Origin of the sequence: Acetobacterium paludosum, assembly GCF_008086595.1 — a bacterium.
In the GTDB taxonomy this organism is placed as follows: domain Bacteria; phylum Bacillota; class Clostridia; order Eubacteriales; family Eubacteriaceae; genus Acetobacterium; species Acetobacterium paludosum.
The window spans coordinates 1-54,656 of record NZ_RXYA01000018.1 but is presented as its reverse complement, the minus strand read 5'-3'; the positions used below and the strand labels follow the sequence as shown (position 1 = coordinate 54,656).

Sequence of the window (54,656 nt, the reverse complement as noted above, 5' to 3'; positions counted from 1 at the left end):
CACATGCTTATCAGGGTCAAACATGTCATAGATAATGCCCTGTGCAATGGTCCATAGTCCAAGGATGTACCGTTTATAAAATACGCCGGTATACATGGATTTGTAACGAGCCTTGATCTTTTCAGATAAAGACAAATTGTCATCCATGGTGAAGTGTAGGTAAAGAAGATTCTTTTTATCAATCTCATTAATCCAGTTGACCTTAAACCAGTGATAAGGGCCATCTGGGTTACAGTTAAACCAGAACTTTGATCCATCCACGGAGCAACGCCCAGTTGCTTGATTGACAAACGATTCAGGCATCAAAGCGACTTCATCAAAGAATACGCCGGCAAGGGTGATCCCCTGGATAAGATCCTGGGAACGTTCATCTTTACCACCAAAAACATAAAAGTAATTGGTTATGCCTTTTCTGGTGACTGTTACCAGGTTATCTGCCCGGTTATCGTGGACTTTATAGCCCCGGGACTTGAGCATTAGTTTCAACCAGAATAAAACATTACGCCGGAATGAACCAATGGTCTTTCCGCACATCCCAAAGTTTTGGCCGTTGAATGTCTCCATGGCCCATATCACGAACGATAACGACATGGATAAGGTTTTGCCTGACCGGATTGCTCCATCGGCTATAATCCCGTCTTTGTCATGAGCCGGGCTTTCTGGCATCCACCAGGATAAAACTTTCTTCTGCTTTCGGGAGAACGGTTTGAACTTGAAGAACGCTTTCTTAATCGTCGGGTTCATCAGTTAACCATCTTGGCGCATTTAAACAGATTCTTACGTTTGATATTTTCAAACATTTGAATCTCATTATTGCATTTACTCTTCTCTTGAATTTCATTCTTGCATGGAGACTATTTCTTGCTCTAATGTAAAAAATATCTGTTGCCTTTCTGCCACTATCCAAAAACAATATATTTGCTTTGTATAATTTAATCTTCATTATCCCACACCTCCAAAGCATTGCCTTTCAGTGCTTCAAGAAATCCGTCATCCTCATAAGTTTCGGGATCGCCATTAATCTTAACCATTTCAAGTTTCATTTTGTCGATGCGCGCCCGTTGCTCTTCGGTAGCCATGCTGGATCGTGTCAGCTCATCATATTGTTTGATCATGCTTTCCAGTGTCTTCATTGCCCGGGATTGCGCTTGTAAAAAATTAGCATGTTTATCCCATGCATATTGGATATCATAGGATGTTGCTAAACCATCACATGCAATTTCTTTCGTCATGTCCGATTGGTCTCGGACGTACATTAAGTTTTGCGCTCGGATGATGGCAGTGTATTGGAGCTGGATATTATCCCATAACAAGTCAATTGGGTTTGAACGCTCGATGCTCTGCATGATCTCCATCGTTTCGGCAGGTAGCCATTTTGAAAAGAAGCCGTGGCGCTCAGCGTTTTTATTTTCTTCGGGAGCTCCATGGCCAACTGAATTTTTATTTCCTTTTTGCCCACCTTTTCTGTTTGCAACGTTGCGTTTTTTTGTTTGCAACGTTGCATCCCATTGATATCTTTTTTTCCAACTGCGAATGGTGCCTTCAGGTATTTCTAGTTGACTTGCAATCTCAACTAATTTCATGCCTTTTTCATATAGCTTTTTAGCTTGCTCTATCTTTTCATTCGGTGCTCTTGGCAATCTCACCACCTCTCATTCGTTTGTTTTGCAAAGCTTAATCGCTACTCTGCATCCAGCTTACAAACCCCACTGCCCTCATAATTGCATTCCCATCGGTGTATGCAGAACAAGCATTTATTCTCTGTCACAGCCGTTTCCCTTGCTTTGATCGAGTTATCCATCATCCCAGCCAGTACCCTGCAATTTTCATCGAATACGAATTTTTCATTAACATGTTTTTGATCCATGCTTTTTCTCCTTACTCTCTACCTTATAATCAAAGCCCTTGTAACCGCAAATCAGGCACGGTTCCATGATCTTTTGATTTGGATCAACTCGCTTGATTGTCTGGCTCTCATCTTCTCGAATCACATCAGCGCACCGATTGCAGAGTGTTAATATTTCTTTATGTGTCATTGTGATTACATCCTTGGTAGATCACACACCCGGTAGCCTTGCGCGGATCCTTGAGCGTTTGTTTGTCAAGGCACTCACCGTCCCGGTAATGTTCGCATTCGTTTCGGTCACATTTATTATCTATCATCGATTAGCACCAATCTTTCTTCATCGTTATGAAATTATCGTATTCCCCGTCAAAATAGACGACACAGCCGCCATTTAACAGCCACTCAAGGTCTTCTTTCGATAGCCCAATTTCCCCGAATGCTGTACTTTGTGATACTGACTTTCGCCCATCAAAAGTATTTGGTATACGCTTTGTATATTCCATGGCTTTCATCTCCTATATTTGTTTTAAAATAGCCTTTGACCCATAAATCATTCCATACTTATATCCGCATTTGCTCAGCCCATAAAAATATACATTTCTTCTGCGGTTGTCATCCCATCGGCATATCATTATTATTTTTGATCTATCATATCCGGTATCTTCTCTTATAAATTTTTCAAATTCCAAAATTTTGCTTCTTGCCCACATCAGCCCTTTTAATCCATCTTTTCCAGTTTGTTCAAGTTCTGGATATGGGGCTTTTTTCTTGTGCTTCGTAACTAAAAAGATGTTAAAATAAACGATTTTTTTCGTCCAATCTTCTTGAAACTCAATCCTGATGGTTTGGCCACTGGGTAAAATTTCGGCATCAAAGTAATCACGGTATTGATCATTAATTGTGTACTTAAACATTCCGGGTTCACCTCTTGAATTTTTTTCATGAAAAAAGCACCCTTTCGGATGCCTGTATAATTTATTTGGCGGAAGATGAAGGAATCGAACCTTCTCAGGTGTTACCCTGCCATTGCTTAGCAAGCAAGCCTATTACCGGTCTAGCAATCTTCCATGGCTCTCACAATAGGACTCGAACCTATAACCTTTTGAGTAACAGTCAACTGCACTACCAATTGTGCTATGCGAGAATATCAAAGCCTTTTAACGTCGTGCTCAGGACCTAACTTTCCCATGCGTCTGTGTAAATCATAATTAAATGTGGCTCTATTCGGAACCTTCCACATTTTATATTATAAATTTTTTTCTATTGAAATTGTCGGCAATGATGATTATTTTATCTTGACTAGCTCCAATGCTTCATTCGTCAGGTTGTACACCTGCTTTACGCTGTAATGCATCTTTTCGGCAATCTCGCCTTGGCTTAGACATTCGATATAGGTCAGCTGCAATACCGTCCGCAATTTTGGTATTTTCACTGAATCCAGGCATCCCATGATTTCAGTTCTTATCCGAACAGACTCTTCTATCTCCGCTTTTATCTGTTCTTGTAGTGGCAGCCACTCAATGATTTTATCTCCCATATCCATGCATGCGCCCCCACGCGGCATGTCTGTGATAATATTTGTCATTTTAGTGGCTTTCGTCATCAGCCGTTCAATCTCCCGTTCAAGGCTGTTGGTTAACTCTATTTGATACTCATATCCCCTGAGTATTTCATCTTTCCGCTTGTCCTTTGGCCTGCAAACCGCTTTACTTGACATCCGCTTCCCCCTCTGATAAAATAATTTTACTTGGTATTCTATCGGGGGCGGAAGCTCCTTTTTTTATGTCAACTAATATGGTTCCTGCATTTTAACCTTTCAACTTTTTCTTCAAATTGATGTAATAACAATTTTTCGGTTTCTATATCTTTTTCCTCTGCATCCGGGCGATTGATATAATATTGCAATGCGTGTTTAATTATTTGTGCTTCTTTGTACTCGGTCATTTAAAGCCTCCTTTGGTAACTCCAGCCGATGATCCTCAGCATATATTTGTTCTAATTTCCCCCAATAGTCCCTGTTCACTTCGTTAAATCTTTTAAGCTTATAATTTTCTTCCACCAACTTACAGTTATCATCTCTAAACCGTTTGAGGTTTCTTTCAAATTCGGCTATTATCTCTCTACCTGCTGTGCCGTACCACGACGTAGTATATTCTTCATTTTCGGCGATCTCATTCTTTTGCGCCCGAATCGTTTGATTTTTTTCAATGATCACTGATGCCGCGATCAAAATCAAAACCAGCTGAACCATTATGATTAATTCGTAGTTCATTTAAAACCTCCTATAATTTCCATAACCGCCAACGCAAAACATCTGGCCCCTGTAATTCGGCATATACATGTATTTCTTCACGTTGCTTTTTATCCGATATTCGCTTTGGTAGATTTTCTTTTTCTCTGGAATTGAATAGCAAAGCTCAAAAGTGTCTTGATACCACTCGCTTATTAACTCAATTGTTGGCCGCATCGCTTTTTCAACAGCTTCCATTAGCTCTTTGGCGAAAAAACCTACTTTTCCAATTGCTTCATAAATTTCAGTAATTTGTTGGCTGCTATACCCCATGTTTTTGCAAGCTCCGTAAAACGAGTCGTTTTCTATCTTTTCTACTCTAAAACCTTCCCATCCAACGTCTTGAGCATAGGCTCGATACCAAACATATTTTTCACCCATATTTTTTTCACAATATCCCCTCTCATTCTCAAATAACCAACTGGAAACCAACGCTCATCCATACTTACTTTCACAGATATTAAAAACGTTCTATCGTCAAAACAATGTGATATCTTAATTGAGTAATCTTTCGGAACGAATGCCGGTACTATCTGCTCTATCTCTCCGGAAATAATTCTTAAGATATCTTCTTTTTCATCGCTTTGCCTATAATTTGGGTCATAACATTTCCTGTGGTAGAAAAAACAATATTTTTTATTCGCACTCATTTTCCCATCGCAAATCCTATTAAATTGTGGGCATCCATCGCATATATTTTGATTACTCATCCTCTCGCCTCCTTGTCTCACGGCATGGCAATGCATCTTCCCATTTCGAATGCTGCTTCTGGAATCCACTTTGCAGGTACGTTTGAAAGCACATTTCACAAACATAGTTTTCTCTTTTTTCCCCATTCTTTTCATGTTCGCATGTCCCGCAGCTTATAAGTCTTTTCATCCTTCCGGTCATCATTCCACCTCACTTCTCAGATATTTCTTAACCGCCTCATCGCATCGGTATTTCGTTTTTTCGCAGCCCCTGCAATATTGCTTGCACATTTCAGCCATTAGATTATTTATTTCTGATGCTAGTTCGATATCGTTCATCTGTTTAATCTGTTCGGCTTTTTTCATTCTTCCACCTCGCCTATATATTCAATAAACATTTCCCGTTCATCATCTGTATATGGCTTATTCTCATTCATCCTTTGCAATTTCCGGAATTCTTCATGCTTTTTCATAATCCACTGGGTGTATAAAATTAAATCGCATTGGTCGCCTGCTTTTAATCCCAGATGGTTAATGTATGCTAAAAAATACGGTTGGTAATATTTGCTTAGATCAATCTGCTCCATCTTCCGCCTCCCATTCTGAATCTTCTTCTCCCGTACCGCAGAGCCTGCAATTAATATCATTTTTGCTGTTTTTATGTTCACAGTTGTGACAAGGCTTTTCTTTCACCTCGATTAATGGGCAAGCTTTGTATCTTGCATTCTGCTGTTCTCGTGGGTCAAATTCAGAAAACCTGATTAAAAAGTTCTCATTATCCATTGCTAAGCATCCCCAATTATAAAATCCAGAAGCAAGTGTATGCGGGAATCCATTAAATATTGAGAATCTACAGGTAAAGCAGCTTTCCGGCATTTCCATATCAATCTTGATCATCGTCGTCACCGCCACCGTTATTATTATTTACAATAGGCACTATAAACACATGGTTTGCATAAGCAAGATTAATATTGCTTGGTATATAAGCTTTACTGTATATAGGGTTTGAATTGGCTTTCGTATATGATTTTGCCGCACTTGATATTTTTGGTACGGCTGTCGCTTTGGATGCTGAAGACTCGTGCGCTGTCGTCGCTTCTGATGTGGTAGAATGTGTTGCTGATGATTCTGTTGCCGTTACATGCGAGCTAGTCGTCGTATGCGCGCTCGATGATGCATGTGCTCCACCTGATGCCCCTTTTGCATAAATGGCGCTAGTTGGCATCGCAAAAATCATTACTGCTACCAAAATATATAGTATTATTTTTCTCATTTTTGCACCTCCTCAGTATCAATTTCGGCTATGCAGTATTCAAAATATGAACCATATAAATGGCCACCGTTGGCTAGTAATTCCTTTTCAAATTCGCCAAGTTGCTCATACGTTTTTGTGTAACTACTTTTAATCCCAGATTTTTCAGTCATTGTTATTTTATATGCTTTCATCGCTGCACCTCCAATAATTCTGGGTTGTCGTGGATGTTGCCAACAATATAAAGTGCCAAGAAATCTCCCTCATCTATAGCTGCCCAATCTATTGTATTTTCGTAAACGTCGCATCCAATTTCTTTTAGTAAAAAGCTGCATTCTTCTTCAATCCAAACTACAATAAATTTTCGTCCACTTTCGTCGTCACACAAAATATCACCATCGAAAATTCTGCTTTCTTCTAAGTCGTTCCGCCCAGTGTACTGGCCGACGGTTTCAGGTCTTACGTCATACCCTAGTTTTATGTTCACGCTAATTCCATCATCAGAAAATTCTTTAACAATCAGCGTCGACCTTTTAGTTTTTATTAAAAACCCCTCGACCCACTCATTATCATTAATCACCTTCCCCCGAAAAATTATTTCACGATTCATTTTCGTACCTCTCAAATTCATACACGAACACCCACGGGTTAGCATCCCATCCGAACTCAGGGAGGTCTTTTTTCTTGATGGTGGAGTTCCAGAGATTTTTAAATCTTACCTTTGCATCATTGCAGTGGTAGCAATCAATCTCAATATATCCTAATGTTTTCGAATCGTAAGTTCCTAAAACTCCTTCTCCCTTGCATTCTGGGCAGAATACAGGTTCCATAGGCCAACCTGTAGGAACCCCTTCTTTTTCCGCTTGTTCGTCAGTTATATCCTGCAACCGCTCCACCCGAACGCCAGTGACTTTCAGGAAGATTCTGGCAGCTTCGCGTGGCATGTGGATGGATGGAACCTTCTTCCATGTTTTTGTTAGCGGGCTATTTGGGCTCACTTCGTTTAAATATCTCCACCCACCGTGCGTCGGGCTCTTGTAAAATGTTTCCCGTACCCATAAGATCTCGCCGATTTGATATTTCGGCTTGATATACCCTTTTTCGCCAATATGGTTATTATCGTTATAAACAACTACCACCTCGCCATCCTCTTTATCAATCCATATATTTTCTATAATCGCTTCCCTGTGCGGCTTTACCACCCGCCGTGTTACCGTCTTCCGTCTGTCAAGAAGTGCTTGCACCATTTCTGTATTAAATAAAATTGGTTTCATTCCTCCGCCTCGCATTCTTCCACTGGTTCAAATAATACCGTTTTCCCTTGAACTTCTAATATTTCTAACCGCTCATCATGTTTTTTGCAATGATTCCCGATACGTTCCGAGCATTTAAAACAATTCATGATTCCTCCATATTTCTAGTCCAGCAAGCTTACTTGCTGATCAAGACAATTCTCTTCGATATATTTTTTTGAAAATTCAATGCAATCCTTTTGATTGTCAAAATTCCGGGATAAAATAATATAATCTGCTTGGATTTTTATTTCGTTTTCCCAACCGTCTGGGCTAAATAATATCCCGTTGTATTTGTAACTGCATTTTCTGTTTCCGATTTCACGATAAGTGTATTTTTTATTTTTCAGGAATCGTGTCATAACTCCAATTGGGTCTTTGCATTTTTTAAACTTAACCCACGTTTCTCTTGACTTTAGTTGGTAAACGTAGCTGCCATCAACTTTATCTTGATGCACTTGGTAGCGCACACCGTTATGGATTAAATATGGCTCCACGCCTGATTCGTATTTAAATTTTACTTTTTCCATAAGACACTCCTTTGTTCCTATGAAGCCATGGTTCTTTCAACTCCCACAACATTTGCCAATACCAATTCCTTCGCAAATACTGGTGGCACTGCATTTCCACACCGCTTTACTTGTTCTGTTTTAGTTATCTTTTTTCCATCTGCATCGTGATCAATAATATAGGCTGGAGGAAATCCGTTTGCTGTGAATAATTCCCTGGGTTCCAGCATCCGCATGCCGATATCAACTATCTGGTATTCAACGCCTTTGACAATAATTAAACCAAAACGGTCCTTACTCACGATGGTTCCAATGGGTTCTTTGAGATCTTGCCCAATACCCTGTCCGTAATATTTTATAAGGAAAGCTCTAACTTCTCCCAGGTGCCCAGGGCCCGCAACAATTGTATTTACCGGATCTCTGGAATCAGTGCCGATCATGTGATTATTCATCTGGATAATGTGGGATGATATCAGCCCATATCTAGGACTGCTATCAATCGTCATGATGGGTTCATCTATCGCTTGCCCTCTGACTTCGTGATCCAGCGTTTCAGAATGGTATTGAATCAACATAGATGTTTGATCTTTAATAAAAAACGGATCAGGATTATTAATAATAAACTTTTCTATTCCCCTTGCTATCCGCTCCATCGTTTTATCTGCCAACGGCCGTACTGTTCGCAATCCGTGTTTTTCCATAATCTCTTCTTTTGTATCAAAGATTGATGGGCATGGTTTACTAAAATCCATCACATCAGCAACCGGAGTATACGGTTTTAGCTTTCCGGACAATACTTCAATGCTTTTTCGTGGCCCATGGCTTTTCTTTGGCCACAATATTGGTAAACCGTCACACCTTGCCACCATAAAAAACCTTTTTCTTCTGGTTGGTGCCCCATAATCAGCTGCTACCAGTTCTCGAAACTCAACATGATAGCCAATGATCTTAAGCTGTTCTACGAAACTATTAAATGTCTCGCCGGTTTTGTTTTTATCCGGCTGATTATCCTCGCCAAGTGGCCCCCATGTTTTAAATTCTTCCACGTTTTCCAAAATAATGACCGCTGGCCGTACTTGCATCGCCCATTTTACTGCTACCCACGCAAGCCCCCGGATGTTTTTATCTCTTGGTTTTCCACCTTTTGCTTTGCTAAAATGGGTGCAGTCCGGGGAGAACCACGCTAAATCTACTGGTTGGCCTTTGCATACTTCGTTTGGGTCCACATCCCATACATTCTCACAATAATGCTTTGTATGTGGATGATTTGCCTTATGCATTGCAATTGCTCCCGGATCATGATTGATCGCTACATCGACATGCCTACCCATAGCCTGCTCTATTCCCTCAGAGGCACCGCCGCCCCCAGCAAAGTTGTCAATTATTAACCCCATATATCGTTCCTCATTGCTTCCTCTTCCCGCAGAAAAATGCGCAGATCAGGATATTCCCGTCATAGTTCCAGCAACCCTCGCATTTGGTTTTCATGCTTCCACCTCGACGATTTCTAGTAACACACCGGGTTTATCCTTGTTAACCTCGAAATGGTCCTCAAAACCGGTAATATTTTTCCATCCGTCATTTTCCAGTACACCGATCTTGACCAGCGCGTCTTGAATGAATTTCTTCGCAAAAGCGATATTGTCGAGATCTCTTTTTTTATCATGCTCAACCCATATATATTTGATATGTACCGGGTTGCTGATCTGGATGCCTCCGAGCTTATTCATCGCACAATATGCGACATATTGATCTGTTTCGTCTTTAAGCTTTGCACCCTTTTGCCGGTGGGTTCGGTTGGCGCGAGTGTATTCATTCAAGCCCGGCAATTTCCCCGGGATGAAGAAAGAGTAAATGCCATTGCTGAAGCTACTCATACTTTTGCCTCCAAAGCTCGGCTATCCAATATTTCGATTTCATCGTCTGTAAAGCCAAATCCTTCGCAATTTTCTTGAACAGAATCCATAAATTCTCTTTTGTTTGGACAAGCTTCTTTAAGCGTTTTTTTTCGGCTAATTCTCATCCCTGCAATCCAAACATCATCCGTATAATTTTCATCGCCGTATTTTTCCCAAATTATTCCAGCGAATTCATCTATAAATATTGTTTCAACCTCCAATAATTGGTATGTTTCGCCTTGTTTTGCGACTAATAAATTTATACCGATTAACTCACTCTGCCATCCCGTAGCCGTTTCTTTAACTTTCGCTTTGCAAATCATGACTGCGCTTCCAGCGGATATTCTTCAATATTATCAAGCCCATAAAAATCAGGATATCGGTCGTGCTTTTTTAGCCATGCCATAACAACTGCATCAATGCTTACCCTTAACTCTTCTACCTCATCGGTTTTTCTATAGTCGTATGGTTCCCATTCGCTTCCAAGTTCTCCATATTCATCACTTGCAATGTCTGCCATTGTCGCGAACATATCCTCAATTGCTCCGCTATCAACGGTTGGTATATATTGACGTGTCTCAGCAATATAAATAACGTCGTGTTTTTCCTCAAATTCTGAATTTTCATCTTCAACAGCTGCTTTCGCATCCTCAATGCATTCCTCTACTGTGTCAAAAGTATTGTTGTGCCACACTTCTGCATCCGGGTTAAAATCCCAGGTATATTTTTTTATTTTCGCGCTCATGATTCATCCTCCATTATTTGGTTCCAGCATTTAGTGCTAACCTCAGCATTACAGCGGCCAAATGGGCATACTTCTTTTTGATACCCCAATACGCTAGGGCAAAATTTAGGAACCCCATAATCGCTTAATTTAATACTTGGATATTTTTCCAGTAAATCCTCTAAGTATGTTTTCCGTGGGTGCGCGTCTGACCAGCCTTGTAAATCGCTTATTGATGAATTTATATTATCTTTACTTGTAAATTGAGCTAATCTCATGCGTACATCAGTATTTTTATACCGTCTGCCATTCTCTTTTAAATAATTTTCCGTAATGCTACAATCTATTTTCATATTTCTCTTCCTCCATCCTCACAAACTGAATCTTAATTCCCATAACTCCCAGTACCCTGCCAAATGTGATCATTTGAGGATCTCTCTGACCGTTCTCGTAATAACTGATGGTTCTTCCAGTAATGCCGGCTTTAAGGGCTAATTCCTCCTGCGTCATTCCGCATCGAGTACGTTCTTTCTTGATTAACTCGCCGATTGTCATTTCATTGCTCCTATAAAATCAAAACATATCTGGTCAACTGGCTTATAATTCATCCAGATTACTTCGGTTTTGTTTTGCCCAGCATATTCAGAATATCCAGACCTTTTTTCAATGTGCCATCCTCTTAATAAATCGTTATATAATTCGCTTTCATATCCTGATAAAATAATTTTACCTGGATGGTCTGCGAGGCATTGCAATAAATCAATGTGATCCTGTTCCGTCATTTCATGTTTGTATTGTTTTGCTGTACGAGTTGATAATAAATAAGGTGGATCACAATAAATTAAAACATTCTCGTATCTAAACCGATTGATAATTTCTAATGCTGGCCTGTTCTCAATCTGGACTTGTTTAAGCCTATCAGTAACATCGATTATCCATTGAGGCAGCCGGTACCAATTCCTTACCGCATAAGCCGATTCTCGGCCTTGCACATCATTTTTCCAGCCAACCTTATAACCGTTTGTCCGGAAGCCATGGCCTTGCCAACATCGCACAAGAAAGATTCTAGCTTTTTCAATTTCGTTTATGCAATCATCACCTTCAAAGGCTTGATCGTACTCTTGGCGAGAGTACGGCGTCATGGAAATACTTCTGGCCAGACCCTCTGGGTTATCCCGGATTACCTTAAAAAGATTAAAAACATCACCATCCAAATCATTGATTGTCTCAATGTTCGATGGATCCTTTTTAAAAAGCACAGCTCCAGATCCGAAGAATGGTTCAACATATGAATGGTGATCTGGCATATTATCAATAATCCAGTCAGCGGATTTCCATTTACTCCCCGGGTATTTTAATACCGCTTTCATCATTCCTCCGTGTTCTCCAGCTCTGGCCACAGGTCCTCCGTGAACTGGACCTCCATGTCTTTATAGGCTTGCGCTCTCGAATCTGTCATTTCTGGCATCGCCTCTTTACTTTTTTTATTAGGATATTTGCTGATCTTCGGGAAGAATCCCTTCCACCTATTTAAAATTGAATCCTCTATAGTTTGCTTCTGTTGCTCTTTGGTTAGATCTGAAAGTTTATTAATTAAGATCTCAACCTCTCGATCTGAGTTACTGCATCCTAAATCTTTACGAACATCTAAATATTCAAGGAATAAAACATTGATAGAAGGATCTTTTAAAAACGCCCCCGGTTCTTCTTTTTCTTTACTTTTATTTCCTTTATTTTCCTTTTCTTTTCTTTGTGCATTATTTCCGGTATTTATTGTCTTTTTTCTTGGATTAATGTCCTTTTTTCTGGGATTTATATCATCATGGACGAATTTAATATGATTAAGGGTTTTATCTTCTGGCAAAACCCATAATTCTTGATAAATTTCAACATCTCTTTTCAACAGCTTCGTTGACGTTTGATATTGTTCCTGTATGCCTTCAGCAGTTATGATAGTGTCCGAAGTGAAAAGTGTGCTGGATTCATCAACTTGAATCTGTACCAGTAGTGACCGCTCATATAAGAATTTCAGTATCTGCCTTATTTTTTCATCACTCATATTCAGATCATCTGACATGAGGTATATTAAGTCTTCATTCAATTCGATAAAATATCCTTTACCCCCGTATATTTCACACAGGATGTAAAGATAAAGCGTGATCCCATCCGCTCCGTAACGACTTTTTAAGATCTTTACTTTACGATTACTGAAAAAAGTAACATCAAGCGGGAACCATTTAAGGCTATCTTCCTTACTCCTGCTCACGGGTTGCCTCCGTTCAGTTTATTTTTATATCTAAACCGCTTTTAACTTAAAATAGAATACTGGAATACTTTATTTATTTGTGCTAAAAGCGGTTTAAAGTTGAATCAATATTGGCTAGAACGGGATATCATCGTCATCTGCCATCAAGTGGAAGTCATCATCTAAACCTAGCGGCGGCCCTTCGGCAACCTGCCTTTGACTGCCACTATCTTTCTTCCCTCCAATGAAGTTCACTTCTTCAGCGATGACTTCTGTCACATATCGCCGTTTGCCATCGTTGTCGTCGTAACTTCTTACCTGCAATCGTCCTGATATGCCAATCTGACTGCCCTTTGATAGATACTGCTGTACTATTTCGGCTTGCTTCCCCCATACCACAATTGGCACAAAATCCGCTTCTTTTTGACCATCTTTATTTTTGAAACGGCGGTCGACGGCTAGGGTGAATGTTGCTACTGTCTTGCCGGATGTTGTGTTCTTTACGTCTGGGTCACGGGTGAGGCGGCCGATCAAGATAACCTTATTCATTGAGCGCCTCCCAAATGTCATGTAGGAAAAATGAACTAGCCATAATCTCACCTAATTCGTCAAACCCGACTGCTTCGAGTTGATCGGAGATTCCTTTTTTCTCTCTTGTTTTAGATACACCAGGTTTCACTTGATACCACGTTTCTGAATATTCGTTACCGTTGATTTCAACTGTTATTTTCATTTCATCTGAAAATTCTGCTGTTATTTTATTCATATGTTGCCTCTGGTTCTTCTTCAGGACTCACTTCGTCTTCTAGGTATTCCGAATCAATTTCTATCTTTGCGCCACTCTGTTTAATCTTCAGCAAATAAATCTTCAAATCATCGAGATATCGCAACGATTCAATTGAACTGTCAATTGCCACAGACAAAGACCATGGGTACTCCATAAATTTTGAAATACTGATAAAGAAGTTAATGTTTTCATCCTCTTCACATTCAAAAATAACCTTTGCATATTGAAAATTTGAACTTGACCAAGACGGTTTTTCCTCATATTCTACTGTCATTGTGGTGTTGACCAGCTCATATGAAGGGCCATCATCGAAGTTAACTTCCAATTCACTTGTATCAACTTTTTCTGCAACAAACTTATTGAATTCTTTGAAGATACCAGACAACTTGACAACTTTAGGAATCTCTGTTTCAGCCATCAACTCTTTGAAATTACCAAGAATCTTTTTATTGTCGAAAGAAGTTTCTTTAAGAATCTCAGTCAATACGCAATCTAATTTAACCAGGTATTCTGAAAAGTCGTAACCTTCCAGCTGTTTCACCATAACGTCCTTGATCTTTCCCTCGATGATCTTCGTGACGTCGCCATAACTACCCAGCAAGTTTTCCAATGATTTGTTTATACCTTTTTCAAGGTTTTCAGCCACCAGCCGTTCAATCATTCCTGATTCCAAACTTTCCGAAATAACGTCCTTTATTGCGTTTTCAATACTCATTTCTTTCCTTCTTTCTTTAACAAACCACAACCTCCACGCCTGTTACTTCCTGCACTCGCCGTTTAAACTCATCCTCATTTGAATTTCCATCTGACATGTGCAAGAGGTAAATCTTTTTTAACTGGCTGGTGTCATTCGCTTTTATAAATTCCAATAATGTTTCAATACTCATATGCGACCGTATAACCCGATTTTTATGAGCCTCTGGGATACTTCCGTTATTTACGTTTTCCTTGATGATTTCCGTCGAATAGTTACATTCCCCCATAATGGTTGATAAACGATCAAAGGTATATTTCAAATAATAAGTGTCGGTGAAGAACAAAAGTCGTTCGCCGGTTACTATGCTTTCGATCAGGAATCCCAATGGCTCTGCCGCGTCATGCTGAACATCAAATGGTAAAATATTGAATGTGCCGATGGTTGAAGCTCTTTGTGCAAATAAGTGATGTGTTCGATGGTTTGACATGATATCAAGCGCTTTTAATGTTCCTAGACTTGCGTAAACATCCATACCTTTTTTTATCAGATCCTTTGCGGCCTTAGCATGATCCATATGCTCGTGACTGATTAAGCACCCATCGATTTTATGTAGCTGAAATTGCAACGCTTTCTGAATTTCCCTGATCGGTACCCCACATTCCAAAAGCAGGGAGGTTTGCCCGTCACTAATACGATAGGCATTCCCTCTGCTGCTACTTGCTATTACTAAGACATCCATGGCTTATTTCATGAAATCCGGAAGATCATCATCTTGCTCAGTTTCCAATTCCGCTTCCTCAATTGCTTTTATTTCTTCTGGTGTTATTTTGTCTTTAATTTTATCCTTTTCTGGCATTGCCTCTTTTTTATTGTCCGTATTGTCAAAATCAAGGGTTTGGGAATTCGCATTACTTTCAATTTCTTGTTTTACTGATTCTTCCGGATTTAAAATCTGATAATCAACCATTCCATCCACCACTTCTTCGGTGGAGTAGATTCCCATGATCATATCTGGGCAATTAATGCGTCCAAATGATGAAGCCGCTCTGTACTTGATCATAATTTCTGGCATATTTGGCCATTTCGAACCGTTTTTCCCATACCAACCTTCTTTTTTTGACATTTCAATAGTTATGGTTGGCCCTTTGACTTCATGGCCTGAATAATCTTCGGCATATGCATAGCAGCTCAAATCGTCACCAGTACCTTCCATATGATACTGGAGTTCTGTTTTATATTTTTTGCTACTGTTGATCATGGCAATGATGTATTGCGATGACCACGATGGTCGGCCATTGACTACATATAAATTTTGCATTACCATCATCAATCCGACACCAAGGCGGTTTGACATTTCAAGCGCGATCAAGATATTTCCTTCATTTCCTTGAAATTCCTTAGGAATAATCGTGCTTTTTGATAAGTACATCGCCATTTTCATTGCTGCTGAAAATTGATCGCTTCCTGAAAAAATACCATCATTAAAGCTAATATTTTTCAGCTCTCTCCGTGGTTTCTTTTCCACTCCATTTTCTACAATTATGCTGTTTTCTGCCATTCTTCCATACCTCCATTAATTTGTAATTCTTTGTATTTTTCATCAACAATCAATTTGATTACCTGTAAATCTGTATCTAATAACTGAGTGACACTCTCTGCATTGTCCACGATCAGTGGCATTTCAACGCCCCAATGCTTTGATAAGGCATCAATGATCTCGATCCCGGCGTTAATCTTTCCGGCGTTATTCGCTGTGCTGAATGGGATAAGCCCTTCTTTACAAGGCACTAAAACCTCACAACACTCTTTCAGCCCGCCGTTGATTTGATCCTCGAACAGTTTGAACCGAACATTTTTAAACCGGTTATTGATACTCTCTGTTAACATAGATACCTTTGTTTTAATAAACTGTTCGCACAGGTAAATATTGGCTTCCAGTTTTTCATATTCTGCGGATAAATTTTCTTCCTGAAGCTTCAACTCTGCAATGCGTAGTTCCTGCTTTTCTGCGATTCTGTAATCAGATAGCTTGTCTTCCAAAACAGTTACATTTGCTTTAATACCATTGATTTCAACGTTTAATTTGCTAATCTGAGGAGCAATATCTTTATCAGGCTCATTGATCTGTTTACTAATTTCGTCCAATTCAGATTGCAATTGCTTGCCTCTGGTTGTTTCTGAGAAAGGAACCGTTTCTTTTACTAACTCAAGGGCTGCCTGATGTGCCTGCTGCAATTCTTTGAGTTCTTCGCTGGCTTTAGCGAGGATCGTTTCATTTAATTTAAGGTTAACCGCTAACTTTTCCAGTATCGCTTTGCTGCAATTTTCAGAGCCATCTTTATTAATTAATTCAAGTCTTTTTGATTTACTTAGGTTAAAAGCGGCTTTTACTTCTTCAATCTTTTCTGGCGGAAGTTCCTGCCCGCAAGTCGGGCATACTGTCTCACCTTCCCATTGTTGCGATGCAATTTCGTGGTATTTTTCTGATAATTTAATCTGCTGTTCTCGTTTAATTTCGATTGTGGCTTCAATTTCGAGTACTTTTTTTCTTTGATTAGCGAAAGTAATTTCAGCATTCTTAACCAGGCTTGCACTTTCAATCAGGGCATCCGCCTGCTGAGTATTCTCCTTATTCTGTAAATTGGCATACTCGGTTGATTTTTGAATGATTCGGTTATTGATCTCTTTCTTCTTTTCAAGCAACGATTCATCAACCTTGCCATTTTCCAGATTCAACTTCTGCTTTTGCAATTCGGCGATATCATCCTCGTGCTCGGCGATTTCTCGTTCAAACACTTTCGGGTATATATCTTCAACACTCGGTCTTGCTTTTTCAGCCTCATCAATTCGAGACGGGATGCTTTTAATCGTTTCGTTTATTTTCACCATTTGTGATTTTGCTATTTTTAAATAATCATCTATGGTATATTTTGTACCGTTTTCGCCATTTATAACGTCTCTCAGCGGTGAGAGTTCGGTACTTGATGCAATAACTTGTTTGTCGGTTATGTCTCCACAAACACTTAGCAGCAGCTCACGGCGGTCGGTCCATTTCAGATCAACCGGGAAATAAAACGGGCTTGTTAGAATTTTGGCTTTCTCTGGATCACAAATCTGTTCAATTCTCTTGGCAAATTCGCCCGCCTTGACCGGGATGGTATTGATGTAATAATCGGTCGTATGCCCAGTGAAGGTATCTTTTGCCGTCCCCCGTTTTTTTGTCCAGATCTCTTTAAGTTCTTTCCGAATATTAAGATCACCACTGTTGTCTCTGAAAACTGCTTCTACTGCATGAGTAAGGTTATGAACCTCAGATCCATCGCTTTTTAGTGTCTTTGGAGAAAAATTCTTCTCCCCGCCCAATGGCTTATCGTATAGTAGCCAGGTAATGGCATTGCCAATTGTCGTTTTCCCTGTAGCGTTATCGCCTCTGACTTCAATATCGGTGCCATCCGATGTTATTTCCAGGGATTTGATACCTTGAAAGTTTTCAAGCTTTAAATACGTTAATTTCATTTCATTACCTTCTTTCTAGTTGAAAACATACAGTTTTCGCTGCATTCTTCTCAAACTTTTCATTGCCCTACTTAAGGCCATTGGCTGGCTGCAATAGCAGCATCTGAACGTTTTTTCGTCGGCCGGGTAGTCAACATCAAAAATCATTCCGCATACCGTACATTGTCTTTCATGCATCATAATCGGCTACCTTCACTTTCTGGTTTCATTCCGTTTGCTGTTCTAAACTTAGCGATCATTAATTTAAATGCGTCCGCATTTCCCTTCGTTTCGTCACACTCACGTTTTCGGCTTACATACAGGATTTTGGATAATTTCTCTCGCCCTTCCATTACCTCACCATCCTTTGGTTGTCGATATGGACCACTTTGCGGTGCTCTGGTTTTGCCGGCGCCTTGATACCGCTGACTTCTTCTAACTCTTCAATGACTTCGTCGATAATTTCCAGCGCCAATCCAATGCTGGCCTTTTGTGAAAAATTAAAGAACCCTGTTTTTGCTTCCACCGTCTTATATGCTTCTTTCTTTCCAGTCAGCTTTGATAATAAATTCTGAACATCCATGATATTTCTCCTTCTTGATTTTTAATGTATTTCGTGCTATGATTAGTTAAAACATTTTATGAATTCAATTTCGAAGACATCCGTTGCCACGGGTGTTTTTCTTTTTGCCTAAGCACTTTCGTCCTCCTGCTTTTTACCTAAGACTTCTTCAATTGGAACAACAAACATTGCAATGTTAAATGGGCGATTGTATGCTTCCATTATCTTTTCTGGTGTGTCGTATCCTAGTTTTCTCAAAGTTTCCTTTTGAACTTCAGGTTTAAATCCGCGCGTATAATCTTTTTCTATCATGGCTTATAGGTCTCCTTTCATTGATGATTATTTCCCTTAATGCAATTCCTGTATTCTTAGAAATCAGTGAATATTGCAGCGACGTTGCCGCTTCGATTAATTCCTTTAACTCATTCACAAACCGGCTTGCTTCTTCTGCTTCGTTTTCAGTTATTTGATTGTCGATCACCATATTTCTTGCAATGATTTCCATCGATGTAATATCTGATAATTCACACTGAAATTTCAAAAATGCTTCTCTCAAATCCAATAGCATAATATTTATAAACTCTTTCCTGCCAATCTCGGTATTTTCATAGTAATGTTGCCTCGGTAAGTGCGGTGCCTTGTAGATTTCCGCCATTTGGATCACCACATCATCGGGTGGTCGTCTACCAGTGCCCTTGATAAAATTAAAGTTTTCGTAGTCGTCAAGCGATCTCTCTGATATGGCTAGCTTTTCGGCTGCTTCAAATCGCTTTAATCCTGCATTTATCCTGTGGATTTCATACATGTTTGTGCTTTGCTTCTTCAACTTTTTTCCCTCCTCCCGTTGTATAATTTATGAAAGAAACAATTCCGCAAGTTTTCTTTTAAACCCCTCTGCTATCGCCACCCTTCATTAATGCTCAGCGCATAATTCGATTTTTTCCTCTTACTCCCTTTTGTTATTTTCATATCGCTTTCTCCTCAAAATCACGCTCAATCAATGGCAATATCCCATTTTCTTTCAATTTCTTATACAGGAACATCCGCCCCTCTTGGGTCCATTTGGTGTGCATGGTGCTATCTGGTCTCCCATCACTTCTCTTGAAAGAGATCGTCTCACTGTGAACATATCCGAATGGTTTGTGTTGCTGGTATAAGATCCACTGGCCATTTCCGCCCCTATACTGGATATGCAGCGAATGGAGCATCTTATTTAGCTTTTGAGCTGACATACCGTAATCCTGTGCGATCTGCTCAACCGTCACCAACGATTTGTTGTTGAGGATTGTTCTGACGTAAGCCGCCAAGGGTTTGAGTTCTTCGATTTGTTTTTCTTGTAGCTTGATCACGTTGTCTTTTTCTTCGATAACTCGCGCGGAAATTTTTATTGCTCTGGCCATTACCATTTCAGGTGTATTCCACGCTTGCTCCAATTGCAGGAAGTATTGACGGGCTTGCTTGCCTTTGTCCGTTCGCTGGAGCATGCAAAGTTCTTTTGCCATGGTGATCGTCATACGATGATCTGTGCCGGGGCGGCCGCCAGTACTTTCTCGGATTTTTCCGATAAAGTCTTGCCCTTCAGCAAACCCATAACAAGCCATTCTTTTGAACCAGTCTGTGTAGTTGTCCTTCACCTCCAAAAATTCATGCAGTTCTCGACCGATTACTTCCAGTTCACCGTTTTCGTTTTCATGAGTTTTAATTAAATCATTCATGCTTATTCCTTTCTGGTTACTCAATTTTAAAAGTGATTTCGCATCCCGGGTTTTCTCTAATCAGTAAATCCTTACATTCAGCAACCGTCATATTGTTGTCGAGTGCCACCTGGATCACTTCAACCAGTTTCTTACCATCGAGATATGCCCAGATTTTCTTTTGTTTCCGTTTCATGGTTTTGCTCCTTTCAACTGGCTTTTGTGTTTTTCTGTTTGATACGTTTTGTATCATTTGGCAGTAAAAAAATATCGGGGAACAGCTCGTCTAGAGTTTTCTCATAATAAATTGATAATTTCCTTGCTGTCTTGATACTAGGGTTTCTCTTGCTTTCCTCGATTTTTCTTATTGTTATCTCAGCTAGTCCTACGTTCTCAGCAACTTCCCTACGGGAAAGATTCTTTTTTTTTCTTTCTTCAATTAAAGTCATTCTCACATTATCACCTCCATTCGATACATTTTGTATCACTTGTTGATAGAATTATACATGATACATTTTGTATCGTCAAGCTTTTTTTTGATATATTATGTATCATTTTAAATTGTGATACTTTTTGTATCTTATTTGTGATAAAATTCAATTGTTCAAAAGGATAAACGAGGTATAAAAAATGTATGGTATCAGACTAAAATCACTTAGAAAAAATCTAGATAAAACTCAAGAAGAAGTCGCAGCCGAATTAGGCGTCACACGTGGGGCTTATTCGCATTTTGAAAATGATCGTAATGAGCCGGATTCCGAAACACTCCGCAAACTGGCTGACTATTTCCACGTCTCCACTGATTATCTTCTCGGTCGTACCGACGACCCCATCCCAGTCCGTGACGTAAACCAGGATCTTTACAACGAACATAATTATAAAGAAGAATTAGAACAATTTTTAGATGAGACGGGTTTATCAATGGAATTCCAAGATCGTGAAGATTGGTCAGAAGAAGAAATCAGAACTATTTTAAACCTTATAAGAGGCCAGCGGGCCTTAAGAGAAAAGAATGAGAAAAAATAGCGGACTTTATTGAGGTCCGCTTTTTTATATGCAAATTTTATACTATGGGGGTAAAAATGAAAAAGTGGTATTTTAATTCATGGGTTTTGGCTGGAATGTATATTCTAGGGGTAGCAGGTTCTGTTTTTGTTGTAGGCTTGCCTGTTTTGGTAGTAGCAATTATTTTTACCGTGATGAAAGTGAAATATGAGAAGATAGTGGGCTCGTTGCTAATAGAGGGTGAGCAGAATAAAATAGACGTTGGCAGCCTAAAAGAACAGTTAACAGTTATTGAAGAAAAGAACAACAAGTTAGAAACGATGCTGACGCCTGAAATGTTGGAAGCTGAAAAGCAGCGTACTATTATTGCCGAATTAGAAGTTAAACGTAAAACAATAAATGATGATATATCGGGACTATTAATCAGGAAAACAGAAAAAGAGAAAGAAATCAGTGAACTAATTAAAAAGGCCCAGTCTTTAAAAGAAGATATCATACAACTTGATGATGAAATTCTTTATCAAAGTTTCGGGGTCTACACTCCAGTCTATAATCTAATGTCTTCCGAAGTATATAAAGACCATATAACTGCTAACAGATACAGCCAAAAGCAATTAATAAAAAACGATACAGCCACAACATACTCAACTGGGATGACCCTCGACGGGGACTTAAAAAAAGGGCAACGGATGGTAAAAGACAGCGTAAAACAAGTACTACGGTCTTTCAATAATGAGTGTGATGCCGCGATTTCAGGTGTAAAATTCAATAATGTCGTTTCAATAGAAAAAAGGATTCAAAAATCAAGAGAATCTCTAGAAAAATTAAATAAAGCCATGAGTATCAAAATAAAAAACGATTATTATAATTTGAAAATTGAAGAATTAAGGCTTTGTCATGAATATGCGATTAAAAAGCAAGAGGAAAAAGAAACAGCAAAGGCAGAACGTGAAGCGCTGAGAGAAGAAGCTAAATTACAGAAAGAGTTGGAAGAAACAAGAAAAAATATTGTGAAAGAGCAATTGCATTACAAAACGGCCTTGGAACGTGTTGAAATTCAGATTGCAGGGTCTACAAATGTTAGTGAAGAGCTTCTTACTAAAAAAGAAGAATTGATGGGTAAACTCTTAGATATTGATGCCGCCATTGAAGATTTAGATTATCGAGAAGCAAATAAGCGGGCTGGATATGTTTATGTCATCTCAAACGTCGGATCATTTGGAGAAGATGTTTATAAAATTGGCATGACAAGAAGGTTGGAGCCTCTCGACAGAGTAAATGAATTAGGTGATGCGTCTGTTCCATTCAACTTTGATCTCCATGCAATGATATTCTCTGATGATGCTCCAACTTTGGAAAGTGCATTGCATCAAGCTTTTGAACATAAAAAAGTAAACATGGTCAATCAGAGACGAGAATTCTTCCGTGTTTCGCTCGATGAAATAGAAGAAGTCGTCAATAAAAATTATGACAAAACAGTTGAATTTTTAAAAATACCTGAAGCTGAGCAATATAGAGAAAGCGTTATGCTAAAAAAGGAATATCAATCGGCTTAATTGTTTTACATTTATTGAAGCTTTTAATAAACTTTAATAAATCGCGATGTTTTATCTAAATTTTGCACGTATTATAGATTTACATCTTGCCAATGGCAGGTATATACTTTAACTAAACTATATTTAGGAGGAAGAAATGGGAACGTTTATATTCATTATTATTGTAATAGTTGGCTTGATTGTTTTGTCCAGTGTAATGGAAAGTAATAGACGAAAAAAATTCAATATTCCTGGAAAAGGAAAGAAAATAAGGTATTACGAGGGCTACAACAAACCACTTCAAAGGAAAATATACTATTGGAGCGATGGAAAAAACATCTGCTTTTGCAATTCAAAGTCACAAACTGGTGATCCATTACGGATTACAATACCAAAGTCAGATATAATCGGGTTTGCACAGATCGGAGATTTAACAACTAGCACGTCTGTAAAAGGTGGTGGCACGTCTTTGAGCGGTGCGGCTGGTGGCGCTTTATTATTTGGACCAGTTGGCGCAATAGTTGGAGGCCGAAAAAAAGTTAAATCAACGACTACAACAAAAGACACAAGACAAGTTGTCTTAAACTTTAAAGAAGATGGCGTTGAAAAAGCAATGCTATTAGATAATCTGATTTACAAAGATTTAACTTTATCCTGTGCCGGAAAGCTAATAAGATAAAAATGCACTTCTTGCATTCATTCCACTATATTTTGCAGGGGAGTATCTCACCTCCCCTTTCTTCTTAAATTCTTCACAATAATTTACTCTAACTTAATTTTTATTATTTTAAATTATCTGTTATAATACAAAGAACACACGTTCTGTTTTGGCGTTCGTTAAAAAACGGAGGTTAATTATTGTATAAAATAACAAAAAAAGATGCAATTAAAACGCTGCATCGCTGCCATATTCTGTCTCTGCCAATTCCAATCTATTCAATCGAAGATATAATAACTGATGAAGGATACATAATCGTTAATTGTGCGGGAATCAATTACCCTTGCATATTTAGGAATGAATTAATTATGCCCGAATATAAAACAATGAGTGCTTGTCGATATGGATTAGCTCATGAACTTGGCCATATCATTATCCATGGAAGAGTAAAATCAGGAATCGATATGCCTAGCAAACACGAAGCCGTCGCAGACGCTTTTGCACTATATTTTACCATGCCGCCGCAAATATTTGAAAAAGATATAAAGCGGATGGATGAGTGGGAATTATCAGACAAATATGGAGTGCCTATTGAACAGGTCCTAAATCGTTACAAGCTTTGCGACGAATGCCAATATCATTAAAAAGAAGGTGATAAAAATGCAAGATAAAAAAGCAGCGCTCTATGTCCGCGTATCCACGTCAATGCAGATTGATAAAGATAGTCTCCCCTTCCAACGGGATGAGCTTGTAAACTACGCAAAATACGCTCTAAACATTGATGATTATGAAATTTTCGAGGATGCCGGGTTCTCTGCGAAGAATACCGATCGCCCAAAATATCAGGAGATGATGGCCAGAGTGAGAAGGTGTGAATTTAGCCACATAATTGTCTGGAAGATTGACCGAATCAGCCGAAACCTCATTGACTTTTGTGAGATGTATGAGGAAATTAAGAAATACGATACCGCTTTTATTTCTAAAAATGAACAGTTCGATACCAGCAGTGCCATGGGTGAAGCCATGCTCAAAATCATCCTAGTGTTTGCAGAGCTGGAAAGAAAGCTGACTGGTGAACGGGTTTTGTCCGTTATGATCGACCGTGCTTCACGAGGAATGTGGAATGGTGCCAACCCGCCGCTCGGCTTTGATATGAACAAGGACCTTGATTATCCGGTTGTTAATGAAGAAGAAGCAAAGCTGATACGGTATATATATGATCTATACGAAGAAACAAAGTCTTCATATAAAGTATCAAGGTACCTTTATGACAACAACTTCAAAACAAAGCGCGGCGGAAATTGGGGATCTAAAGCAGTTGTAGATATCTTGCGAAATCCTTTTTACGTTGGAACTTATCGCTACAATTACAGGGCATCAGCGCGAGGAAAAAAGAAGAACGAAGATGAATGGGTTGAAGTCGAAGATAATCACCCGGCTATCATTGATAAAGAGCAATTTATCAGAGTCCAGGGCATAATGGATTCAAATTTTAGAGGCAACAGCCAGGAGCAACGGAAAAATTGGAAGATCCACATTTTTTCAAAGATTATTTTTTGCGGGAACTGTGGGCGGATCTATATATCCAGTGCTGGTTTGAAACGGCTGGATGGGATAACGCCTTCACGTTATTATTGCACAGGTATCGCATCGGGTGGAAAGTGTACCGGCACCATTGGCGACGTAACACTTGTCCCATTTATTTTTAATTACTTAGCAAACTACTGCGAATTGACAGAACGAATTACACCGCAAATTCGGAATAGCACTATCGAAAAGGTTCTTCTTAGCGGGATCCCGTTTTTAAATGTTCAATCGATCGATGCTAAAAGTATTGAGCTTACAAAAAAATACCTTTGCATTCCCTTGGGATCAAAAGAATATAAAAAGCAAAATAGTTCTATCAGAAAAACAACTCAGCCGCCTCGCAATTCAATTTCTGATGAAATAAAAAAATACGAAACTGCGTTGAACAGGTTGGAAGAGCTTTTTCTTTTTTCAGAGGAAACCATGAGCCAGAAAGATTTTCTTATCAAGAAAAAGCAATTTCAAGAGAAAATACTAGGCTTGAAATCAAAAGAAAAAAATGAACACATTGAATCGGTGTCTCAGCCAAATATAGATCATGAAATTTTCATTCACAGTATTATTGTGCTACGTGATATTCTACTCAATAAAAAAATAACTTTTACCCTTGAAAGTTTGATAGAAAATATCAGTATTGAAACGCTACACCAAATTGTCCATGATTTAATTTCAAAGATTGTTGTAAAAGACAACACGGTCCAGTCAATTGCTTTTAGAAATGGTCTTGTCCATTCTTTTATTTACAAACCTGATTCAACGAACAAAGCAATTTCAAACATTGACGTGTTTTTGGATAAACATCAAGTATCAATTCTAAGCCACGTAAAAAAATATGGGTCCATTGATAGAAAGACGGTGCGCACTATTACCGGATGCGATTCAACCGTATCTGAAACCGCGATCAGGTCCTTGGTAAGGCGTAAAAAGCTCGTGTTAATGCGCGATGGGAGGAATAAACAATACATTTTACCTGATGATACGAGCAACTAAAAAAAAGAGAGAAGATTCTCTCTTTCAATATTTTTCGGAAATGCTTGTATTCGTTGATGCTATGCCATAAAACAGGCTAAGATTTATGTATATTTAGATTAACGTTTGCGCATCCGAAAGTTTTTATAGAGTAGCTTTTGATATTCTTTATCGGTTTATGGTTTGTAATATTTTTTTTGCTCATTTATATTTATTTCTCCTAATAACTGATCATAAAATTCATCTTTCTTTCTATTATACACTAAAATATTTCAAAAAAGAATGATATTGCTAATACGAATGTTCAAATTAAGAAAAACCGTCGATTATGACGGTTTCTTATTGCTTCACCTTATTTATTTTAAACAATATTCGGATTCTTGTATGTAAATTCATCTACCTTAGTAAATTGTGCTTTGCCTAGGTGAGAAAGGGCTTCTAAAGTCAGAGTATTACCATTGATGCTGTAAATTACCGGCAACTGGTCGTCTGTTTTTGTACTTACACCATTTGCTGTATAGGTGCCATTTGTTCTTAACAGTCGACCTTCTTTTAATTCATAGGTGTATTCCCAGCGTACCCAGGTTCCATCATCGTTGCATTGATCAAGAATGACCTTGTTGTCGGATGTAAATTCATAATTTATAATATTATCCGGATCTCCCATTTCCCATTTACCGACGATCTGATTCTTTACTCCGCATCCACACAATCCCATTATTAGAACCGCACTTAGTACGACTATCAACACTTTTCTTTTCATTTTCTCTTCTCCTATATCTTTTATCTCTACATGATATAAGAGATTTATAGAAATTTCAATAGTTCTTTAGCTCAAAAACGATAAAAGACTGTCAATAAATTTTGACAGCCTTTTATCGTTTGTAAATTAATTATGGCATTCACTCTCGTGTTCATGACATAATTCTCCAGAGTCAACCACAGCACCGGAAAGCCAGTTAAGCGTTACTTCTTTAACATCCCCTGAACATCCCCGTAATACTTCAATGCCCGATCGATTTAAAACATTTACTGCCCCTTCACCCATATTGCCGGCAAGCATAACTTTTACACCCATTTCTGAAAGTGTTGATGCAATATTGGATTTACAGCCACATCCAGCCGGGGATGCGAATATTTCCTGATTAAGTATCTCTTTACTACTGTCATCAATTGTAAAAATAGTATAATACTCACAGTGGCCAAAATGGCTATCAATTGAATTCTGACAAGTTGGTAATGCGATTTTCATAATAATACCTCCGATAAAATTTATTAATAGTTATATAATTGACATATGTCATTTATATAACTATTATAATACATAAATAGCATATGTCAATAACTAAAATAATCATTCAAAAAAATGCAACACAAGGTATTATTTAAAATAGCATATATTCTCAAAATATTTCACGTTTCATGGCTATCTACCAATCAAAGCTGCTTATCAAAACCTCTTCTATTTTTCTTTTATCCTTCCCACATCGCTCAATGAAATATTTGATCCGAGCAAGTGCATATAAAATTGCCACTCTGAAATCTAAAACATCGGCAATAATTTTATCATTATGAACATTAATCCATTCACTTCCGTTTGTCCGTACATGGGCAAACATCCGGGTGGTATTATAGATGTATCTTGACTGAATGACATCGGTTTTCTGAATATCTTCAGTTGTATCGAATTTTTTTGAATTCCTTATCTGGAACACATCAAGGTATTGATAATATGCCACTTGACAGCCGGCATCGTCTTTTGAATAATATGGCGTGGCCTGTGTATAAAACACGCTATCACTGGTGTTTAAATGAATATTTAGATCATTTTTAGTGTTCGTTTTAGTTGTGCGAAACAGTCCATTTTCATCTCTGAAGCGATGCGGAATGAACGCCATTCTGCCAGTGTCATTTCTGTCCAAATTTACCGTATAAAGATCGTATTTGAGATCATCTTTAATTAAATTCACAACCGTCTCAATATTAGTACTCGCATTTTTAGCCATGTCTTTTTTGTGCGCCGGCTCGACACATAAAAAACAGTTAACTTGGAACATCACATAATCGAATTCACGCCTCTTTTCTTTTCTGCTCATGGCGCTCGATTCAAGATCGGAAAGATAATTCTCTTGGTCAATTTTTTTTGATTTCTGGATGATTGGTTTCTGTTTAGACGATGTACGCAGATGTTTTTTGCTTAGGTTCTTTTTCAACATTTGCATCAAGGGATAATAAACGCGGTTTTGCAAACAGGATTTGTCATACAACAAGTCACGCAATTCGACATAGGCCGTTACATAATCTTTTTTTTGAAGACTGCAATTGATATTCAAAAGATTGTCTATGTACGCATAATGATGCCCACAAGCATCATAAACGGGATCACTTTGACATTTGCGATAATCGTTATAAAACTCAACGAGTTTAGAAACTGCTTCTCTTTTATACCGAATCGACATTTCTCTTTTGTGGCGGTTACAAACATTGAACACATTATCTCGGATGTCATGAATCTTTGCTGTACGTTTGTTTCCGCACCCTTTGCAGTCGCAATATTTCAATATGCCTTTTAATTTGCGTGCTTTAGATACTTTCACTGCTTTTCTTCTCCCCATTTTTTACACTATATTTTCAATTATAGATGATATACATGCTTTATTGAAAATATATAAAAAGCTCGTGCTTTTCGACTTTTTTGAAAACACGAGTTCTTGTCGGTACTATGCAGTTTATTTGCTGTTTTCTTAAGTTATTATCATGTTTGCGTCTGTAGCTCAAAACTTTCTTGATACAACAGCTCTTTTTATGACTCATACATGTTTATTTCGCAATAATTAACTGATCGAAAATCTTATTTATTCTATTATATACTAAACATTGAAAAAAAGAACATTATTAAGTAAATATGTATTTAACTGCTCATTATCTTTCTCGATTTTTGAATTTCAATCATAAACTTTGTCTATTTTAATTTCTTACGATATAATTGCAGAATTTGTAATACGTATCAAAGTATTTGACAAAACAAAAACATTAGTTTAGACTAAAACTAATAGCATTAGTTTTAGTAAAGGAGATCATTCATTGGCAAAAAAAGGTTTGGATTCGAAAATAATCATCTCAACTGCTGCTCAACTGGTTGAAGAAAAGGGATATGACCATTTTTCTTTGAATGAGCTGGCCTTAAAACTTGGGGTAAAAACCGCATCACTTTATAATCATATTGAAGGCATTCAGGAAGTCAATTCAAAAGTATCCCACCTTGCAGTCAGCCGGCTGCATCTAATCCTGGAAGAATCAATTGCCCGAAAAGAACGGGATGAAGCGCTCATGTCCTTAACCATGGCTTACCGGGACTTTGCAAAAAAAAATCCAGAATTATATAAAGCAGTGATTAAATTACCCTCCTCGGAAGATGATCAATTAAAAGAATCGGGAGCCCAGGTGGTGGAGCCGATCATCGCGATTTTAAGGAAATATGCTCTGAATGAAGTGGACATGATCCATTTTTCAAGAGCCTTAAGAAGCGCCATACATGGATTTGTGGAAATGGAAGAGGCTGGTTTTTTCCGCAGACACGATGCAAATATTGACATAAGCTATGAGAAAATGATTAAAGGTTATATTTTGATTCTAAATAGCTATAATAACTAAAAAAGATTGGAGAACGACTATGGGAAAATTATTATATCAGGGCCATGGCAGCTACCGGATTGTTTCAGACAATGGAATTGTTATTTATGTGGATCCATTCGCTGGAGAAGGTTACGATTTACCAGCAGACATTGTGCTGATCAGCCATGAACATCCCGACCATAATAAATTGTCGCTGCTGCAGCAAAAGAAAGGCTGTACTGTCCTACGTCCGGAAAGCATTCTGACCGACCGCGTTTATAGGAGCCGCAAGATTGATGACATTTCCATTCAGGCGGTACCGGCTTATAATGCTAAGCACGATAAAAACCATTGTGTCGGTTATCTCATCGAACTGGATGGTATTAAAATCTATGCTTCCGGGGATACTTCATTGACTGATTATATGAGAGATGTTCTTTCAAAAGAAAAAATCGATTATGCCTTGTTGCCCATCGACGGAATTTTTAATATGGACCCGGCGGAGGCCTCCCACTGCGCAGAACTCATTGGCGCTGTCCACACCATTCCCATTCATATGAAGCCAGGCGCCTTGTTTGATCAAAAAAAAGCGCAAAGCTTTGTATCAAAAGGAAGACTCATCTTAGCACCCAAAGAGGAAATTATACTGTAAAATAGTTGGAGGTAGACCAATCAATTAATAAAAGAAAAATCATTTTATAAAATGGTGGCTGCTATTGCCATTCCAATTACATTACAAAGCTTAATCACCATTGGTGTGAATATGACCGACACCTTGATGGTGGGAGCTCTCGGCGAAATGCAATTGTCGGCGGCGTCCCTGGCGAATCAGTTCATTATGATTTTCCAGATCTGCTGCATGGGAATTGGCATGGGAGCCTCTGTTCTGACATCGCGTTTCTGGGGAATGCGGGATTTAAATTCGTTAAGAAAGACGGTTACCGTCATGCTTCGGATCTGTCTTGTGTTGAGTCTTGTTTTTTCCCTAGCGACCTTTTTCGCACCAGAGACGATTATGGGTATTTACACCACGGATTCGACAATTATTCAATATGGAGCCCGGTATTTCAAATGGTCGGTTCCCTGTTATGCGCTGCTGGGGCTATCTCTTACATCCACCATTGTTCTGCGGAGCGTCGGTCAGGTAAGACTTCCTTTATTCTCATCCATTGGTGCTTTTTTAATCAATATTTTCTTTAACTATCTGTTTATTTTCGGAAATTTCGGGGCTCCCCAAATGGGTATTGAAGGTTCTGCCCTCTCCACACTCATTGCCAGAATCTTCGAATTTTCTTTTATCTGCGGCTATTTGTTTTTTATCGATAAAAGAATCCGGTATCGACTCGGACATTTGTTTCTGCGATGCCGAGATATTTCCAAGGAATATTTTCAGGTTGCCATTCCCGTATTGGTGAGTGACGCCTTGCTGGCATTTGGCAATAGCGCCGTAACCATGGTTATCGGCAGGCTTGGGGTCAGCTTCGTTTCGGCCAATGCCATCACCATGGTAACCCAGCAGCTCAGCACTGTTTTTATTCAGGGGATTTCTAATGCCAGTGCCATTATGACCGGACACACTCTGGGCCGCGGGGATCAGGAAAAGGCCCAGCAACAAGGGGTGACCTTTTTGTATTTAGGGCTTGCCGTGGGCGTTTTTGGAGCTCTGCTGATATGGCTGATCAGCAAACCCATGATCAGTTGCTACAACATTACGGAAGAAACCCAACAACTCACATCGCAACTGATGTTTGCGGTCGGTTTTATTGTTATCTTTCAGTCAACTAACAGCATTTTAACCAAAGGGGTGCTCCGAGGTGGCGGGGATACTCAGTTTCTAATGGTGGCCGACATTATCTTCTTGTGGGTTGCTTCCATTCCCTTAGGCGCATTGGCCGGTTTGGTCTGGCACTTGCCAGCATTTTGGATATACACCCTTCTGAAAATTGACCAGATTATTAAATCTGTCTGGTGTATCTATCGATTACGTAGTAAAAAGTGGATTAAAAAAATTGAATCCTATCCATTGAGTGAAAATCAATAAATCTGTTTATCTCGGTACTACCAATCTCAGTATTAAACTGATTAAAAAAGCAACCGCAGAAAATATGACACTGATCATCAGAATGCCTGTTGCGATAATATTGTACTGAACCAAATTTAATGGAAGTATAGCAAACTGTTGTAAATTTAAAACATTGAGTAAAAGCAATATCAAAAATATGAACAGCAAACCATCGAAACTTCCTTTTATATCTGCAAAGCTCAATGACATATGGGCTGATATGCATATGGCTAAAAACAAGAATATATAAAAACCGATGCTCTGAAAATTTCCTAATGAAAATATCGTTTTTATCAAACCCCAATAGCTGTTTACAATTTCTGCCAGATTAATATCTCCGATTGTCTGAGTATTCAAGCTCCCCGCAAGTATGTTTGTATACGCTGTAAAAGCTTGGGGAATCAGCAAATACATCAATCCTACAATAACCAGTATTCCACCTAAAATTGGAGCCACCCCGATAAAAAAATTTCCAATTCTCTGATACAGGTTTCTTTTGTTAAAGGAGTGATTAACATAGCCCATTACCCCATCCTGATCCGGTCGCTGAAATAATTTTATAGCTATAATTTTATGCCCGAACAATAATGCGAACAAAGCATGACTCAGTTCATGAATCGGCGTGCCGATAATACCTGTTACCAATACAGTATTTCTGCCTAAGCTATTTTGAAAATTTCGCATGGTATATTTTTGTATGACCTCAAGGAACAACCCAACTAATATAATCGCTCCGGTAAGCCAAAGTGTTTCAACAACAGTTTGAATTAATAATTCTACAATATATGTGCTCATAAAAATTCTATATCCTTCTCTTTTTATTTAAACCTAATTATTTTATGCATAAGTAATTTCACCAGTAAACAAAAATAACGAAATCCATTGATTATCATTGTATTCGGATTTCCTTAAATTTGTAAGATTATGCCAATCAGATAATGCTGATTGCAGTTGTACATTAAATTTTAATGTATAACTTGATATATCATATAAAAAAAACACCCTAGGGTGCCTTAGTCGTTGTTCATTTCATCCGTTCGCACATTCTTGTTTGTGAAAAAGATACAACCAGTTTGTCTCCATGGATTTCTTAATACATCCATATCCGGACACCGACCATTTTCATTAAAACTACATGCTAACTGCGAACATTTTTTTTCATTGTTTGAATCCATTGACTCTCCTCGTTAATATGTGGCACCCTTTTTGATGTCTCATTAGTATATTTCTAAATTCATTTTTTATTTTATGAATTATACCACCGAATGATATTAAATACAATTAATTTCATTTAACATTCTGTTCTTTTTTTATTTTTCAGCACTATTCTTTTTATAGCTTATTCTTATATTTTTTTTTATAAAATAATTATTGACAAGGAATTAAATCAAGTATAGAGTATTACTAATTAGGAATACTATTAAATAAATGTGTGATCTTGAAGTGACTGTAATGGTCAGTGATTATCGATTGAAAGGAAGAATCTTATGGCAATGATTAACGAAAATTATATTAAATTACCAGGCAGTTATCTTTTTTCTGAAATAGCAAAGCGAGTGGATGCATATAAAGCTGAGAATCCAGATGCAGCTATCATCAAACTTGGAATTGGAGACGTCACCAGACCGTTACCTCCCGCAGTTATCAGCAGCATGCACAAAGCTGTTGACGAAATGGCAGATGAAAAAACTTTTAGAGGGTATGGACCTGAACAGGGTTACAATTTCCTCATTGAAAAAATTATTGAATTTGATTATGCCCCTCGGGGAATCAGCCTTAATATTGACGAGGTTTTTGTAAGTGATGGTTCCAAAAGTGATACTGCGAATTTTCAGGAAATATTTGGTCTTGAAAATAAAATTGCTGTTACCGATCCTGTTTATCCTGTTTATGTAGACAGCAACGTTATGGCTGGAAGAAGTGGCAGTCTCGGCGCCGATGGCAAATGGACAGACCTCACTTATATGCCATGTACTGCTGAAAACGCGTTTATACCACAGCTGCCAAACGAGAAGGTTGATCTTATCTACTTATGTTTTCCAAACAACCCCACCGGGACAACAATATCAAAAACCGAACTTAAAAAATGGGTGGATTATGCAAAAGACAACAAGTCCATCATTTTATATGACGCCGCCTATGAAGCCTATATACAGGAAGATGATGTTCCGCACAGTATTTATGAAATTGAAGGTGCCAAAGAAGTGGCTGTCGAGTTCCGAAGCTTTTCTAAAAATGCCGGTTTTACTGGGACAAGATGTTCATATACTGTTGTCCCCAAGGAAGTTCTCGGGTACACCGCCTCCGGTGAAGCAATCGAGCTCAACAAGTTATGGAACAGAAGACAGACCACCAAATTCAATGGGGTACCATATATTATACAAAAAGGTGCTGAAGCCGTTTATACCCTGGAAGGACAGCAACAAATCAAATCGCTTGTTGACTATTATATGACCAATGCCAAAATTATTCGAGAAGGCATCCAGAGTACCGGCATTGAAGTTTTCGGAGGAGTAAACGCTCCTTATATCTGGCTAAAGACACCAACGGGACAGGATTCCTGGTCTTTCTTTGACAAACTGCTTCATGATGTCAATATCGTCGGTACCCCAGGGGCCGGCTTTGGTCCAAGTGGAGAAGGCTACTTTAGGCTGACTGCTTTTGCAAGCAAGAAGAGTACTGAAGAGGCTATTGACAGAATCAAGACCAGACTGAAGCTTTAATAACCCCCTTTATTACACGGTTATTCTTGGAAACTATTTTAGTCTTTCTGATTATAACAAAAATAAAAATCGGAGAACCAGGATCAACATGACCCTATTTCTCCGATTTTATTAATTTGTTTTAATTATTTCAACACGTATTTCAAGGAATCAATAATATTGTGGGCGGTAAGTGTGCTTTGTCCGAAATGAGAAGCATAATAATCACCTGATTTTCCATGATAGTATACACCGGCTTTTGCCGCTTCAAACAAATCGACATTTTGTCCGGCAATGCCAGCGATCATACCTGCCAGCACATCGCCGCTCCCTCCGGTTGCCATGCCGGGGTTTCCCGTAGAATTAAACCATATTTCTCCGTTAGTTCCAAAAATCATCGTTCGAAATCCTTTTAAAACCACCACTACTTGATACTCGATCGCAAATTTCTGACCATATCCAATCGGATCGTTGAGAATTTCTTCACGAGGCACATCAATCAGTCTTGAAAACTCTCCAAAATGTGGTGTAATAACCACCGGTGTTTTAGATTCTTTTAGATAATCAATCACTTTGGCAAGATGAAAAAGACCGTCAGCATCAATGACTACCGGTAAAGACCCTTCGAGAAGATGCTCCAGAATGAAACTATAATTCTTTCCTCTTCCAATGCCAGGGCCAATGAGAACAACCTTTTTTTTATCACTTTTGATATCATCTTCAGTGATGTTGCAATCATAAGTCTTGATCAGCGCTTCTACCGGCGCACGGGAAACCACGGGAATGTAGATTTCTTGGGGAACGTAACAGGTAACCAACCCGCTACCGCTTTTTAATGCACCATTAAGCGATAAAATTCCAGCTCCACTCATTCCTTTCGATCCGGCTATAACTACAACGGAACCATAATCATATTTATGGGTATTCTTTTTTCTTTTTTGGGGAAATTTCAAATTCTTTTCCTGAATATAGTATTTTTCATTGGAAATGCTGTTCTCATCGATTCCGATATCGACAAGAATGGTATCACCGGTATAATCAGGACCATCATTCAGCAAACAGCCAGTTTTATAGTTTTGGATAACAATCGTTTTGTCCGCCAAAATACCATTCTCAAGACTGAGACCGATATCTCCCCGCAATCCAGAAGGAATATCAATGGCTATCTTTTCACCTTCAAAATCGTTGACCATATCAAAAAGACGAATATACTTTTCTGAAAGACTTTTGTCTTCTAATCCTGTTCCAAAAATGGCATCGATAATGTGGGTCCCCTTGGACAGCATCTGTTTCAAATCTTCAAAATCTGATGCTTCTAGTAAATAGCGTACCGGAATATTATTTTCTTTCAGTTTTTTTAAATTGATCTTGCTGTCATTAGATAATTTTTCTTCTTTTTCTGTCATAAAAAGATGTACCATATAACCTTCTTTTGCCAAATGCCGGCCAATGACCTGACCATCTCCGCCATTGTTTCCAGCCCCGCAAAGAATAATAATCAAGGAATTTTGATCAATATCTTTCTTGATGAATTCGGCACAAGCCTGACCAGCTCTTTCCATAAGCTCAATACTAGGGGTGCCTGCGACAACGGCGTTACGATCCATAACAGACATTTCACTTGGTGTAACAACTTTCATTTTATCCTCTTTTCTTCTACCATCAAAAGAATCTTACTGACTTAATAATCACAACATTATATCAAATATTTTTTGTAAACTGTTGTTTCAAATGCCGAAAGCCCAAATTTCAAGGCCAATCATTTTATCCGTTGTGAACCCACAATGAAAAATAATTGACCTTAAATATCTGCTCATTAATTTATTTTTTTAATGCATCCAATGCTTTCATTGTTTTTGCATCAATCTTTCCCGTTTCGGTAAGGCCGTTAGCTTTTTGGAAGGCCTTCACTGCGGTTTCAGTGGCATCATCAAATGTTCCCGTCGCCTTATCCGCTGCCAAGTATTGTTTGTCAACCAAAATTTGCTGATAGGTCTGTACCATTTTGCCGCTGTTGCCTTTTTCAAATTTGATGTCTTCGGCAACCAAAGAAATAATGGTAGAGCGATCAAGTTTTCCAGTTTGATCCAGACCTTTCATTGCCTGATAGGTTTTAATAGCTGTTTGAACGTCATCCGTGATCTGATTTGTTGGCTGGCTTGCTAAAAAGCCAAGTGCATATAAAACTTGGGTATAATCCATAATCTCATCATTCGTATCTCCAAGGGCATATTCAGTAATTACAACGGTTGTCCCATCAGAGGTTTGAATTTCAGATGTTTTATTGTCTTCATCTTTACTGGTTGTTGAACCATTCGTTTGTGCTCCAATGGCAATGGAATATATCGTTGCTATGCCCTGTGGTTTCATAGAAAGCTGATCCGCCGCAGAATACACATTCTCAATTACAAATGAGGACATCAAAAAAATCAAAAGCATTGAAAAAACGACATAAAGAATGACATCTTTAAATCTCTTAAAAAGAGTATCCTTACTCATCGTCTTCTCCCGGCCAGTTATGCCATACTTCCTGGACATCTTCATTATCGTCAAACATGTCGATCATTTTAAGCATTTTCTTAATATCACCGGGATCATCCAATTCAACTTCTGTTGATGGGATCATAGCAATTTCGGCTGAAGTAAGTTCATAACCTGCTCCCTTCAGCGCGTCACAGACCTGTCCAAAATCTTCCGGTTCGGTGCTGATTTCATAACCTTCCTCAGAAGTTTCAATGTCGTCAGCTCCTGCCTCCAATGCGATCATCATTAAATCCTCTTCATTAAATTTATCAGATTTTTCAATCATAATCTGGCCTTTTTTGGTAAATAAAAAGCCGACGCAACCACTGGTTCCCAGGTTTCCCCCGTTTTTATCAAAGGCGTGCCGCACATCCCCTGCTGTTCTGTTTTTATTATCGGTGAGAGTTTCAACAATAACGGCAACTCCTCCTGGACCATAACCTTCATAATTGATTTCTTCATAGATACTTCCGTGTAATTCTCCTGCGCCTTTTTTTATTGCCCGATCGATGTTGTCATTCGGCATATTTGCTGCCTTTGCTTTGGCAACCGCTTCCTTTAATCTTGCATTCATATCGGGATCGGGTCCACCCTCCCGGGATGCAACAGCAATATATTTAGCTAATTTTGTAAATATCTGACCACGCTTAGCATCTATTTTTCCTTTTTTGTTTTTAATAGTCGACCATTTTGAATGTCCTGACATCGACAACCTCCTAAATTCTTTTTTAAATGATTTTACAATGTTTTATTATAACATACAGCCCTTTTTTCACAAACCTATTTTTTATTTCTTATGCTTCAGACTCTATTGTATTCACTTCTGTCTCTAATTCTTTTCTAAGCAGAATGAGTTGAATAATATCTTCCTGTTCAAACAAATCATCAAATATTTTCTCATACCGGGATGCTTTCTCTCCCTGATTCAGCTTGTATAAATGTCCGATATTATCAAGAATGCTGGTTACCGAGCTTGATTTCAGGCCAAAAAGACGTTGTGCATTTTGAATTTCCTCTCGGATAGAAGACATTTCATGATCCACATCATTTACTGCATTGGCGGCATTGACAAGCCGTAGCCTAACCTCATCCGGAATATTTTCCTTATATTTATAATTTAAGGAATGCTCAATAATAGACCAGAAGTTCATGGCTAAAGTACGAATCTGAATTTCAACAAATAAATGTTGAATCCCGGCGACACTAAAAACAGGATAGCGGATGATGAGATGGTAACTTTTATATCCGCTGGGCTTTGCTTCACTTATATAATCTTTCACCTTAACGATTTCCATATCACAGGCAGATCTCTTTTTAATAAGTTCAACGACCTCATAAATATCTTCTTCAAATTGACACATAATTCGAACACCGGCGATATCTTGAATGTTATCCTCTAATGATTCAATATCAACCCCATAATTATGTATTTTCTCTAAAATACTGGATACGCTTTTTACCCGACCATAAACGGATTCGATCGGTGAGTACTCTCCGATTTTTTCATACTGCTCTTTAAGACTGTTAAATTTTAATACGATCTCATCTACTGCCTGATGATAAGGGATGAGAAATTCTTGCCAATATTTAGTACCCAAAATATTTACCTCTTATTATTCATATCAGGAAAACATCTTCCCTGATATGAATTTTTCTGCTTCATTCGAGCTTCAAGCTCGTCTATTATTTTCACCATATTGTTCTTTTATCCAAACAGAATATACGGCATAAGTGTCATTTATTGTTGCATTCATTATTTTCCTTGAAAAGATTAAAGAGACGAATCCGTTTGTTTAATCTAAGCAGATTCGTCTAGTCTCATCTTTTTATATTAAATTGGTAACACATTCAGGCATTTCTTCTTCTGCACAGCTTATGCTAAGTACAAACTTGATTTCATGGGTTTCATTAATTTTTTGAATTTTTTCAACCATGCCACAAACATCAGCAGGTTTTTCAGCATTGATAAGACGCAATAGATTATCAATAAACACCATTTTAATATCGTAATTCTCTGCGACTAAACCGTTTAGAAATCCAAAAAGTTGATCAACTCCGGATATTCCAAACTCTTCCATGTTTATAAATCTGATCTTAGTATCTACTTTTACTCGATATTTGTCTCTGTCGTTAAGAAAAATGACATCCCCTTCACAGGTCTCAAGTGCAGTGTTTGCCATGTCAATCATTTTCTTTGTCTTTCCGCTTCCTTTTGAACCGTATACAAACTCAATCATTTTAGACACCTCATTTCATTTTGATATTTTCATTATAATGGTTAGTTTCAATAATTTCAATCATTTTTATAGAAATCCCTCTAACAAGTTAAAATTTAATATGGTATACTTGGATTTAATAAATTTATGGAGGTTTCGATTTGAATAATTCCGACCATTACAAAGCACTTGTTGCTCTTTTTGATAAACAATTGGAATTTGCACAAAACCTACAGCGCAAGATTATTCCTTCCCCTGGATCCTTTATTTCCGATGATTACCATTTCTATAGTTATCTCAGACCTTTTAGAAAAGTTGGCGGAGATTTTTATGACTTTCATTTTTTGGAAAATGGAAAAATCAGCCTTCTAATTGCAGATGCAACGGGACATGGTATCGATGCGGCAATGATTACCAGTATGATTAAATTAAGCTATTCTTATACCATGAAAGATGATTATATTAACCAATCCCCCAGCTTAGTCCTTAAACAAATCGAATCAGATATCTGCCAGCAAATGGACAACACTTTTTTTACTGCGATCGCCCTAGTTTTAGATCCCAAAGAAAAAATGCTCTGTTTTGCCAATGCCGGTCATCCATCTGCCATTCTTATAAAAGACAACCACCATGTTGATTTACTGAAACCCAGTCTTCCCATGTTGGGACTTCAGCAGTATATGCCTGAAATGAATTATTTCGATATGTTTCTTGATTTTTCCAAAGGAGATAAGTTACTTCTTTTTACTGATGGACTCGTGGATGCTCAAAACCCCGAAAGCGAAGAATTTTCTATTGAGCGCGTAATCTTTATTGCTAAAAACAGTTCTCACCTCCCAATTAATCAAATTGGTAAAAACATCATTACTTCCTGTATGGAATTTAACCGTCATCAACCACCTTCGGATGATATCTGTATATTAGGTATTGAGTTCGAAGAATAGAACTTTTTTCTAATCGAAATCTAATTATTCTTCTCTAAACTTAAGATGAAAGTTATATAGAGATTTTTTGCAATAAAATCTCAAGAGAGGACGGATTACCATGTTAGAACCTAAACGTATTCTAATTTTAACTTGTTCCCACGGATCTGGCCATAAAATGGTAGCCAATACCCTTAAGGAAGGTTTTGAATTACGGGGACATCGTGTCTCGGTACGAGATTTATTTAATGAAACCAACCCAGCGCTCAATCGATTTATAGAGAAATCCTATTTGCTTTCCTACTCAATCGGAAGTAACTTCTATAAACGTATTTACTATGATTGTGAGGATAATGCGCACAAAAAATTCATTTACAATCTTTGGCATTTTACTGATAGAGCCTTATTAAAAATGATCAATGAGTTTAAACCGGACTGTATCATAAATACTTATCCTTATACAATTTCATCCATTATGAAAAAGGAGTTTTACCCTGATATCAAGGTCTTTACAGTCGTGACGGATTTTTGCATTCCCATGGCCTGGATACATCAAGACACAGATCGCTACTATATCGCCTGTGAAAATGTAGAAGATACGCTTCTATATGAAGGAATTCCTCAAAGTAAACTATTAACAACGGGTATTCCTCTTCGCAGCGCTTTTTATACCCACGAAAATCGTCGCAAGCTTATCAAAAAATATAATTTAGACTCCAATAAAATGACTTTAATTATTTTTGCTGGAACCTATGGTGTACTAAGAAATATTAAAGAAATCTGTCGGCGAGCCGATCGCATCGAGAATCTGCAAACCCTTGTAATTTGCGGGAATAATCATAGCTTGGAACAGGAATTATCCCTTGAGGCTTTCAAAAATACAAAAGTTTTTGGTTTTGTATCAAATATTAATGAGTTTTATACCATTGGTGATCTAATGATAACAAAGCCAGGTGGAATCACATTAAGTGAAGTGGTCGCAAAAAAAATACCTGTTATATTATACAATCCTACTCCAGGACAAGAAGGCGAAAATGCTCAGTGGTTCAAGCGTCAAGGAGCAGCTGTTGTGGCCAATAATATCTCTGAATTGTTTCTTGCCATTGAAGCTCTGAAAGACAATGAGCTCAAACGTTTTTCCATGAAAAGTGCAACAAACAAAATATTTTATGGCGATGCGACCTCTTTAATTACTGAAGACGTTCTGACACAATTGAATTCAGATGAATCAATTTCTTATCGAACAGAGTCTCTGTGAGCACTCATCCAAAAAGATTCTTTAAAAATTTTAGTTTAGTTTGAAGTTTTGAAAAGGTACATTAGACAAAATAATTATCACTTATATATAGATTAAGATGAAATGAGGAAAATGAAGTGAAACCACGAATTATCAGCGACAGCTCCTGCGATTTACCTTTAAATTTTTTAGCAAAAGAAGATATCGATTTTTCAGTCGTACCTTTGAAAATTATTGTTGGCGATCATGAATTTATTGATGATGAAACCATTAATACAAAGGAACTCATTGCAGCTATGAAAGAATATAAAGAAGCGTCATCAACCGCCTGCCCTTCCCCAGAAGAATTTGCAGCAGAACTTAGAAAAAGTGAAGAAAACTACGTAATCACCATTACTTCTGGTCTCAGTGGAACCTTTAACAGTGCCCGTGTTGCTGCGAATATGGTTCTTGAAGAAAATGGCGACCGAAAAATCGGATTATTTGATTCTCTGGCAACTTCTCCCTCTATGATTTTAATGATCATGAAGCTTCGTGATTGGATTAAAGCCGGAATGTATGATTTTGAAACCATTTGTGAAAAGCTTTCCGAGTATCAGAAAACGCTGACTCTCCTTTTTTTACTACAGGATCTTTCAAATCTTGTTAAAAGCGGACGAATGAGCCGTATTGCAGGGGCTGTCGCTTCTGCCCTTTCAATTATGCCGATATGCCGTGCGACGACCGATAAAGGCGAAATTGAAGTCGTCGAAAAAATAAGAGGTGTAAAAAAAGCACTCTCCAGCATGGTCAATATGGTGGAAGCGAAAGTAAAAACGCATGAACAGTTTCCGGTGGTGATTACGCATTGCAATAATTTAAGCCAGGCGGAAACATTGAAAGATCTCCTGGAAAAACGCTTTAATCTCAAAGAAGTATATATATTCCCGATGCATGGCTTGACATCCTACTATTCCAATGATAAAGGTCTGATAATGTCCTTTTAAATAACAAATTACGCCACTAAAAGCAACCTAGGACTATGAACCGACCCCAGGCTGCTTTGTTAATTATGATTTTTTCTTGTCTTATATTACCAACACCATTTGATACAGCGCCAATCCTATCACTTTATCAAAATTTTCGTAATCTATTCCTTTTATATAACTTAGAAACTAAAAAAAACTTATGCTTTTCAGCATAAGTTTAAAATATTTGGAATTAGATAACTCGAATATTTTCGGCTTGTGGTCCTTTTTGACCTTGAGTTACATCAAAAGTAACTTCTTGACCTTCTTCTAAAGATTTATATCCATCTGACTGAATTTGTGAAAAATGTGCAAATACATCTTTACCATCTTCCCCTGTTATAAAACCAAAACCTTTTTCCGAATTAAACCATTTTACTGTACCACTCATATGTGTGTACCTCCTAATTTTTATTCCCTAAATCCTTGTAACATGAATAACAACTACATTTCTAAATTAGGATGATACGTTTAAACATAAGTACCAATTAAAAAATATTACTGTTAAATTTATTTACTATTAATTTAAGCTATAATTTATAATAACACATATCCCAGATATTTGCAAATTTTTTATGAAATATTTTCATTGTTCTTAATAAATTTAATAAATTCTGAAATCATCGTACTTAGATGCCGGGTTCTAATTCTATATTGAAAATATATTTAAGAAAATGCTTTTAACCCATAGAAAGTGGGTAAAATTATTGACAAGAGCTGTAATAAAAAATTTTTAGGAGGCGAATAAAGATGTTGAATGAATTAGATGTAAAAATCATCCGATACGCAGACCATTTCGAGGTATTTCAGGATGGGTTAATGGTATCAAAGAAAGAGTCCATTAGAAAGATTTTAGGTCATGGGGAATGTGAGGAATTTTACGACAACTGCGTTTATGATTCAGATGAAAAAGCAAACGAAAAGCTCGGTAAAATTATAATTGGATTATTTACCGGGGATTATGCAAAAGTAGAGTAGCAACAATGGCGCACACACAATACCTGAATTTGAAAGGAGTAATTAATTATGTCAAATGATTTATTGGGAGGTCTTTTAAAAGGATTAGGTAATTTCATGCCATCCGATGATTCAGATACACAAATATTCTCAATCAGCAACGAACTGACTGCATTACAGCAGCAGGAAACCGAACTCTATGCAAAAATAGGAAGAGAAGCTTGTCAATTGCACCCCAATGAAGTCGCTTATTCTGACTTCATTGATGAGCTCAAAATAGTGAAACGAAAAATGGCTGAGCTCAGTCAAAAATTAGAAAAATTCAAAGCAGAAAAAGCAGCAAAAGATGAGCAAAGCAACGCTTATCATTGTTCAGAATGTGGTCAGAATAATCCATCTGGAACAAAATTCTGCCAAGAGTGCGGAACAAAACTTCGCGGAAATGTTTCTTTGATATGTTCGAATTGCGGCACAAAAAATAGAAACACCGCTAAGTTCTGTGGTGAATGTGGTACCCCATTATAAAAACGAAAAGTGTCCGATTTGAATTCATCAATTATTTCTCAATGAGAATTGCAATATCGGACACTTGATTATTTATTTTCTTTCTTAAGAATCTAGTTTTAACACAGCCATAAAAGCTTCTTGAGGAACTTCTACATTGCCGACTTGACGCATTCTTTTTTTTCCTGCTTTTTGTTTTTCCAAAAGCTTATGTTTTCGACTGATATCTCCACCATAGCATTTTGCCAAAACATCTTTTCGCATAGCACTGATGGTTTCTCTGGCAATAATTTTTGTTCCGATGGCAGCCTGTATCGGAATTTCAAACATCTGTCGTGGAATTTCTTCCTTGAGTTTTTTGACGATACCACGACCTCGAGCAACCGCTTTTTCATCATGTACAATAAAGGATAAGGCATCCACCGGTTCTCCGTTTAAAAGAATATCCAATTTAACCAGATTTGATGGTCGATATTCTTTAATATCATAGTCAAGAGATGCATACCCCCGGGTTCGGGATTTTAGGGCATCAAAGAAATCATAAATAATTTCATTAAGCGGTAATTCATACTCAAGAATGACACGGCTCTCTTCCACATAATTCATGTTTAAATAAACACCTCGACGTTCCTGGCAAAGCTCCATGACTGTTCCTAAATATTCTGAAGGAAGCATAATATTTGCGTTAACAATAGGTTCTTCCATCGTTTTTATTTCAACCGGATTGGGAAGATTCGTAGGATTATCTACCCATAACTCAGAGCCATCTGTTTTAATAACCTTATAAATGACACTGGGTGCGGTAGTGACCAGATCCAGATTGAATTCACGTTCCAAACGTTCCTGAATGATTTCCATATGCAGGAGACCTAAAAAGCCGCATCTAAAACCAAAACCCAAAGCAACGGATGTATCTGCCTCATAAAGAAGCGAAGCATCATTTAATTGTAGTTTGGCCAAAGCCTCTTTGAGATCTTCGAAACGAGAACCATCGGCAGGATAAATCCCGCAGAAAACCATAGATGTCACCTTTTTGTATCCCGGCAAAGCTTCTTTCGCCGGATTATCGGTTTCGGTTATTGTATCTCCTACTCGGGTTTCTCGAACATTTTTGATGCCGGCATTAACATAGCCAACATCTCCGGCACAAAGTTCATCAACTGGAAGTAAACCCTTGGCAAAAACACCGACCTCATCGACTTCAAAAGATTTTCCCACTGCCATCATATCGATTTTCATTCCTTTTCTGATCTTACCTTGAACAACTCGAATGGAAGCAATAACACCTCGATACTGATCATAGTAGGAATCAAAAATCAAGGCTTGCAACGGTGCTTCCACATCTCCACTTGGAGAAGGCACTTTTTTAACAATCGCCTCTAGTACCTCATGAATATTGATGCCTGCTTTGGCTGAAATAAGAGGTGCATCATGAGCATCAATGCCAATGATATTTTCAATTTCATCCTTAACTCTATCCGGATCAGCACTCAAAAGGTCAATTTTATTAATAACCGGTATGATTTCAAGATTGTTATCCAATGCCAAATATACATTGGCAATCGTCTGAGCTTCAATACCCTGGGAAGCATCAACAATCAATATGGCACCTTCACAGGCTGCCAGACTTCTTGACACTTCATAGGTGAAGTCAACATGACCAGGGGTATCAATGAGATTTAATATGTACTCTTCCCCATCATCTGCAGTATACAGAAGACGGACGGCCTGAAGCTTAATGGTAATTCCCCGTTCTCTTTCAATATCCATATTATCTAAAAACTGTTCTTCCATATCTCTTTTACTTAAGAGTCCGGTATCTTCAATTAGACGGTCTGCCAGGGTTGACTTCCCATGATCAATATGCGCAATAATTGAAAAATTCCGTGTATGTAGTTGTTTGTTTGTCAATTTTTATAATCCTCTACTTTCGAATCTATCTAAATTTTAATCTAAATTATTTTAAGCTATCTTAATGGTATTATTGAATCCGTTTGCCCATTAGAAGAGTATTCTATCAATAAATATTTTTTTTGTCACGTTTTTTCTTGATATTTCTTCTCAAACGTGTTAGAATTGTCATGTTATAAATAAATGAGGGGGGTGAACCCATGGCTAACATTAAATCAGCTATGAAACGGGCTAAAACAAACGAAAAAAGTCGTCTTCGAAACAAAGCAGTAAAGACAAATCTTAAAACTTCTGTTAAGAAATTTGATCTTGCAGTTGAAGAAGGCAACGTAGAAGCAGCACAAGAAGCTTTTCGTTTAGCAACAAAGAAAATTGATATGGCTGCTACAAAAGGTATTTTACATAAAAATACTGCAGCACGTAAAAAAAGTACTTTGGCTAGAATTATCAACGAAATGACTGCTTAACAACCTCATTTATATCCCCAAAACCCGTGTCTCTAGGGTCTATACAAAGATGTACTTACTCAGGTACATCTTTTTTTTATTTGTTCGGAAACGACATTTTAATGCCGTTTATTCAATCTTCATTAGAAATAGCTCCAGTGCCAAATGTTGATCAATTTCTCCCAATTTCATCTGCGCATCCAGGTCTGCACCAATAATTATCAGATCCCACAGATTATCAATGGGATAATTTTTACCGTTTTTTAATATTTTATTGACTATAAAAGGGGCCACTTTCATTTCACTTGCCACCGATTTTGGCGGAAGCCCTTTTTTTGTATATATTTTCACCATCAGAAGCATCCGGATCTGTCGTAAAAGCAAACTGAAAACGCCGAATGGCGACTCTCCCTCCTGATAAAGCTGGTTGAGCATCAACAGCGCCTGTCCTTTGTCCCCAGTCATTGCGTAATCAATCATTTTGAAAATGCCGTCTTCAATGGATTGAGGCAAGATCAGCAGAATATCTTCCTTAGTAATTTCCTCCCGATCCCCTATGTAATCAATCAGACTGTTAAGTTCATGATCCACCATTTCCATGGTCTTTTTCTCATTAACCAGATACATGGACCGCTGAACAAACAGTCCCATTACGGAACGCGATATTTTTTTGCCGGCATTATTGATGCGCTTTGTGAGCCATGCCTGGATTTCTCCTGAATCAAGCTTTTCAAAAACGACCACCGTGCTGTTTTTGGCAATGGTTTTATAGATTTTCTTACGTTTATCCGGTTGTTCCCAGTAAATAATCAAAAGTGTGGACGGGCAGGGATTTTCGAAATAGAAGGTCAGGCGTTCAAGATCATGTTTTCCCGTGATTTTATCAAACTGGGCTTCTTTTCTGATAACAATCATTCTTTTTTTACTCATCATCGGCAGTGTTTCACAGGTAGCAAGAAGTTCGGAAACATCCAAATTTTTATCACTGTAAATGGTCAGATTAAGAGCCTCTAATCCTTTAGAAATTTCCATATCAATGAGTGTTTTTTCCATCATGTGTCCAATATATTGTTCCGGACCTGTAAATAAGTAAACCGGATTGACCGCGTTGTTTTTTATATTATTATTAAATTCTTTATAATTCACTATTCATCTCCATTAGTCTGCATAGGTTTTATAATGTATCCATTCCCCATTACTGGTGATCTCCACTGCTCCATTTTTATCTGTTCTCAGTGTATTTATATCCTGTTCATCCAAACGTCTGAGCACCTCATCGTTGGGATGCCCGAACGAATTATGCGCTCCTACCGATATCACCGCCATTTCAGGATCCACTGCCGTTAGAAATTCCTGTGTGGATGAAGATTTACTGCCGTGATGAGGAATTTTGATAACTTGAAAATCTTTCTCAGCGCTTTCTGCTTTCATATCATTAAGTATAAGTCGCTCTGTTTCAGCTTCGATATCCCCGCAAAACAGCATGTTAGTACCTTTATAACTGAGGCACATGACAAGAGATACATTGTTTTGTTCGTCATCTTCCTTGGGACTTATTTCCCCCGAGGGGCTGTATACTTCAATTCTGACCCCATCCTTCCCCTGGATGACGGAACCTTTTTCCAAAAGCGTGACCGGAACCGTGGATTGATTCAGAAGCGTTTCACTATTTGTGTTGATACTCATAAAAAGATTTTGAACCGGAAATTTGTCAAAAACAAGCTCTTCAATTCCCTGACAGTGATCCACATGATTATGGGTGAGGAACACCCCATCCAGTTTTCTGATATTTTTTGAGTACAAGACCGGATATAGAACACTCTCGGATATTTCACTGGCTTTGGGAAAGAGGTAGCCCCCGCCATCAATCAGGTAGTTCAGACCACTCGGTGTTTCAATGAGAATGCTGTCACCCTGCCCAACATCCAGAATCGTCACCACTAAGTTCTTTGGGTAAAGCGGCAAAAGTATCAGTAACAGGCCCAGTACACACCCGACTGCAAGCACTGTATTTTTGACCCGGCGGGATTTCAAAAAAAAGTACCCTGAAATCAAGAATGAAAACAATAAAAATATACAGCTTTCTACAATTGTTAACCCGCCCCGATTGATCAACAGAAAATCCAGTGCCTTCCCCAGATCATTAATGCCATCCAGCATGACCAGAATAGATTTTCCTAAAAAAGCAAGGGGCATCGAAAACAGCAGTGCCAAAAAAGGGAAAAGACCTGCAATCAATAGGAAGATCATGCCAGCCAGTAAAAATATGCCAATCAGCGGTACCACCAATAAATTCGAGAGAAAGCTTAAAAGAGTAAATGTTTTGAAATGATACAGCAGTATTGGAAGGGTACCCAATGTTGCACAAAAAGTCAAAATCAGACCTTCTATAATGGGGCCCATATTTTTCCTGATTCGAGGTGATTTTTTATTTCGCTGCTTCTTGCATAGAAAAAGCAACGGTTCATAAAATAATATGATGCCCAGCATAGCCCCCATGGATAATTGAAATCCGGCCTGAAAAAGCTGACTCGGCCATAGGCAAAGAATAATCAGTCCTGCCAGACAAAGCTGATTAAGGGGATCTTTTTCCCGATGAATCCCCTGACCGATGGTAAGGCAAACAATCATAATTGTTGCGCGAACAACCGGTGGAACAAACCCCGTGAGGGCAACATAAAATAATAAAGCTGGTAATAAAAACAACATCCAGAATTTTTTATTCATTTTAAGTGTTATCAGTATGAAAGAGATCGCTAAAAATACATATCCCACATGAAGCCCGGAAACAGATAAAACATGAGTAACCCCTGCATTTTGAAAGCTTTGAGTAAGATCTTCGCCGATATCTTTTTCTCCGAAAATAACGCCTTTGAGGAGATCTGACACATCTTCAGAAAAATAAGTGTCACATTGAGTTTCAAAATGTCTTTTTATACTCAGGATAGTAAAATACAAAGACGACTCCCGACTTACCCGGTCAATCCCTCCAGAAGGAGCGACTAATAATCCGTCAATGGCTTGTGATTTGAGATAAAGACCATAGTCGAACCCCCCGGGGTTTCTTTTTCCCGACGGTTTTGACAAAGTACCTTTGATGGCAAGGATATCCCCGGGATTAAATACCGGCTGGTCTTTAATTGTTTCAAAATATATTGTAACCTTCAATCCCATCGCTTTTTTGAGGGCTTCATTTTTTGTTGTGACAATTTGTTTGGTTTTTATGTTTACGACCATTCGATCATCTTTGATAATCGGATAATCGGTGACAACAGCTGTTACCAAAACCTCCTTATCGTAAAATGATGCCATGGGATCGGTTAAAGGAAATGCGCCATATCCGAGAATGATCCCCCCACAAAAAATTCCCAGCACAAATATAATCTGTGTTTGCTTGATTCTTTTTACTACCAGCGGCAGGAACCCAAGGAGGCCGGAACACAACAGAATGGCCCAGACGGGAACCCTGTAATAGGCAAAAGCAATAGATAGTCCCAGGGCAATGATCCCCCACAGTAAAGGTCGCTTCATACCCAAGCGAGCTTACAAATCTGCTAGCGCTTTTAATTCATAGGTTTTTCCAATCTCTGTGACAAAGAGTGCACCACTAAAATGTTTTTTTCCTTTTTTCAAATATTTATCTGGATCTTCAAAGGGTGCCAGGTGCGTAAGAATCAAGGTTTTTACCCCGGCTTCATTTGCAATCTCGCAGGCTTGCTTGACACATAAATGTTTATCTGAAACACAGTCTTCCAAAAAAGCCGCGTCACAGAGCAACACATCAACACCTTTTGCAAATTCAACCAGTGCCGGTGTATAGCTAGTGTCTCCGGTATAAAGAAACGTCGTTTCTCCATCGGTAATTTTGGTGCCAAAATCGAGAAAGGGATGCTTAAGTTTCTTAAACGTAAAAGTTAAATTACCCTTTTCTATTTGCAATTCTTCGGTAATTTTCTTAATCAGAAAAACTTCTTTGTAATAAAGTGATGCCACCTCCAGGGATGGCTCTGACGGTGCATAGATAGGCAGTTCAGCACTTTTTTCCTGAAGTGCATAACGAAGCACGAAAAGATCGGCAATGTGATCTGAATGCAAATGGGAGCAGATAATGAAATCAAGTTTTGAAAAGCTCATTGATTTCTGCAAATTTGCCAGAACGCCGCTGCCGAAATCCAAAGCAATGTGTGTATTCTCTGATTCAAATAAATACCCGGAGGACGCTCCGCCCGGACCAGGATAAGGACCGGTATTTCCAAGTACCGTTAATTTCATTGTAGGACCTCTTTTCTCATTTTTTAATTTATTCCAATAAATAATTTCTTTTTTAATGTCTTTTATATTATACACTGATTATCATAATTTTTGTATGAAGAAAGGTGTTTTTTTAATATGCTTTTGGTATAATGAATAGAAAATTATATATACACCCATTTATGGTTACAATAAAGTATGAATGCAAATATTTGTCACTAAAATATCTTTCGCGACAAATTGGTATATTAGAAAGAAAGGTTGAAAAAATGATCAATTTCATTAAAAATACATTTTATGCTTCAGATGAATTGAAGCTTACCTATTATCAAACACCTCGTCCTCTTAAACCTCAGGGCGTTGTTCTGATTATCCATGGTATGGCTGAATCTGCCACACGTTATCAAGAATTTTCGGATTTTCTCTACACAAACAATTACATTGCCGTTGCTTACGATCAACGCGGTCATGGACAAACGGGCATCGATTCAGGCGACATGGGCTTTTTTTCAAGTGGCAATGGTTGGGAACGCATCATTTCAGATGTAAAAGAAATCTCCTGTTCTCTAAAAGAATCTTATCCAGATCTTCCCCTTTTTCTCATTGGCCATAGTATGGGATCCGTGGTTGCACGAAATGCTGTCATTTCATTTTCGGAGCTCTATAACAGCGCCATTATCATTGGTACTACCATCGGGATTAACGGTTTAATGCAGAAAATAGCCAGCCTGATTGCCAAACATGAAATTCGAAAGACTGGCGAGAAGACACCTTCGGAATTACTTTCAGGTCTCTCCTTCGGCGGCTATAACAAGAAATTCAAACCAAACCGCACTGACTATGATTGGCTGTCTTTGAGCAAAAAAAATGTCGATACCTATCTGGACGATCCTCTTTGCGGATTTACCTGCAGCTCCGGTTTCTATCGTGATCTTTTTTATGGAATTCAGTTTACCAGCGCCTACTCTAACCTAAAAAAAATCCCCTGCGATTTTCCCCTATTATTTCTATCCGGCCGAGATGACCCCGTTGGAGGGATGGGAAAAGAAGTGAAACGAATTGTCCAGCTTACAAAAAGAACAGGAGTTAAAAATGTCGATCTTATCCTTTACCCACTTCTTCGACATGAAATTCTCAATGAAGATCGTCGGGAATTGGTTTACAATGACGTTCTTCGGTTTATTGAGAAGTAACAAACTATTGAAAATTACGCTAATCATTCGCAAAATTGGTTAGCGTATGATATATTATGACCTAAAAGGAGGCTGCCACAATGACTCAAAATATTTATGTCTTCGGGCACCAGAATCCGGATACAGATTCTCTCTGTTCCGCTATCGCTTATGCAAATTTAAAAAAAGAGCTTGGACATACCCATGTTTTTCCTGCTCGTCTCGGATCAATTAACAAGGAGACTCAGTTTGTTTTAGATACATTCCATGTTAATCTGCCAGTACTTATTAAAAATGTGAAGCCCCAGGTGTCTGATCTTGTTCTTACCGATTTTTCTATGGCTAACGAAAATGATTCCATTTCAAAAACCATGGACCAGATCATTAATCATCCTGGTCGATCCCTTCCGGTTATCAGTGAGGAAGGCAAACTTATTGGCATGGTTTCAGTATCCGATATTATCCCATCTTATACAGATGCTTTTTCAAAATCAATTCTAAGGGACAATGAAACCCCCTTTGACAATATCATCGAACTCCTGGATGCCCAGATATATGGATCTCTTGAAACAACTACTGTATTAGGAGATGTTTATACCATTACCGAAATTGAAGCGGATCAAAAACTCAGTTCCGATGATATTCTGGTAACTGTTCAGCAATCAGTTTATTTAAGCCGTGCCTTTAAAACAGGAGCCGGGACCATTATCGTGTCCAATACGTCTCCAGATATCCCTTTCCATATTCCAGATGATTATAAGGGTGCCATTTTAACGGTAACTTCAGGGCCATTCGAAGTCATTCGTCTATTATGCCAGGGAATCCCCATAAAGAATTATTTTAAAAAAAGCAATCTGGAATATTTCATGACTTATGAAACCATTGATGATGTAAAAAAGAACATGCTTACTTCCGACTATGAGCGTTTCCCTGTCGTTAACGTGGATGGTCAAGTTATTTCAACTATTTCAAGAAGCAATTTAATTGATTTCAGCCGAAAGAAAGTTATTCTCGTAGATCATAATGAACGTAGCCAATCCATCATCGGTGTGGAAGAAGCAGAAATCATTGAAGTCATCGATCATCATCGTGTGGCTGAAATTCAAACATCAACCCCTTTATATCTACGTATTGAACCTTTGGGGTGTACATCTACCATAGTCGCAAAAATGTATCATGAAAACAAAGTACCGATTTCCAAACCCATGGCAGGACTCATGCTAAGTGCTATTATTTCGGATACCCTTCTTTTTAATTCTCCAACCTGTACCACCGAAGACGAAATAATTGCCAAAGAACTTGGGAACATTCTTGATCTTGATATAAATAGTTATGGTGAAAAAATGCTGGTCGCCGGGAGTAATCTAAAAGAAATGCCGCCATTAGAGATAATTACTACGGATATGAAAATATTCACCATGGGCTCCTCTAAAATTGCCGTATCCCAAATCAACACCGGAGATTTTAGAGGAATTTTTGACAAGCTCGATAATGTGTTATGGGAAATGAACAATTTATGCCAGCAGGAAAATCTCAACCTCTCGATTCTCATGGTCACTGATATCATTTTAGGTGGAACTGAGTTAATTGTTGCTGGCGAAAACAAAAAACTCGTAGATTTGGCCTTTGGACTTCACCCTGGGGAATTCAGCAAATTTCTGCCCGGTGTTTTCTCCCGAAAAAAGCAAATCGTTCCTCCGCTGATGAATGCTTCCGCCTACTAATCAGACTTGACCATAATAACAATGAAGGAGAGCACTCTTAATTTATTAAAAAGGTGATCGATATGAAAAGCAAAAATAAATCTCATCAGCTGAAATTTCTTTACACTATTTCTGTACTTCTTCTTATTTTATCACTGACCTTTCTAGGAACAGGCTGTGTGAAAAAAGAATTGGTAAATGATCCGTCTACGGGTGAAATTTTATCGGTAGCGAATTTGAAATCTCTTTCTGATGGCCATTTTACAGCAACCACACATTTTTATGATACCCGAGGATACGCCCAACAGATCGATATCATCATAAAAAGCAATATTATTACTCAAGTCAATTTCAAAGAGATCTCTCGGAATGGCATGGATCGTCTAACTCTTGAAGGTCCAGAGAAATACTGGGATAATCTTTCCCTGCTTAATCTCAACTCACTTTATTTCCGATTATATAATGACTTGATTCTTTCCCAAAATCCAGATGAAATAGAAACCATTTCTGGGGCGACCCAAACATCTGGACGTTTCATTCAATTATCAAATGCCGCTATCGGGCAGGCCAAGAAAGGTGATCATGAACCCATAAAAATTGATACCTTCGATACCTATACTGTAGTCGGCTCGATCGATCAAGATGGGTTTCAGGGAAATCTGGTGGCAACATTTAACGGCACGAGGCTTACAGCACTGACTTACGATGAAATACGAGCTGAAGACGGAAAATCAAAGCGCAAATTCACTGATTCCACTAACAACATAAATTATTCTGTTTTGTTCGATACTTTCATTCGTGATACATTGGCTAGCCAAACCTTGGAATCCACATCAACAGAGGGTGAACCATCACCTGAAAAAGCAAAATTTTCAGAATGTATTCGCTTGTTAAAAGAATTAAGAACTTCCTTTTAACTCACCTTAATAGTTTCTTGATTTAACTCACCATTGACAAAGAATATTGACAAATGGTAATTATATGTTATACTGAATTATCTGGTTATGCTTTCAATCCAACAATTTTAAATTTAAAGAAGGTGAAAAAAATGGAAAACAATACTTTTGGTAGTCGATTAAAAGCGCTGCGAATTTCTAAACGGTTAACCCAAGAAAATTTTGCAAATCTTTTTTACCTTAACAAGAGTTCAATCTCTAAATATGAAAAAGATAAGAATTTACCAGAGAACCAATTACTCATAAAAATCGCTGATTTTTTCGAGGTTTCTGTGGACTATTTACTATGCAGAACAGATCAACCCAAGCTTTTGCCAAGTAATCCAAAGCCTATGACTTGTGAAGAATTTTTAAAATCCTATGTCTTTTCGAACGAAGAGGTAAACTCCTTTTCTTCTTATTTCTCTTTCCCAGAGAGTTTTAAGCAGGAAGTGTTAGATTTTATTAATTTCAAAAGTTCCAACGGCAAGTAATTCAAAAAATGATGAAGAGGACCTTGTTTAAATAACTTGTTATATTATAAAGAGCTTGTGTTATCAAGCTCTCAGAGCGAAGACAAACCCGATTACAAGCAAACAAAGCTGTAGTCGGGTTTTTATATTGCTGCCCCAAAATGAAAAAACAGAATAAAACGTGAAGGCAACCCAAAACGCATTCGTTTTCGGTACAGCAGATTTGCCAGTTTTTTCATATTCAGGCATGCCAAAGTCAGCCCGATCTGCATGGCAACCCGGGCC

76 protein-coding genes and 2 tRNA genes (1 of these 78 running past the window's edge) are annotated in these 54,656 nt (G+C 38.1%); 19 read left to right on the top strand and 59 right to left on the bottom strand.

Annotated elements, in window-relative coordinates; genetic code table 11:
• The 44 genes from FZC41_RS16210 to FZC41_RS16025 all read right to left on the bottom strand — a co-directional run.
• Positions 1–744 carry the 5' portion of a PBSX family phage terminase large subunit gene (locus FZC41_RS16210; RefSeq protein ID WP_148568498.1) on the bottom strand. It extends 540 nt beyond the left edge of the window, so the window shows 744 of its 1,284 coding nt (coding positions 1–744); it begins with the start codon at positions 742–744; its stop codon lies off the left edge, out of view.
• Positions 728–943, bottom strand: a complete 216-nt coding sequence (locus FZC41_RS16205; protein WP_148568497.1) for a hypothetical protein — start codon at positions 941–943, stop codon at positions 728–730. The genes FZC41_RS16210 and FZC41_RS16205 overlap by 17 nt, the downstream gene beginning before the upstream one ends.
• Positions 933–1,640, bottom strand: a complete 708-nt coding sequence (gene terS, locus FZC41_RS16200; RefSeq protein ID WP_148568496.1) for a phage terminase small subunit — start codon at positions 1,638–1,640, stop codon at positions 933–935. The genes FZC41_RS16205 and terS overlap by 11 nt, the downstream gene beginning before the upstream one ends.
• Positions 1,641–1,681: 41 nt before the next feature.
• A complete protein-coding gene (locus FZC41_RS16195) occupies positions 1,682–1,867 on the bottom strand; it encodes a hypothetical protein (protein ID WP_148568495.1) in 186 nt (61 codons plus the stop codon).
• A complete protein-coding gene (locus tag FZC41_RS16190; protein ID WP_148568494.1) occupies positions 1,848–2,036 on the bottom strand; it encodes a hypothetical protein in 189 nt (62 codons plus the stop codon). Before FZC41_RS16190 ends, FZC41_RS16195 begins: the two co-directional genes overlap by 20 nt.
• Before the next feature lie 130 nt (positions 2,037–2,166).
• Positions 2,167–2,349: a hypothetical protein gene (locus FZC41_RS16185; protein WP_148568493.1), complete on the bottom strand. Its 183-nt coding sequence runs from the start codon at positions 2,347–2,349 to the stop codon at positions 2,167–2,169.
• 12 nt (positions 2,350–2,361) lie between these two features.
• Positions 2,362–2,760, bottom strand: coding sequence for a hypothetical protein (locus tag FZC41_RS16180; RefSeq protein WP_148568492.1), 399 nt, complete (start codon positions 2,758–2,760; stop codon positions 2,362–2,364).
• A 66-nt stretch (positions 2,761–2,826) separates the two neighbouring features.
• Positions 2,827–2,913, bottom strand: a tRNA-Ser gene (locus tag FZC41_RS16175).
• A gap of 1 nt (position 2,914) precedes the next feature.
• A tRNA-Asn gene (locus FZC41_RS16170) sits at positions 2,915–2,990 on the bottom strand.
• A 141-nt stretch (positions 2,991–3,131) separates the two neighbouring features.
• The gene (locus FZC41_RS16165) at positions 3,132–3,563 is read right to left on the bottom strand and encodes a DUF1492 domain-containing protein (RefSeq protein WP_148568491.1); all 432 of its coding nucleotides are present in this window, start codon (positions 3,561–3,563) and stop codon (positions 3,132–3,134) included.
• A 68-nt stretch (positions 3,564–3,631) separates the two neighbouring features.
• Positions 3,632–3,790, bottom strand: a complete 159-nt coding sequence (locus FZC41_RS17450; protein ID WP_170254038.1) for a hypothetical protein — start codon at positions 3,788–3,790, stop codon at positions 3,632–3,634.
• A complete protein-coding gene (locus tag FZC41_RS16160; RefSeq protein ID WP_148568490.1) occupies positions 3,759–4,118 on the bottom strand; it encodes a hypothetical protein in 360 nt (119 codons plus the stop codon). Before FZC41_RS16160 ends, FZC41_RS17450 begins: the two co-directional genes overlap by 32 nt.
• Positions 4,119–4,517 (bottom strand): hypothetical protein, encoded by a 399-nt coding sequence (locus FZC41_RS16155; protein ID WP_148568489.1) that lies wholly within the window; start codon positions 4,515–4,517, stop codon positions 4,119–4,121.
• Positions 4,451–4,846 (bottom strand): hypothetical protein, encoded by a 396-nt coding sequence (locus tag FZC41_RS16150; protein WP_148568488.1) that lies wholly within the window; start codon positions 4,844–4,846, stop codon positions 4,451–4,453. Before FZC41_RS16150 ends, FZC41_RS16155 begins: the two co-directional genes overlap by 67 nt.
• A gap of 180 nt (positions 4,847–5,026) precedes the next feature.
• Entirely contained in the window at positions 5,027–5,191 is a 165-nt protein-coding gene (locus FZC41_RS17440; protein ID WP_170254036.1) for a hypothetical protein, read from the bottom strand.
• Positions 5,188–5,412 (bottom strand): hypothetical protein, encoded by a 225-nt coding sequence (locus FZC41_RS16145; protein ID WP_148568487.1) that lies wholly within the window; start codon positions 5,410–5,412, stop codon positions 5,188–5,190. Before FZC41_RS16145 ends, FZC41_RS17440 begins: the two co-directional genes overlap by 4 nt.
• Positions 5,399–5,722, bottom strand: a complete 324-nt coding sequence (locus FZC41_RS16140; RefSeq protein WP_148568486.1) for a hypothetical protein — start codon at positions 5,720–5,722, stop codon at positions 5,399–5,401. Before FZC41_RS16140 ends, FZC41_RS16145 begins: the two co-directional genes overlap by 14 nt.
• Complete coding sequence (locus FZC41_RS16135) at positions 5,709–6,098, bottom strand: hypothetical protein (protein ID WP_148568485.1); 390 nt, start codon at positions 6,096–6,098, stop codon at positions 5,709–5,711. Before FZC41_RS16135 ends, FZC41_RS16140 begins: the two co-directional genes overlap by 14 nt.
• Entirely contained in the window at positions 6,095–6,271 is a 177-nt protein-coding gene (locus tag FZC41_RS17435) for a hypothetical protein (RefSeq protein ID WP_170254035.1), read from the bottom strand. Before FZC41_RS17435 ends, FZC41_RS16135 begins: the two co-directional genes overlap by 4 nt.
• Positions 6,268–6,687, bottom strand: coding sequence for a YopX family protein (locus FZC41_RS16130; protein WP_170254034.1), 420 nt, complete (start codon positions 6,685–6,687; stop codon positions 6,268–6,270). Before FZC41_RS16130 ends, FZC41_RS17435 begins: the two co-directional genes overlap by 4 nt.
• Positions 6,677–7,351, bottom strand: coding sequence for a hypothetical protein (locus FZC41_RS16125; protein WP_148568483.1), 675 nt, complete (start codon positions 7,349–7,351; stop codon positions 6,677–6,679). Before FZC41_RS16125 ends, FZC41_RS16130 begins: the two co-directional genes overlap by 11 nt.
• On the bottom strand, positions 7,348–7,479 hold the full coding sequence (locus FZC41_RS17755; RefSeq protein ID WP_279235194.1) for a hypothetical protein: 132 nt from the start codon (positions 7,477–7,479) through the stop codon (positions 7,348–7,350). Before FZC41_RS17755 ends, FZC41_RS16125 begins: the two co-directional genes overlap by 4 nt.
• A 15-nt stretch (positions 7,480–7,494) precedes the next feature.
• Positions 7,495–7,899: a hypothetical protein gene (locus tag FZC41_RS16120; RefSeq protein WP_148568482.1), complete on the bottom strand. Its 405-nt coding sequence runs from the start codon at positions 7,897–7,899 to the stop codon at positions 7,495–7,497.
• A gap of 17 nt (positions 7,900–7,916) precedes the next feature.
• Positions 7,917–9,272 carry a DNA cytosine methyltransferase gene (locus FZC41_RS16115; RefSeq protein ID WP_148568481.1) on the bottom strand — a complete coding sequence of 452 codons (1,356 nt, stop codon included), beginning with the start codon at positions 9,270–9,272 and terminating at the stop codon, positions 7,917–7,919.
• A gap of 90 nt (positions 9,273–9,362) precedes the next feature.
• Positions 9,363–9,755, bottom strand: coding sequence for a RusA family crossover junction endodeoxyribonuclease (locus FZC41_RS16110; protein ID WP_148568480.1), 393 nt, complete (start codon positions 9,753–9,755; stop codon positions 9,363–9,365).
• Positions 9,752–10,099 carry a hypothetical protein gene (locus FZC41_RS16105; RefSeq protein ID WP_148568479.1) on the bottom strand — a complete coding sequence of 116 codons (348 nt, stop codon included), beginning with the start codon at positions 10,097–10,099 and terminating at the stop codon, positions 9,752–9,754. The genes FZC41_RS16110 and FZC41_RS16105 overlap by 4 nt, the downstream gene beginning before the upstream one ends.
• Complete coding sequence (locus tag FZC41_RS16100; protein ID WP_148568478.1) at positions 10,096–10,521, bottom strand: hypothetical protein; 426 nt, start codon at positions 10,519–10,521, stop codon at positions 10,096–10,098. The genes FZC41_RS16105 and FZC41_RS16100 overlap by 4 nt, the downstream gene beginning before the upstream one ends.
• Complete coding sequence (locus FZC41_RS16095; RefSeq protein WP_148568477.1) at positions 10,518–10,853, bottom strand: hypothetical protein; 336 nt, start codon at positions 10,851–10,853, stop codon at positions 10,518–10,520. The genes FZC41_RS16100 and FZC41_RS16095 overlap by 4 nt, the downstream gene beginning before the upstream one ends.
• A complete protein-coding gene (locus FZC41_RS16090) occupies positions 10,837–11,055 on the bottom strand; it encodes a helix-turn-helix domain-containing protein (protein WP_148568476.1) in 219 nt (72 codons plus the stop codon). Before FZC41_RS16090 ends, FZC41_RS16095 begins: the two co-directional genes overlap by 17 nt.
• Entirely contained in the window at positions 11,052–11,873 is an 822-nt protein-coding gene (locus FZC41_RS16085; RefSeq protein ID WP_311135831.1) for a DNA adenine methylase, read from the bottom strand. The genes FZC41_RS16090 and FZC41_RS16085 overlap by 4 nt, the downstream gene beginning before the upstream one ends.
• Positions 11,870–12,766: a DUF4373 domain-containing protein gene (locus tag FZC41_RS16080; RefSeq protein ID WP_148568475.1), complete on the bottom strand. Its 897-nt coding sequence runs from the start codon at positions 12,764–12,766 to the stop codon at positions 11,870–11,872. The genes FZC41_RS16085 and FZC41_RS16080 overlap by 4 nt, the downstream gene beginning before the upstream one ends.
• A 114-nt stretch (positions 12,767–12,880) precedes the next feature.
• Entirely contained in the window at positions 12,881–13,294 is a 414-nt protein-coding gene (locus FZC41_RS16075) for a single-stranded DNA-binding protein (protein WP_148568474.1), read from the bottom strand.
• Positions 13,287–13,511, bottom strand: coding sequence for a hypothetical protein (locus FZC41_RS16070; RefSeq protein WP_148568473.1), 225 nt, complete (start codon positions 13,509–13,511; stop codon positions 13,287–13,289). The genes FZC41_RS16075 and FZC41_RS16070 overlap by 8 nt, the downstream gene beginning before the upstream one ends.
• Entirely contained in the window at positions 13,504–14,247 is a 744-nt protein-coding gene (locus FZC41_RS16065) for a hypothetical protein (protein WP_148568472.1), read from the bottom strand. Before FZC41_RS16065 ends, FZC41_RS16070 begins: the two co-directional genes overlap by 8 nt.
• A gap of 16 nt (positions 14,248–14,263) precedes the next feature.
• Complete coding sequence (locus FZC41_RS16060) at positions 14,264–14,968, bottom strand: MBL fold metallo-hydrolase (RefSeq protein WP_148568471.1); 705 nt, start codon at positions 14,966–14,968, stop codon at positions 14,264–14,266.
• Between the two features lie 3 nt (positions 14,969–14,971).
• Positions 14,972–15,787, bottom strand: coding sequence for a hypothetical protein (locus FZC41_RS16055; protein WP_148568470.1), 816 nt, complete (start codon positions 15,785–15,787; stop codon positions 14,972–14,974).
• On the bottom strand, positions 15,769–17,745 hold the full coding sequence (locus FZC41_RS16050; RefSeq protein ID WP_148568469.1) for an AAA family ATPase: 1,977 nt from the start codon (positions 17,743–17,745) through the stop codon (positions 15,769–15,771). Before FZC41_RS16050 ends, FZC41_RS16055 begins: the two co-directional genes overlap by 19 nt.
• Positions 17,746–17,760: 15 nt before the next feature.
• Positions 17,761–17,925, bottom strand: coding sequence for a hypothetical protein (locus FZC41_RS17430; protein WP_170254033.1), 165 nt, complete (start codon positions 17,923–17,925; stop codon positions 17,761–17,763).
• Between the two features lie 151 nt (positions 17,926–18,076).
• The gene (locus FZC41_RS16045) at positions 18,077–18,307 is read right to left on the bottom strand and encodes a hypothetical protein (protein WP_148568468.1); all 231 of its coding nucleotides are present in this window, start codon (positions 18,305–18,307) and stop codon (positions 18,077–18,079) included.
• Between the two features lie 108 nt (positions 18,308–18,415).
• Positions 18,416–18,598, bottom strand: a complete 183-nt coding sequence (locus FZC41_RS16040) for a hypothetical protein (RefSeq protein WP_148568467.1) — start codon at positions 18,596–18,598, stop codon at positions 18,416–18,418.
• Positions 18,567–19,112 (bottom strand): helix-turn-helix domain-containing protein, encoded by a 546-nt coding sequence (locus tag FZC41_RS16035; RefSeq protein WP_148568466.1) that lies wholly within the window; start codon positions 19,110–19,112, stop codon positions 18,567–18,569. Before FZC41_RS16035 ends, FZC41_RS16040 begins: the two co-directional genes overlap by 32 nt.
• 139 nt (positions 19,113–19,251) lie before the next feature.
• A complete protein-coding gene (locus FZC41_RS16030; RefSeq protein ID WP_148568465.1) occupies positions 19,252–20,001 on the bottom strand; it encodes a phage antirepressor KilAC domain-containing protein in 750 nt (249 codons plus the stop codon).
• Between the two features lie 16 nt (positions 20,002–20,017).
• Positions 20,018–20,176 (bottom strand): hypothetical protein, encoded by a 159-nt coding sequence (locus tag FZC41_RS17425; protein WP_170254032.1) that lies wholly within the window; start codon positions 20,174–20,176, stop codon positions 20,018–20,020.
• 13 nt (positions 20,177–20,189) lie between these two features.
• On the bottom strand, positions 20,190–20,429 hold the full coding sequence (locus FZC41_RS16025; protein ID WP_243136750.1) for a helix-turn-helix transcriptional regulator: 240 nt from the start codon (positions 20,427–20,429) through the stop codon (positions 20,190–20,192).
• Positions 20,430–20,610: 181 nt separating this feature from the next.
• Between FZC41_RS16025 and FZC41_RS16020 the strand changes: the two genes are divergently transcribed.
• The 5 genes from FZC41_RS16020 (at position 20,611) to FZC41_RS16000 (ending at position 25,755) form a co-directional block, all read left to right on the top strand.
• Positions 20,611–21,006: a helix-turn-helix domain-containing protein gene (locus tag FZC41_RS16020; protein WP_148568463.1), complete on the top strand. Its 396-nt coding sequence runs from the start codon at positions 20,611–20,613 to the stop codon at positions 21,004–21,006.
• Between the two features lie 56 nt (positions 21,007–21,062).
• A complete protein-coding gene (locus FZC41_RS16015; RefSeq protein WP_243136748.1) occupies positions 21,063–22,541 on the top strand; it encodes an SNIPE associated domain-containing protein in 1,479 nt (492 codons plus the stop codon).
• 136 nt (positions 22,542–22,677) lie between these two features.
• Positions 22,678–23,199, top strand: a complete 522-nt coding sequence (locus FZC41_RS16010) for a hypothetical protein (RefSeq protein WP_148568462.1) — start codon at positions 22,678–22,680, stop codon at positions 23,197–23,199.
• A 179-nt stretch (positions 23,200–23,378) separates the two neighbouring features.
• Positions 23,379–23,822: an ImmA/IrrE family metallo-endopeptidase gene (locus FZC41_RS16005; RefSeq protein ID WP_148568461.1), complete on the top strand. Its 444-nt coding sequence runs from the start codon at positions 23,379–23,381 to the stop codon at positions 23,820–23,822.
• 16 nt (positions 23,823–23,838) lie between these two features.
• Positions 23,839–25,755, top strand: coding sequence for a recombinase family protein (locus tag FZC41_RS16000; RefSeq protein WP_148568460.1), 1,917 nt, complete (start codon positions 23,839–23,841; stop codon positions 25,753–25,755).
• A gap of 340 nt (positions 25,756–26,095) precedes the next feature.
• Here FZC41_RS16000 and FZC41_RS15995 read toward each other — a convergent pair whose 3' ends face one another.
• The 3 genes from FZC41_RS15995 to FZC41_RS15985 all read right to left on the bottom strand — a co-directional run bounded on the left by FZC41_RS15995 (position 26,096) and on the right by FZC41_RS15985 (position 28,331).
• Complete coding sequence (locus FZC41_RS15995; protein ID WP_148568459.1) at positions 26,096–26,497, bottom strand: hypothetical protein; 402 nt, start codon at positions 26,495–26,497, stop codon at positions 26,096–26,098.
• 126 nt (positions 26,498–26,623) lie between these two features.
• Positions 26,624–26,986, bottom strand: coding sequence for a NifB/NifX family molybdenum-iron cluster-binding protein (locus FZC41_RS15990; protein ID WP_148568458.1), 363 nt, complete (start codon positions 26,984–26,986; stop codon positions 26,624–26,626).
• 178 nt (positions 26,987–27,164) lie between these two features.
• Positions 27,165–28,331 carry a DUF6710 family protein gene (locus FZC41_RS15985; protein WP_148568457.1) on the bottom strand — a complete coding sequence of 389 codons (1,167 nt, stop codon included), beginning with the start codon at positions 28,329–28,331 and terminating at the stop codon, positions 27,165–27,167.
• A 487-nt stretch (positions 28,332–28,818) separates the two neighbouring features.
• Here FZC41_RS15985 and FZC41_RS15980 point away from each other — a divergent pair, with 487 nt between their 5' ends.
• The 3 genes from FZC41_RS15980 to FZC41_RS15970 are packed head-to-tail and all read left to right on the top strand — an operon-like array spanning position 28,819 to position 31,390.
• Positions 28,819–29,388, top strand: coding sequence for a TetR/AcrR family transcriptional regulator (locus FZC41_RS15980; RefSeq protein WP_148568456.1), 570 nt, complete (start codon positions 28,819–28,821; stop codon positions 29,386–29,388).
• A gap of 19 nt (positions 29,389–29,407) precedes the next feature.
• On the top strand, positions 29,408–30,001 hold the full coding sequence (locus FZC41_RS15975) for an MBL fold metallo-hydrolase (RefSeq protein WP_148568455.1): 594 nt from the start codon (positions 29,408–29,410) through the stop codon (positions 29,999–30,001).
• A 51-nt stretch (positions 30,002–30,052) separates the two neighbouring features.
• A complete protein-coding gene (locus FZC41_RS15970; RefSeq protein ID WP_148568454.1) occupies positions 30,053–31,390 on the top strand; it encodes an MATE family efflux transporter in 1,338 nt (445 codons plus the stop codon).
• Positions 31,391–31,396: 6 nt separating this feature from the next.
• Here the strand turns inward: FZC41_RS15970 and FZC41_RS15965 are convergent, their stop codons facing one another.
• Positions 31,397–32,206 carry a hypothetical protein gene (locus FZC41_RS15965; protein WP_148568453.1) on the bottom strand — a complete coding sequence of 270 codons (810 nt, stop codon included), beginning with the start codon at positions 32,204–32,206 and terminating at the stop codon, positions 31,397–31,399.
• 218 nt (positions 32,207–32,424) lie between these two features.
• Positions 32,425–32,586, bottom strand: coding sequence for a hypothetical protein (locus FZC41_RS17420; protein ID WP_170254030.1), 162 nt, complete (start codon positions 32,584–32,586; stop codon positions 32,425–32,427).
• Between the two features lie 312 nt (positions 32,587–32,898).
• On the opposite strand from FZC41_RS17420, the gene FZC41_RS15960 reads away from it, so the two are divergent.
• Entirely contained in the window at positions 32,899–34,134 is a 1,236-nt protein-coding gene (locus FZC41_RS15960; protein WP_148568452.1) for an LL-diaminopimelate aminotransferase, read from the top strand.
• Between the two features lie 125 nt (positions 34,135–34,259).
• Here the strand turns inward: FZC41_RS15960 and FZC41_RS15955 are convergent, their stop codons facing one another.
• The 5 genes from FZC41_RS15955 to FZC41_RS15935 form a co-directional block, all read right to left on the bottom strand.
• Positions 34,260–35,753 carry an NAD(P)H-hydrate dehydratase gene (locus FZC41_RS15955; RefSeq protein ID WP_148568451.1) on the bottom strand — a complete coding sequence of 498 codons (1,494 nt, stop codon included), beginning with the start codon at positions 35,751–35,753 and terminating at the stop codon, positions 34,260–34,262.
• Between the two features lie 181 nt (positions 35,754–35,934).
• On the bottom strand, positions 35,935–36,612 hold the full coding sequence (locus tag FZC41_RS15950; RefSeq protein ID WP_170254029.1) for a peptidoglycan-binding domain-containing protein: 678 nt from the start codon (positions 36,610–36,612) through the stop codon (positions 35,935–35,937).
• The gene (locus FZC41_RS15945) at positions 36,605–37,342 is read right to left on the bottom strand and encodes a YebC/PmpR family DNA-binding transcriptional regulator (RefSeq protein WP_148568449.1); all 738 of its coding nucleotides are present in this window, start codon (positions 37,340–37,342) and stop codon (positions 36,605–36,607) included. The genes FZC41_RS15950 and FZC41_RS15945 overlap by 8 nt, the downstream gene beginning before the upstream one ends.
• Positions 37,343–37,430: 88 nt before the next feature.
• Positions 37,431–38,234 (bottom strand): GTP pyrophosphokinase, encoded by an 804-nt coding sequence (locus FZC41_RS15940; protein WP_148568448.1) that lies wholly within the window; start codon positions 38,232–38,234, stop codon positions 37,431–37,433.
• A gap of 228 nt (positions 38,235–38,462) precedes the next feature.
• Complete coding sequence (locus FZC41_RS15935; RefSeq protein WP_148568447.1) at positions 38,463–38,873, bottom strand: hypothetical protein; 411 nt, start codon at positions 38,871–38,873, stop codon at positions 38,463–38,465.
• A 140-nt stretch (positions 38,874–39,013) separates the two neighbouring features.
• On the opposite strand from FZC41_RS15935, the gene FZC41_RS15930 reads away from it, so the two are divergent.
• The 3 genes from FZC41_RS15930 (at position 39,014) to FZC41_RS15920 (ending at position 41,998) form a co-directional block, all read left to right on the top strand.
• Positions 39,014–39,796, top strand: coding sequence for a PP2C family protein-serine/threonine phosphatase (locus tag FZC41_RS15930; RefSeq protein ID WP_148568446.1), 783 nt, complete (start codon positions 39,014–39,016; stop codon positions 39,794–39,796).
• A 100-nt stretch (positions 39,797–39,896) separates the two neighbouring features.
• On the top strand, positions 39,897–41,033 hold the full coding sequence (locus tag FZC41_RS15925) for an MGDG synthase family glycosyltransferase (RefSeq protein ID WP_148568445.1): 1,137 nt from the start codon (positions 39,897–39,899) through the stop codon (positions 41,031–41,033).
• Between the two features lie 116 nt (positions 41,034–41,149).
• Positions 41,150–41,998 (top strand): DegV family protein, encoded by an 849-nt coding sequence (locus tag FZC41_RS15920; RefSeq protein WP_148568444.1) that lies wholly within the window; start codon positions 41,150–41,152, stop codon positions 41,996–41,998.
• Positions 41,999–42,212: 214 nt separating this feature from the next.
• Here the strand turns inward: FZC41_RS15920 and FZC41_RS15915 are convergent, their stop codons facing one another.
• Positions 42,213–42,410 (bottom strand): cold-shock protein, encoded by a 198-nt coding sequence (locus FZC41_RS15915; protein WP_148568443.1) that lies wholly within the window; start codon positions 42,408–42,410, stop codon positions 42,213–42,215.
• Positions 42,411–42,769: 359 nt separating this feature from the next.
• Between FZC41_RS15915 and FZC41_RS15910 the strand changes: the two genes are divergently transcribed.
• Together FZC41_RS15910 and FZC41_RS15905 are read left to right on the top strand one after the other, a co-directional pair.
• A complete protein-coding gene (locus tag FZC41_RS15910) occupies positions 42,770–42,997 on the top strand; it encodes a hypothetical protein (protein ID WP_148568442.1) in 228 nt (75 codons plus the stop codon).
• 48 nt (positions 42,998–43,045) lie between these two features.
• Complete coding sequence (locus FZC41_RS15905) at positions 43,046–43,501, top strand: zinc ribbon domain-containing protein (RefSeq protein ID WP_148568441.1); 456 nt, start codon at positions 43,046–43,048, stop codon at positions 43,499–43,501.
• 84 nt (positions 43,502–43,585) lie between these two features.
• Here the strand turns inward: FZC41_RS15905 and lepA are convergent, their stop codons facing one another.
• A complete protein-coding gene (gene lepA / locus FZC41_RS15900) occupies positions 43,586–45,391 on the bottom strand; it encodes a translation elongation factor 4 (RefSeq protein WP_148568440.1) in 1,806 nt (601 codons plus the stop codon).
• A 200-nt stretch (positions 45,392–45,591) separates the two neighbouring features.
• On the opposite strand from lepA, the gene rpsT reads away from it, so the two are divergent.
• The gene (gene rpsT, locus FZC41_RS15895) at positions 45,592–45,858 is read left to right on the top strand and encodes a 30S ribosomal protein S20 (RefSeq protein ID WP_148568439.1); all 267 of its coding nucleotides are present in this window, start codon (positions 45,592–45,594) and stop codon (positions 45,856–45,858) included.
• 108 nt (positions 45,859–45,966) lie between these two features.
• Here rpsT and holA read toward each other — a convergent pair whose 3' ends face one another.
• The 3 genes from holA to FZC41_RS15880 are packed head-to-tail and all read right to left on the bottom strand — an operon-like array spanning position 45,967 to position 50,109.
• On the bottom strand, positions 45,967–46,983 hold the full coding sequence (holA, locus tag FZC41_RS15890) for a DNA polymerase III subunit delta (protein ID WP_148568438.1): 1,017 nt from the start codon (positions 46,981–46,983) through the stop codon (positions 45,967–45,969).
• A gap of 12 nt (positions 46,984–46,995) precedes the next feature.
• A complete protein-coding gene (locus FZC41_RS15885) occupies positions 46,996–49,368 on the bottom strand; it encodes a DNA internalization-related competence protein ComEC/Rec2 (protein ID WP_148568437.1) in 2,373 nt (790 codons plus the stop codon).
• Positions 49,369–49,380: 12 nt separating this feature from the next.
• A complete protein-coding gene (locus FZC41_RS15880; protein WP_148568436.1) occupies positions 49,381–50,109 on the bottom strand; it encodes an MBL fold metallo-hydrolase in 729 nt (242 codons plus the stop codon).
• Between the two features lie 248 nt (positions 50,110–50,357).
• On the opposite strand from FZC41_RS15880, the gene FZC41_RS15875 reads away from it, so the two are divergent.
• The 4 genes from FZC41_RS15875 to FZC41_RS15860 all read left to right on the top strand — a co-directional run bounded on the left by FZC41_RS15875 (position 50,358) and on the right by FZC41_RS15860 (position 54,392).
• Positions 50,358–51,281: an alpha/beta fold hydrolase gene (locus FZC41_RS15875; protein ID WP_148568435.1), complete on the top strand. Its 924-nt coding sequence runs from the start codon at positions 50,358–50,360 to the stop codon at positions 51,279–51,281.
• Between the two features lie 80 nt (positions 51,282–51,361).
• Positions 51,362–52,984 (top strand): putative manganese-dependent inorganic diphosphatase, encoded by a 1,623-nt coding sequence (locus FZC41_RS15870; RefSeq protein ID WP_148568434.1) that lies wholly within the window; start codon positions 51,362–51,364, stop codon positions 52,982–52,984.
• A 62-nt stretch (positions 52,985–53,046) separates the two neighbouring features.
• Positions 53,047–53,880, top strand: a complete 834-nt coding sequence (locus tag FZC41_RS15865) for a hypothetical protein (RefSeq protein ID WP_148568433.1) — start codon at positions 53,047–53,049, stop codon at positions 53,878–53,880.
• A 131-nt stretch (positions 53,881–54,011) separates the two neighbouring features.
• Positions 54,012–54,392: a helix-turn-helix domain-containing protein gene (locus FZC41_RS15860; protein WP_148568432.1), complete on the top strand. Its 381-nt coding sequence runs from the start codon at positions 54,012–54,014 to the stop codon at positions 54,390–54,392.
• Positions 54,393–54,656: the final 264 nt, after the last annotated feature.

Bases quoted from the DNA above. Each gene is read 5' to 3' on its own strand.
- FZC41_RS15935 (WP_148568447.1), bottom strand. From the start codon at position 38,873: ATGATTGAGTTTGTATACGGTTCAAAAGGAAGCGGAAAGACAAAGAAA.
- FZC41_RS15910 (WP_148568442.1), top strand. From the start codon at position 42,770: ATGTTGAATGAATTAGATGTAAAAATCATCCGATACGCAGACCATTTC.
- FZC41_RS15990 (WP_148568458.1), bottom strand. From the start codon at position 26,986: ATGAAAATCGCATTACCAACTTGTCAGAATTCAATTGATAGCCATTTT.
- FZC41_RS17440 (WP_170254036.1), bottom strand. From the start codon at position 5,191: ATGAAAAAAGCCGAACAGATTAAACAGATGAACGATATCGAACTAGCA.
- FZC41_RS16100 (WP_148568478.1), bottom strand. From the start codon at position 10,521: ATGAGCGCGAAAATAAAAAAATATACCTGGGATTTTAACCCGGATGCA.
- FZC41_RS16150 (WP_148568488.1), bottom strand. From the start codon at position 4,846: ATGAGTAATCAAAATATATGCGATGGATGCCCACAATTTAATAGGATT.
- FZC41_RS15975 (WP_148568455.1), top strand. From the start codon at position 29,408: ATGGGAAAATTATTATATCAGGGCCATGGCAGCTACCGGATTGTTTCA.
- FZC41_RS16030 (WP_148568465.1), bottom strand. From the start codon at position 20,001: ATGAATGATTTAATTAAAACTCATGAAAACGAAAACGGTGAACTGGAA.
- FZC41_RS17430 (WP_170254033.1), bottom strand. From the start codon at position 17,925: ATGATGCATGAAAGACAATGTACGGTATGCGGAATGATTTTTGATGTT.
- FZC41_RS16160 (WP_148568490.1), bottom strand. From the start codon at position 4,118: ATGAACTACGAATTAATCATAATGGTTCAGCTGGTTTTGATTTTGATC.
- FZC41_RS15945 (WP_148568449.1), bottom strand. From the start codon at position 37,342: ATGTCAGGACATTCAAAATGGTCGACTATTAAAAACAAAAAAGGAAAA.
- FZC41_RS16010 (WP_148568462.1), top strand. From the start codon at position 22,678: ATGGGAACGTTTATATTCATTATTATTGTAATAGTTGGCTTGATTGTT.
- FZC41_RS15965 (WP_148568453.1), bottom strand. From the start codon at position 32,206: ATGAGCACATATATTGTAGAATTATTAATTCAAACTGTTGTTGAAACA.
- FZC41_RS17420 (WP_170254030.1), bottom strand. From the start codon at position 32,586: ATGGATTCAAACAATGAAAAAAAATGTTCGCAGTTAGCATGTAGTTTT.
- FZC41_RS16135 (WP_148568485.1), bottom strand. From the start codon at position 6,098: ATGAGAAAAATAATACTATATATTTTGGTAGCAGTAATGATTTTTGCG.
- FZC41_RS17435 (WP_170254035.1), bottom strand. From the start codon at position 6,271: ATGAAAGCATATAAAATAACAATGACTGAAAAATCTGGGATTAAAAGT.
- FZC41_RS16140 (WP_148568486.1), bottom strand. From the start codon at position 5,722: ATGATCAAGATTGATATGGAAATGCCGGAAAGCTGCTTTACCTGTAGA.
- FZC41_RS17425 (WP_170254032.1), bottom strand. From the start codon at position 20,176: ATGAAACGGAAACAAAAGAAAATCTGGGCATATCTCGATGGTAAGAAA.
- FZC41_RS16070 (WP_148568473.1), bottom strand. From the start codon at position 13,511: ATGAATAAAATAACAGCAGAATTTTCAGATGAAATGAAAATAACAGTT.
- FZC41_RS16190 (WP_148568494.1), bottom strand. From the start codon at position 2,036: ATGACACATAAAGAAATATTAACACTCTGCAATCGGTGCGCTGATGTG.
- FZC41_RS16130 (WP_170254034.1), bottom strand. From the start codon at position 6,687: ATGAATCGTGAAATAATTTTTCGGGGGAAGGTGATTAATGATAATGAG.
- FZC41_RS15860 (WP_148568432.1), top strand. From the start codon at position 54,012: ATGGAAAACAATACTTTTGGTAGTCGATTAAAAGCGCTGCGAATTTCT.
- FZC41_RS17755 (WP_279235194.1), bottom strand. From the start codon at position 7,479: ATGAATTGTTTTAAATGCTCGGAACGTATCGGGAATCATTGCAAAAAA.
- FZC41_RS15960 (WP_148568452.1), top strand. From the start codon at position 32,899: ATGGCAATGATTAACGAAAATTATATTAAATTACCAGGCAGTTATCTT.
- FZC41_RS15995 (WP_148568459.1), bottom strand. From the start codon at position 26,497: ATGAAAAGAAAAGTGTTGATAGTCGTACTAAGTGCGGTTCTAATAATG.
- FZC41_RS16000 (WP_148568460.1), top strand. From the start codon at position 23,839: ATGCAAGATAAAAAAGCAGCGCTCTATGTCCGCGTATCCACGTCAATG.
- FZC41_RS16115 (WP_148568481.1), bottom strand. From the start codon at position 9,272: ATGGGGTTAATAATTGACAACTTTGCTGGGGGCGGCGGTGCCTCTGAG.
- FZC41_RS15870 (WP_148568434.1), top strand. From the start codon at position 51,362: ATGACTCAAAATATTTATGTCTTCGGGCACCAGAATCCGGATACAGAT.
- FZC41_RS16045 (WP_148568468.1), bottom strand. From the start codon at position 18,307: ATGGATGTTCAGAATTTATTATCAAAGCTGACTGGAAAGAAAGAAGCA.
- FZC41_RS16060 (WP_148568471.1), bottom strand. From the start codon at position 14,968: ATGGATGTCTTAGTAATAGCAAGTAGCAGCAGAGGGAATGCCTATCGT.
- FZC41_RS15885 (WP_148568437.1), bottom strand. From the start codon at position 49,368: ATGAAGCGACCTTTACTGTGGGGGATCATTGCCCTGGGACTATCTATT.
- FZC41_RS16205 (WP_148568497.1), bottom strand. From the start codon at position 943: ATGAAGATTAAATTATACAAAGCAAATATATTGTTTTTGGATAGTGGC.
- FZC41_RS16055 (WP_148568470.1), bottom strand. From the start codon at position 15,787: ATGGCAGAAAACAGCATAATTGTAGAAAATGGAGTGGAAAAGAAACCA.
- FZC41_RS16025 (WP_243136750.1), bottom strand. From the start codon at position 20,429: ATGACTTTAATTGAAGAAAGAAAAAAAAAGAATCTTTCCCGTAGGGAA.
- FZC41_RS16090 (WP_148568476.1), bottom strand. From the start codon at position 11,055: ATGACAATCGGCGAGTTAATCAAGAAAGAACGTACTCGATGCGGAATG.
- FZC41_RS16050 (WP_148568469.1), bottom strand. From the start codon at position 17,745: ATGAAATTAACGTATTTAAAGCTTGAAAACTTTCAAGGTATCAAATCC.
- FZC41_RS15865 (WP_148568433.1), top strand. From the start codon at position 53,047: ATGAAAAGCAAAAATAAATCTCATCAGCTGAAATTTCTTTACACTATT.
- FZC41_RS16155 (WP_148568489.1), bottom strand. From the start codon at position 4,517: ATGGGTGAAAAATATGTTTGGTATCGAGCCTATGCTCAAGACGTTGGA.
- FZC41_RS16095 (WP_148568477.1), bottom strand. From the start codon at position 10,853: ATGAAAATAGATTGTAGCATTACGGAAAATTATTTAAAAGAGAATGGC.
- FZC41_RS16075 (WP_148568474.1), bottom strand. From the start codon at position 13,294: ATGAATAAGGTTATCTTGATCGGCCGCCTCACCCGTGACCCAGACGTA.
- FZC41_RS16165 (WP_148568491.1), bottom strand. From the start codon at position 3,563: ATGTCAAGTAAAGCGGTTTGCAGGCCAAAGGACAAGCGGAAAGATGAA.
- FZC41_RS16185 (WP_148568493.1), bottom strand. From the start codon at position 2,349: ATGGAATATACAAAGCGTATACCAAATACTTTTGATGGGCGAAAGTCA.
- FZC41_RS15925 (WP_148568445.1), top strand. From the start codon at position 39,897: ATGTTAGAACCTAAACGTATTCTAATTTTAACTTGTTCCCACGGATCT.
- FZC41_RS15875 (WP_148568435.1), top strand. From the start codon at position 50,358: ATGATCAATTTCATTAAAAATACATTTTATGCTTCAGATGAATTGAAG.
- FZC41_RS15950 (WP_170254029.1), bottom strand. From the start codon at position 36,612: ATGAGTAAGGATACTCTTTTTAAGAGATTTAAAGATGTCATTCTTTAT.
- FZC41_RS16120 (WP_148568482.1), bottom strand. From the start codon at position 7,899: ATGGAAAAAGTAAAATTTAAATACGAATCAGGCGTGGAGCCATATTTA.
- FZC41_RS15955 (WP_148568451.1), bottom strand. From the start codon at position 35,753: ATGAAAGTTGTTACACCAAGTGAAATGTCTGTTATGGATCGTAACGCC.
- FZC41_RS16065 (WP_148568472.1), bottom strand. From the start codon at position 14,247: ATGAGTATTGAAAACGCAATAAAGGACGTTATTTCGGAAAGTTTGGAA.
- FZC41_RS16020 (WP_148568463.1), top strand. From the start codon at position 20,611: ATGTATGGTATCAGACTAAAATCACTTAGAAAAAATCTAGATAAAACT.
- FZC41_RS16145 (WP_148568487.1), bottom strand. From the start codon at position 5,412: ATGGAGCAGATTGATCTAAGCAAATATTACCAACCGTATTTTTTAGCA.
- FZC41_RS15905 (WP_148568441.1), top strand. From the start codon at position 43,046: ATGTCAAATGATTTATTGGGAGGTCTTTTAAAAGGATTAGGTAATTTC.
- rpsT (WP_148568439.1), top strand. From the start codon at position 45,592: ATGGCTAACATTAAATCAGCTATGAAACGGGCTAAAACAAACGAAAAA.
- FZC41_RS16085 (WP_311135831.1), bottom strand. From the start codon at position 11,873: ATGATGAAAGCGGTATTAAAATACCCGGGGAGTAAATGGAAATCCGCT.
- FZC41_RS16195 (WP_148568495.1), bottom strand. From the start codon at position 1,867: ATGGATCAAAAACATGTTAATGAAAAATTCGTATTCGATGAAAATTGC.
- FZC41_RS15915 (WP_148568443.1), bottom strand. From the start codon at position 42,410: ATGAGTGGTACAGTAAAATGGTTTAATTCGGAAAAAGGTTTTGGTTTT.
- FZC41_RS15880 (WP_148568436.1), bottom strand. From the start codon at position 50,109: ATGAAATTAACGGTACTTGGAAATACCGGTCCTTATCCTGGTCCGGGC.
- FZC41_RS16110 (WP_148568480.1), bottom strand. From the start codon at position 9,755: ATGAGTAGCTTCAGCAATGGCATTTACTCTTTCTTCATCCCGGGGAAA.
- FZC41_RS16125 (WP_148568483.1), bottom strand. From the start codon at position 7,351: ATGAAACCAATTTTATTTAATACAGAAATGGTGCAAGCACTTCTTGAC.
- FZC41_RS16015 (WP_243136748.1), top strand. From the start codon at position 21,063: ATGAAAAAGTGGTATTTTAATTCATGGGTTTTGGCTGGAATGTATATT.
- FZC41_RS17450 (WP_170254038.1), bottom strand. From the start codon at position 3,790: ATGACCGAGTACAAAGAAGCACAAATAATTAAACACGCATTGCAATAT.
- FZC41_RS16105 (WP_148568479.1), bottom strand. From the start codon at position 10,099: ATGATTTGCAAAGCGAAAGTTAAAGAAACGGCTACGGGATGGCAGAGT.
- FZC41_RS16180 (WP_148568492.1), bottom strand. From the start codon at position 2,760: ATGTTTAAGTACACAATTAATGATCAATACCGTGATTACTTTGATGCC.
- FZC41_RS15970 (WP_148568454.1), top strand. From the start codon at position 30,053: ATGGTGGCTGCTATTGCCATTCCAATTACATTACAAAGCTTAATCACC.
- FZC41_RS16040 (WP_148568467.1), bottom strand. From the start codon at position 18,598: ATGATAGAAAAAGATTATACGCGCGGATTTAAACCTGAAGTTCAAAAG.